Source organism: Tellurirhabdus bombi, assembly GCF_021484805.1.
GTDB classification, from domain to species: Bacteria; Bacteroidota; Bacteroidia; order Cytophagales; family Spirosomataceae; genus Tellurirhabdus; species Tellurirhabdus bombi.
This window is the reverse complement of the sequence record NZ_CP090557.1, coordinates 1,500,001-1,557,671: the sequence shown is the minus strand read 5'-3', so window position 1 is coordinate 1,557,671 and position 57,671 is coordinate 1,500,001. Positions and strand designations below refer to the sequence as shown.

Annotated in this window: 44 protein-coding genes, 1 tRNA gene and 2 rRNA genes (2 of these 47 only partly in view); 15 read left to right on the top strand and 32 right to left on the bottom strand. The window is 47.9% G+C overall.

Features of this window, described 5'->3' with window-relative positions; translation table 11 throughout:
• A protein-coding gene (locus tag L0Y31_RS06575; protein WP_234736324.1) for a DUF72 domain-containing protein crosses the window boundary here: on the bottom strand, positions 1-882 show its 5' portion. It extends 45 nt beyond the left edge of the window; only the first 882 of its 927 coding nucleotides appear in the window; the start codon lies at positions 880-882; the stop codon falls past the left edge of the window.
• A 200-nt stretch (positions 883-1,082) separates the two neighbouring features.
• Between L0Y31_RS06575 and L0Y31_RS06570 the strand changes: the two genes are divergently transcribed.
• The gene (locus L0Y31_RS06570; RefSeq protein ID WP_234736323.1) at positions 1,083-3,713 is read left to right on the top strand and encodes a valine--tRNA ligase; all 2,631 of its coding nucleotides are present in this window, start codon (positions 1,083-1,085) and stop codon (positions 3,711-3,713) included.
• Between the two features lie 23 nt (positions 3,714-3,736).
• Here the strand turns inward: L0Y31_RS06570 and L0Y31_RS06565 are convergent, their stop codons facing one another.
• Positions 3,737-4,699 carry an OmpA family protein gene (locus L0Y31_RS06565; RefSeq protein WP_234736322.1) on the bottom strand — a complete coding sequence of 321 codons (963 nt, stop codon included), beginning with the start codon at positions 4,697-4,699 and terminating at the stop codon, positions 3,737-3,739.
• A gap of 345 nt (positions 4,700-5,044) precedes the next feature.
• Here L0Y31_RS06565 and L0Y31_RS06560 point away from each other — a divergent pair, with 345 nt between their 5' ends.
• Positions 5,045-5,563 (top strand): D-glycero-alpha-D-manno-heptose-1,7-bisphosphate 7-phosphatase, encoded by a 519-nt coding sequence (locus L0Y31_RS06560; RefSeq protein WP_234736321.1) that lies wholly within the window; start codon positions 5,045-5,047, stop codon positions 5,561-5,563.
• 265 nt (positions 5,564-5,828) lie between these two features.
• Here L0Y31_RS06560 and L0Y31_RS06555 read toward each other — a convergent pair whose 3' ends face one another.
• Positions 5,829-7,322 carry a type III PLP-dependent enzyme domain-containing protein gene (locus L0Y31_RS06555; protein ID WP_234736320.1) on the bottom strand — a complete coding sequence of 498 codons (1,494 nt, stop codon included), beginning with the start codon at positions 7,320-7,322 and terminating at the stop codon, positions 5,829-5,831.
• A 477-nt stretch (positions 7,323-7,799) separates the two neighbouring features.
• On the opposite strand from L0Y31_RS06555, the gene L0Y31_RS06550 reads away from it, so the two are divergent.
• The gene (locus tag L0Y31_RS06550) at positions 7,800-9,389 is read left to right on the top strand and encodes a M28 family peptidase (protein WP_234736319.1); all 1,590 of its coding nucleotides are present in this window, start codon (positions 7,800-7,802) and stop codon (positions 9,387-9,389) included.
• 67 nt (positions 9,390-9,456) lie between these two features.
• Here L0Y31_RS06550 and L0Y31_RS06545 read toward each other — a convergent pair whose 3' ends face one another.
• Positions 9,457-11,085, bottom strand: a complete 1,629-nt coding sequence (locus L0Y31_RS06545; RefSeq protein ID WP_234736318.1) for an amidohydrolase family protein — start codon at positions 11,083-11,085, stop codon at positions 9,457-9,459.
• A gap of 143 nt (positions 11,086-11,228) precedes the next feature.
• Here L0Y31_RS06545 and L0Y31_RS06540 point away from each other — a divergent pair, with 143 nt between their 5' ends.
• Together L0Y31_RS06540 and L0Y31_RS06535 are read left to right on the top strand one after the other, a co-directional pair.
• Complete coding sequence (locus L0Y31_RS06540) at positions 11,229-12,005, top strand: hypothetical protein (protein ID WP_234736317.1); 777 nt, start codon at positions 11,229-11,231, stop codon at positions 12,003-12,005.
• 68 nt (positions 12,006-12,073) lie between these two features.
• Positions 12,074-13,471: a high affinity choline transporter 1 gene (locus L0Y31_RS06535; protein WP_234736316.1), complete on the top strand. Its 1,398-nt coding sequence runs from the start codon at positions 12,074-12,076 to the stop codon at positions 13,469-13,471.
• Here the strand turns inward: L0Y31_RS06535 and L0Y31_RS06530 are convergent.
• The 3 genes from L0Y31_RS06530 to pbpC form a co-directional block, all read right to left on the bottom strand.
• Entirely contained in the window at positions 13,425-13,865 is a 441-nt protein-coding gene (locus tag L0Y31_RS06530; protein WP_234736315.1) for an NUDIX domain-containing protein, read from the bottom strand. The genes L0Y31_RS06535 and L0Y31_RS06530 overlap by 47 nt on opposite strands.
• Positions 13,866-13,929: 64 nt before the next feature.
• Positions 13,930-15,066, bottom strand: a complete 1,137-nt coding sequence (locus L0Y31_RS06525) for a Gfo/Idh/MocA family protein (RefSeq protein WP_234736314.1) — start codon at positions 15,064-15,066, stop codon at positions 13,930-13,932.
• A gap of 91 nt (positions 15,067-15,157) precedes the next feature.
• Positions 15,158-17,488 carry a penicillin-binding protein 1C gene (gene pbpC / locus L0Y31_RS06520; protein WP_234737137.1) on the bottom strand — a complete coding sequence of 777 codons (2,331 nt, stop codon included), beginning with the start codon at positions 17,486-17,488 and terminating at the stop codon, positions 15,158-15,160.
• Between the two features lie 114 nt (positions 17,489-17,602).
• Here pbpC and L0Y31_RS06515 point away from each other — a divergent pair, with 114 nt between their 5' ends.
• The gene (locus L0Y31_RS06515; RefSeq protein ID WP_234736313.1) at positions 17,603-19,000 is read left to right on the top strand and encodes an MBL fold metallo-hydrolase RNA specificity domain-containing protein; all 1,398 of its coding nucleotides are present in this window, start codon (positions 17,603-17,605) and stop codon (positions 18,998-19,000) included.
• Between the two features lie 99 nt (positions 19,001-19,099).
• Positions 19,100-19,183 (top strand) — tRNA-Leu (locus tag L0Y31_RS06510).
• A 35-nt stretch (positions 19,184-19,218) separates the two neighbouring features.
• Here the strand turns inward: L0Y31_RS06510 and L0Y31_RS06505 are convergent.
• From L0Y31_RS06505 to rpmG, 13 genes are all read right to left on the bottom strand, one after another.
• Positions 19,219-20,889: a hypothetical protein gene (locus L0Y31_RS06505; protein ID WP_234736312.1), complete on the bottom strand. Its 1,671-nt coding sequence runs from the start codon at positions 20,887-20,889 to the stop codon at positions 19,219-19,221.
• A 10-nt stretch (positions 20,890-20,899) separates the two neighbouring features.
• Entirely contained in the window at positions 20,900-21,682 is a 783-nt protein-coding gene (locus tag L0Y31_RS06500; protein WP_234736311.1) for an ABC transporter ATP-binding protein, read from the bottom strand.
• A gap of 94 nt (positions 21,683-21,776) precedes the next feature.
• The gene (locus L0Y31_RS06495; protein ID WP_234736310.1) at positions 21,777-24,464 is read right to left on the bottom strand and encodes a TonB-dependent receptor; all 2,688 of its coding nucleotides are present in this window, start codon (positions 24,462-24,464) and stop codon (positions 21,777-21,779) included.
• Between the two features lie 145 nt (positions 24,465-24,609).
• On the bottom strand, positions 24,610-25,602 hold the full coding sequence (locus tag L0Y31_RS06490) for an aspartate-semialdehyde dehydrogenase (RefSeq protein WP_234736309.1): 993 nt from the start codon (positions 25,600-25,602) through the stop codon (positions 24,610-24,612).
• Between the two features lie 115 nt (positions 25,603-25,717).
• Positions 25,718-26,323: a hypothetical protein gene (locus tag L0Y31_RS06485; protein ID WP_234736308.1), complete on the bottom strand. Its 606-nt coding sequence runs from the start codon at positions 26,321-26,323 to the stop codon at positions 25,718-25,720.
• 133 nt (positions 26,324-26,456) lie between these two features.
• Positions 26,457-27,035 carry a 5-formyltetrahydrofolate cyclo-ligase gene (locus L0Y31_RS06480; RefSeq protein WP_234736307.1) on the bottom strand — a complete coding sequence of 193 codons (579 nt, stop codon included), beginning with the start codon at positions 27,033-27,035 and terminating at the stop codon, positions 26,457-26,459.
• A gap of 1 nt (position 27,036) precedes the next feature.
• Complete coding sequence (bshC, locus tag L0Y31_RS06475; protein ID WP_234736306.1) at positions 27,037-28,632, bottom strand: bacillithiol biosynthesis cysteine-adding enzyme BshC; 1,596 nt, start codon at positions 28,630-28,632, stop codon at positions 27,037-27,039.
• Positions 28,633-28,700: 68 nt separating this feature from the next.
• The gene (rimO, locus tag L0Y31_RS06470) at positions 28,701-30,014 is read right to left on the bottom strand and encodes a 30S ribosomal protein S12 methylthiotransferase RimO (protein ID WP_234736305.1); all 1,314 of its coding nucleotides are present in this window, start codon (positions 30,012-30,014) and stop codon (positions 28,701-28,703) included.
• Between the two features lie 94 nt (positions 30,015-30,108).
• Positions 30,109-30,750, bottom strand: coding sequence for a hypothetical protein (locus L0Y31_RS06465; protein WP_234736304.1), 642 nt, complete (start codon positions 30,748-30,750; stop codon positions 30,109-30,111).
• Positions 30,751-30,756: 6 nt separating this feature from the next.
• Positions 30,757-31,263, bottom strand: a complete 507-nt coding sequence (locus tag L0Y31_RS06460; RefSeq protein ID WP_234736303.1) for a hypothetical protein — start codon at positions 31,261-31,263, stop codon at positions 30,757-30,759.
• 31 nt (positions 31,264-31,294) lie between these two features.
• Positions 31,295-32,254: a signal recognition particle-docking protein FtsY gene (ftsY, locus tag L0Y31_RS06455; protein ID WP_234736302.1), complete on the bottom strand. Its 960-nt coding sequence runs from the start codon at positions 32,252-32,254 to the stop codon at positions 31,295-31,297.
• A gap of 165 nt (positions 32,255-32,419) precedes the next feature.
• Positions 32,420-32,575, bottom strand: coding sequence for a DUF4295 domain-containing protein (locus tag L0Y31_RS06450; RefSeq protein WP_234736301.1), 156 nt, complete (start codon positions 32,573-32,575; stop codon positions 32,420-32,422).
• 32 nt (positions 32,576-32,607) lie between these two features.
• Positions 32,608-32,790: a 50S ribosomal protein L33 gene (gene rpmG, locus L0Y31_RS06445; protein WP_234736300.1), complete on the bottom strand. Its 183-nt coding sequence runs from the start codon at positions 32,788-32,790 to the stop codon at positions 32,608-32,610.
• A 198-nt stretch (positions 32,791-32,988) separates the two neighbouring features.
• Between rpmG and L0Y31_RS06440 the strand changes: the two genes are divergently transcribed.
• The gene (locus L0Y31_RS06440) at positions 32,989-34,224 is read left to right on the top strand and encodes an NADH-quinone oxidoreductase subunit D (RefSeq protein WP_234736299.1); all 1,236 of its coding nucleotides are present in this window, start codon (positions 32,989-32,991) and stop codon (positions 34,222-34,224) included.
• A gap of 1 nt (position 34,225) precedes the next feature.
• Here L0Y31_RS06440 and L0Y31_RS06435 read toward each other — a convergent pair whose 3' ends face one another.
• Positions 34,226-35,164, bottom strand: coding sequence for a CPBP family intramembrane glutamic endopeptidase (locus tag L0Y31_RS06435; protein ID WP_234736298.1), 939 nt, complete (start codon positions 35,162-35,164; stop codon positions 34,226-34,228).
• 73 nt (positions 35,165-35,237) lie between these two features.
• Here L0Y31_RS06435 and L0Y31_RS06430 point away from each other — a divergent pair, with 73 nt between their 5' ends.
• The 7 genes from L0Y31_RS06430 (at position 35,238) to L0Y31_RS06400 (ending at position 42,860) form a co-directional block, all read left to right on the top strand.
• Complete coding sequence (locus L0Y31_RS06430; RefSeq protein WP_234736297.1) at positions 35,238-36,602, top strand: UDP-N-acetylmuramate--L-alanine ligase; 1,365 nt, start codon at positions 35,238-35,240, stop codon at positions 36,600-36,602.
• 61 nt (positions 36,603-36,663) lie between these two features.
• Complete coding sequence (locus tag L0Y31_RS06425) at positions 36,664-37,215, top strand: RNA polymerase sigma factor (RefSeq protein WP_234736296.1); 552 nt, start codon at positions 36,664-36,666, stop codon at positions 37,213-37,215.
• Positions 37,202-38,830 carry an outer membrane protein gene (locus L0Y31_RS06420; RefSeq protein ID WP_234736295.1) on the top strand — a complete coding sequence of 543 codons (1,629 nt, stop codon included), beginning with the start codon at positions 37,202-37,204 and terminating at the stop codon, positions 38,828-38,830. The genes L0Y31_RS06425 and L0Y31_RS06420 overlap by 14 nt, the downstream gene beginning before the upstream one ends.
• Before the next feature lie 169 nt (positions 38,831-38,999).
• Positions 39,000-40,241 carry a serpin family protein gene (locus L0Y31_RS06415; RefSeq protein WP_234736294.1) on the top strand — a complete coding sequence of 414 codons (1,242 nt, stop codon included), beginning with the start codon at positions 39,000-39,002 and terminating at the stop codon, positions 40,239-40,241.
• A 38-nt stretch (positions 40,242-40,279) separates the two neighbouring features.
• Entirely contained in the window at positions 40,280-40,717 is a 438-nt protein-coding gene (locus L0Y31_RS06410) for an META domain-containing protein (RefSeq protein WP_234736293.1), read from the top strand.
• 236 nt (positions 40,718-40,953) lie between these two features.
• Positions 40,954-42,237, top strand: a complete 1,284-nt coding sequence (locus L0Y31_RS06405; RefSeq protein ID WP_234736292.1) for an LVIVD repeat-containing protein — start codon at positions 40,954-40,956, stop codon at positions 42,235-42,237.
• On the top strand, positions 42,234-42,860 hold the full coding sequence (locus L0Y31_RS06400; protein WP_234736291.1) for a hypothetical protein: 627 nt from the start codon (positions 42,234-42,236) through the stop codon (positions 42,858-42,860). The genes L0Y31_RS06405 and L0Y31_RS06400 overlap by 4 nt, the downstream gene beginning before the upstream one ends.
• A 33-nt stretch (positions 42,861-42,893) precedes the next feature.
• On the opposite strand, the gene typA is transcribed toward L0Y31_RS06400, so the two are convergent.
• The 11 genes from typA to L0Y31_RS06345 all read right to left on the bottom strand — a co-directional run.
• Positions 42,894-44,708: a translational GTPase TypA gene (gene typA, locus L0Y31_RS06395; protein ID WP_234736290.1), complete on the bottom strand. Its 1,815-nt coding sequence runs from the start codon at positions 44,706-44,708 to the stop codon at positions 42,894-42,896.
• A 240-nt stretch (positions 44,709-44,948) separates the two neighbouring features.
• Positions 44,949-45,155, bottom strand: coding sequence for a hypothetical protein (locus L0Y31_RS06390; protein WP_234736289.1), 207 nt, complete (start codon positions 45,153-45,155; stop codon positions 44,949-44,951).
• Between the two features lie 129 nt (positions 45,156-45,284).
• The gene (locus L0Y31_RS06385; protein WP_234736288.1) at positions 45,285-47,690 is read right to left on the bottom strand and encodes an outer membrane beta-barrel protein; all 2,406 of its coding nucleotides are present in this window, start codon (positions 47,688-47,690) and stop codon (positions 45,285-45,287) included.
• A 562-nt stretch (positions 47,691-48,252) separates the two neighbouring features.
• On the bottom strand, positions 48,253-49,128 hold the full coding sequence (locus L0Y31_RS06380) for a dienelactone hydrolase family protein (protein ID WP_234736287.1): 876 nt from the start codon (positions 49,126-49,128) through the stop codon (positions 48,253-48,255).
• 25 nt (positions 49,129-49,153) lie between these two features.
• Complete coding sequence (locus tag L0Y31_RS06375; RefSeq protein WP_234736286.1) at positions 49,154-50,431, bottom strand: metallophosphoesterase; 1,278 nt, start codon at positions 50,429-50,431, stop codon at positions 49,154-49,156.
• Positions 50,432-50,515: 84 nt separating this feature from the next.
• Complete coding sequence (locus tag L0Y31_RS06370; protein ID WP_234736285.1) at positions 50,516-53,956, bottom strand: efflux RND transporter permease subunit; 3,441 nt, start codon at positions 53,954-53,956, stop codon at positions 50,516-50,518.
• A gap of 18 nt (positions 53,957-53,974) precedes the next feature.
• Positions 53,975-55,105 (bottom strand): efflux RND transporter periplasmic adaptor subunit, encoded by a 1,131-nt coding sequence (locus L0Y31_RS06365; protein WP_234736284.1) that lies wholly within the window; start codon positions 55,103-55,105, stop codon positions 53,975-53,977.
• A gap of 39 nt (positions 55,106-55,144) precedes the next feature.
• On the bottom strand, positions 55,145-56,542 hold the full coding sequence (locus L0Y31_RS06360; protein WP_234736283.1) for a TolC family protein: 1,398 nt from the start codon (positions 56,540-56,542) through the stop codon (positions 55,145-55,147).
• Entirely contained in the window at positions 56,517-57,149 is a 633-nt protein-coding gene (locus L0Y31_RS06355) for a TetR/AcrR family transcriptional regulator (RefSeq protein WP_234736282.1), read from the bottom strand. Before L0Y31_RS06355 ends, L0Y31_RS06360 begins: the two co-directional genes overlap by 26 nt.
• A 278-nt stretch (positions 57,150-57,427) precedes the next feature.
• Positions 57,428-57,539, bottom strand: a 5S ribosomal RNA gene (rrf, locus tag L0Y31_RS06350).
• 78 nt (positions 57,540-57,617) lie between these two features.
• Positions 57,618-57,671 (bottom strand): 23S ribosomal RNA (locus tag L0Y31_RS06345); it runs 2,837 nt beyond the window's last position.

Here is a 57,671-nt window from a genome sequence, read left to right as displayed (position 1 = left end):
CTGCAAATGTAAGCCACAAACGGCATTGAGGCGGCGCACCCAATAGCGAATGAGTTCGGGAGCGGTATCATTTTCGCCACCACCGTGCACAAAGAGGTAAGCCGTTTGCAAGCCCTTGCCAAACCATTCAGACAGGCGCTGCACCCAGGCATCCGTCCGTTCATAGTCGCTTGGATGACCTTCATTGGCAATAAATCGCAGAACCAACACTGGACTGCTGAGGCTCATGTGCAACACGTCACGCCGCCCCGCTACATCCGAGATGACAACATCACGCCGCAGAGCATGAAGCCGGTCCAGGGTGCGTTGCCACACCTCGGGCTGGCTAAACCAGTCTTGATGCCGAAACTCTACGGCTACTTTCAGATCATCCGGCAAGCTTTTCAGGTATTTTTCCAGGATAGGCCAACGGTCAGGGCCAAAAGTCGGCGGCAGTTGCAGGAACGTCGTTCCCAGAAATTCCTCCAGGTCCAGCACAGCGTTTACAAAATCTTCGGTCAAGGCTTCGGTAGCAACCAAACCGCGCTCGTGACTAATCGCCTGCGGAAATTTCGGGCAATACACAAAAGGCGGACGCATTGGCGAACCCGTAGCCTCCTGCTTCCAGCGGCTGATCATTGCTGGCGTCGGAATCTGGTAATGCGTTAGATTAAGCTCAATGGTATTGAACTGGCGGGTATAATGGTGCAAAAAATCCTTCTCTTTGGCATTGCTGGGATAGATTTTACCAACATATTGTTTATTGGCCCAAATCGGTCCGCCTATGTAAACTTCTGGATTTTTATTCGGTTCAAGGCTGTCCCAGATGCGCTGGTTGGCCGGATGGTCTGCCGGAAGGGTAAAGTCAACGGCATCAAGATTGGTAGCTTTTCCAAATTCCATAAGGTGTAAAGGTTTGTATTTCTCCTTAAAAACTTTCAAACCCTGCCTTTCGTTTTCGCACGCGTCAGAATTGACTAATTTTGCAGTACTTAATTAGCCTCTGTCTTCTTTGTGGCGCTTTTCAGGGTATGCGGTGATTTCTTGTTGATCGCCAAAATGCTAAAAGTAACGCAAAGCCCACGGAGGAAAACGCACATCGCATGATTTCAAAGACGTATAATCCGAAAGACATTGAAGAAAAGTGGTATCAGTATTGGCTCGAGAACCGCTATTTCCATTCGACACCTGACGATCGTGAGCCCTATACCATTGTCATTCCACCGCCGAATGTGACAGGAGTTTTGCACATGGGTCACATGCTGAATAATACTATTCAGGACATTCTGATCCGTAAGGCTCGTATGGAAGGTAAAAATGCCTGCTGGGTGCCAGGAACCGACCATGCCTCTATTGCCACGGAAACGAAAGTGGTGAACTTGCTGAAAGAGCAAGGCATCGATAAACGCGACATTGGCCGTGAGAAATTTCTGGAACACGCCTGGGAGTGGACCCATAAATACGGTGGTATTATCCTGAAACAGCTCAAAAAACTGGGTGCCTCCTGCGACTGGGAGCGGGAACGGTTTACGATGGAACCAGCGCTGTCTGATGCCGTCATTGATACCTTCGTGGATTTATACAACAAAGGCAAAATCTACCGGGGCGTTCGAATGGTGAACTGGGACCCGCAGGGCCGTACTGCCGTTTCGGACGAAGAGGTAATCATGAAAGAAATCCAGCAGAAGCTGGTATACATTCAGTATCCGATTCAGGGCGAAGAAGGACAGTTTGTTACCATTGCGACGGTTCGGCCCGAGACAATCATGGCCGATTCAGCCATCTGCGTCAATCCGAACGACGAGCGTTATAAGCACCTGCACGGCAAAAAAGCCCTGATTCCGCTGATTAACCGCGCTATTCCCATCATCACGGATGAGTACGTAACCATGGATTTTGGAACGGGCTGTCTGAAAGTAACGCCCGCCCACGATCCGAATGACTACGAGCTAGGCATCAAGCATAATTTGCCGGTTATTGACATTCTGTCGGACGACGGAACGCTGAACGAAAAAGCCCAGATTCTAGTTGGCGTAGACCGCTTTGCCGCCCGGAAGGCGATCATCAAAGAACTGGAAGAGAAAGGCTATCTGGCTAAGACGGAAGAATACAAGTCTAACGTGGGTTACTCCGAGCGGACGAACGCCGTTATCGAGCCAAAACTGTCGTTGCAATGGTTCCTGAAAATGGCGGATATTGCCAAACCCGCCCTGGAAAACGTCATGAACGACACCATCCAGTTGCACCCGGCCAAGTTCAAAAACATGTACCGGTCGTGGATGGAAGCCCCGCACGATTGGTGTATCAGCCGCCAGCTCTGGTGGGGCCACCAGATTCCGGCATTCTACATGCAGGATGGTCGGATCATTGTTGCCCACAACAAACGCGAAGCCCTGCGCATTGCCCGCGATAAATACCAGCTTTTTGCCCTGAGCGAAGCCGATCTGACGCAGGACGAAGACGTATTGGACACCTGGTTTTCGTCGTGGTTGTGGCCGATGTCGGTTTTCATTCCGGGCAAAGATTCCGAGAATCCAAAAGCAGGTCCCGGTGATCTTGACTACTATTACCCAACCAATGACCTGGTTACCGGTTTTGACATCATTTTCTTCTGGGTTGCCCGGATGATTATGGCTGGTTACGAGTTTAAGGGCGAAGCACCGTTCCGCAACGTGTATTTTACTGGAATGGTACGAGATAAGCTGGGCCGTAAAATGTCGAAGCAGTTGGGTAATTCACCCGATCCTATTGACCTGATTGAGCAGTTCGGCGCCGACGGTGTTCGGACGGGAATGCTTTTCAGCTCGCCAGCGGGAAATGATTTGCTTTTCGATGAGAAACTGGTGGAGCAGGGCCGTAATTTCTGTAACAAAATCTGGAACGCCTTCCGATTGGTGAAGGGCTGGCAGATCACGGAGAACACATCGGCTAATAACGAACTAGCCATTCGCTGGTTCGACGCTAAGTTCAACCAGACGGTGGCTGATCTACAAAGCCATTTCAGCAAGTACCGCATGTCGGACGCGCTTCAGACAGTTTATAAACTGATCTGGGATGATTTCTGCTCGCAGTACCTGGAGATGATTAAGCCCGGTTACGAACAGCCCATTGACCGGCAGACCTACGAAGCGACCATCCAGTTTTTTGAGCGGTTGATGTGCCTGGCGCATCCGTTTATGCCGTTTATTACGGAAGAAATCTGGCAGGAAATCCGGGAGCGGCAGAGCGGTGATACGATTTGTCTGGCTACTTACCCGCAGGCAGGTTCAGTTGACAGTTCGCTTTTAGCCGATTTTGAGCTTTTGTTTGACATTGCAACCAGCATCCGAAACATTCGCAATAGCAAGCAAATAAGCCCAAAAACAGAGCTTCCATTGGCTATTAAAACGGAAAATGCCGCACGGTTCCAGCCGTTCGAAAGTCTCATTCGGAAAATGGCAACCGTATCGGAAATCAGCTATGTTTCTGAAAAGGCCAGCGGCGTTTCGTTCGTGATTAAAAGCGACGAGTTTTTTGTTAACATCGTCGGAGAAATCGATGTGGAACAGGAGCGCGCAAACATCCAGAAAGAACTGGAATACATTCAGGGGTTCCTGCTCTCGGTACAGAAAAAGCTCTCTAACGAACGATTTGTGCAAAATGCCAAGCCAGATGTCGTCGAGAAAGAGCGCCAGAAAGTAACCGACGCCGAAGCAAAAATTAAGTCGCTAGAGGCAAGTTTGGCGGCTTTATAACTCGAGTTTATAAAGCCTACCACTTATTGCTTTAGAATAGTTACCTCAACCCGGCGGTTCAATCGCCGGGTTTCTTCTTTCCCGTTATTAGCCAGGGGACGACTTCCACCGTACGCCTGTGTTTTGATGCGGCCTGGCTCAATGCCTTTGTTCACCAGATAACTCTTGGCTGTCTCAACCCGCCGACGTGATAAATCGACGTTCAGTTTCGGATTCCCGATGTTATCGGTATGACCAGCCAGTTCAATTTCCATCGTTGGATGGCGCTTCATCAAGGCCGTCAAGGTGTCCAGCTCCGGGTACGAACTTGCCTGAATCGTCCATTCTGATTGCTGAAAAAGCAAATTAGATAACTGATACGTTTTTCCAGCCTCAACGTTATTTCCGAAATTTTCGGCTTTTTTAGTCACTATTGGCCCTTTAACAGGCGGTGTTTTGGTGAGCATCGAATCGCGCTGGATGGGTTTTGGCTTGGCTGGCGGAACCGCTTTTGGGGTTGTTGCTTTAGAGGGAGCAGCCACTTTTGGCGCAGATGGACGGGCGGCTTTGGGGGCTACTGCCCTGGATCGTGTATCACGCCGCACAAGAGCCGGATCGTCTTTGTCATCATAATACATAACCTTGATGTCGTAGACGTTGTAAGGCCACTGCGAACTTATGCTGGCAGGATCCTTCGGATTGGTGCGGCGGTTTTCGTAGAGCTCGATTCCCTCCTCAATCATATCCACCATTTTGACTTCTTTTGCTGGTCGCTCGAAATGCGCCTCGCAAACAATACGCTTCACGAATGAAAACTCCACGGGACGCGGTTTATCCAAATGTTCTTCGTAAATCTCACCGTCAGCACCAATATTTTTTATAAATAACAAGGCGTATTCCCGCTTGGTCTTCTTATCATACAAGCGCCACGAATTGGCATGACCAGGACCATAAATCGTAGCATGTTGGGCAAAATCGCGATCTTCGGCCACAAAATGAACAATCATTTTATGACGCGTGTATTCAATTTTAGTAATATGCCCCCCGCCACGTGCGTTACGTTGGGGAGGGTTGATTTCCTTTTGAATAATTTTTTGGGCGTAACCGAAACTTAAAAAGCCGGTGAAGAGTCCAATTAATAAGGTTCTAATCAAATAATTCATAGCCTCGCCTATTACTAATAACACAACGAATTAAACGGCAGGGTAGCAAAAACCAGTTACCTTTTCTGTTAATTTTTGTTAACTGGTAACAGAAATCACTGGAATCAAGTTAAAATAACTAATAGTATTTCCTTATAAAATGGTATTTTTCCAGAAATACCAGCTATATCAACCAGATAATAGAGAAGAATGAATAAGTGCGTGTTTTTGGATCGCGATGGTGTTTTGAACGAAGATCGGGTCGATTATGTCTATCGGATCGAAGATTTCATCATTCCAGAGGGAGTTGTGGATGGCTTACGGCTTTTGAAAGAAGCAGGTTATATGCTCATTGTTATAACCAATCAAGCCGGTATTGCCCGGGGGCTTTATTCAAGAGAAGACGTCATGAAATGCCACCAATACTTACAGGATACGTGCCAAAACCTGATTGACGATATTTATTTTTGCCCGCATCATCCCGATTATGATTCCCGCTCGCTGCTGCGCAAACCGGATTCGCTGATGCTGGAGAAAGCCATTGCTAAATATACGATTGACGTTAATCAATCCTGGATGATTGGCGACGCCTTGCGGGATATGGAAGCTGGAAAAAAAGTGGGTGTCCGGACGGTACACATTACGCACGCCCTGCATGAACCACCCGCTGGCGACCAGCAAGCCAAAAACCTACTGGAAGCCTCACGGTATGTAGTTAGTGTCAGTTAAGCAGGCCGAACGCTTGAGCTCGGTGCTTTTTTCAGGGAATTCTGGCCATACGCCGGACACATTTTCCGGGAGCATGATCCTAAAGAAGCAATCGCTACAATGCCTAGCAAAAAGATAGCTTTTTTCATAAGTGGCAATACTATTTGTTTAATGGGGTGCTTTAGCTAATAAACCACGTTCAGCTAATATACGAACAAACAGGCTGATTATTCGGTGTTCTCATAAATTTAATGAGCACTAACGAATAATCAGCCAGCTAGTTAACTTAGTTCTCCTGGTTTTCCAATTCTTCGACAGAACGCTCCTGCCCATTCTGCGCTTCCTCGTAAGCCGCATCCTTTTCGGTCTTCGATTCAGTGGCCGTTTGCTGGTAGCCCAGAATTTTCAGCATCGTCTCGCTTTCCTGCTCATTGGCAAAAAGGCGCGTCGTGATGTTTCCTTCCGAATCACGATCCACAATGACGTGTTGCGGGGCCGGAATCAGACAGTGTTGAATACCACCGTAGCCACCCAGCGACTCCTGATAGGCACCCGTATGGAAGAAGCCAATGTACTGGTTCTCAGACTCCTGCTCGTAAATCGGCAGGTATAAATCGGCGCTGTGTGCTTCCGTGTTGTAGAAATCGTGCGAATCGCAGGTCAAACCACCGAGATTCACTTTCTGGTATGGATTATCCCAGTTGTTAATGGCCAGCATGATGTACTTCTGACCCAGACCCCAGGAATCCGGCAAGTGCGTGATGAACGAACCATCAATCATGTACCACAGCTCTTTGTCGTTCTGTAGTTTCTGGTCAATGATGTTGTAAATAACGGCACCACTTTCACCAACAGTATAGCTGCCAAACTCCGTGAAGATGTGCGGCACCGGTACGTTGTTTTTGTTGCAAATCCACTGGATGCTCTCCACAATCTGGTCGACCATCGCCTGGTAGTCATACGAAAACTGGAACGAGGTCTGAATCGGCATACCACCGCCAATGTCAATAGAATCCAGATCCGGGCAGATTTTCCGCAGCTCGCAGTATTTGTACATAAACCGGCTCAGCTCACTCCAGTAATACGCGCTGTCTTTAATGCCCGTATTGATGAAAAAGTGCAGCATTTTCAGCTTGAACTTCGGACTGTTCTGGATTTTGCTCCGGTAAAGCTCGTTTACGTCGCTGTAGCGAATGCCCAGCCGCGAGGTATAAAAAGCAAAGTTCGGTTCTTCATCCGTGGCAATCCGAACGCCTAGATTTACCGTTTCCGCCGTGGTCGACCCTTCGTAGGCTTCAATTTCTTTCAGGTTATCTAGAACCGGAATTACGTTAAAACCTTCGTTGATTAACTCACTGATATACTGCGTATATAAGGGCCGTTTGTAGCCGTTACAAATCAGGTAAGTGCTTTTCGATATTTTCTCCTCCTTGTACAATTCGCGGATGATGGGAATATCATAAGCCGACGAAGTTTCAAGGTGGATATTGTTCTTTAATGCCTCTTCAAGGACAAACCGAAAATGCGATGATTTAGTACAATAGCAGTACGTATACGAACCTTTGTAATTATACCGTTTGAGGGCATTCTTAAACAGCAACTTGGCGTGTTCGATATGCTCCCCAATTTTGGGCAAATACGTTAGTTTGAGCGGCGTACCATACTGTTTAATAATGTCCATTAGCGGAACATTGTTGAACAATAGGGAGTTATTCTCCACTTTAAATTCGAGCGTTGGGAACTCAAAGGTTTGTTCGATCAGGTCGTTGTAACTTTTCATCCTTTCGGGAGAAGCATAAGGGGGTGTTCGTGGTTGTCAAAAAAGTCTGCGAAAATGATATAAAAAGAGCAGCTTTGCAACAGCAGACCGGTCTGTTCATCAATCCTTCATTCAGTACAGGCCGGGAGTCTGATTGTCAAGCTGCTTATTGATTATCCCCTCGCAATTTAAGAAACGCTTTTTCGAAGATTTTTGATTCAGATAAGCCATAAATTTTATCGGGCTTATTGCCAGAACAGGCGTATCACTACGTGTTTTCTCTTTAAAATCCTGCGAAACGGCCTACCTGGCGCTATTTCAAACATTAAGCGTGCTGATCGTTGTGTTTGGGTATCAGTTTTTTCGCGAGAAAAACGCCCTCCCGAAGCCTTTTGGTGTGGCGGTTCTGGTAGCTGATTGTCGTCTTCCGGTAATCCCGCTTTTTACTGTACCAATCTGTCTGTATTATTCGTTAATTTGTAGCAATTTTTAATTCATATGCGCTACAAACTAAATGCTACGGCCCTGGTATTGGCCTTAGGGTGTCAGGTTGGTTTTGCCCAAACAGCAACCGACTACGCCCGCACCATCCAGGCAGCCGACCTTGAGAAACATCTCCGTATCCTGGCCGCCGACGACATGGAAGGCCGCGAAACAGGTACAGCCGGCCAGCGAAAAGCAGCGGACTATATCGTGAAGCAGTTCACGGCCGAAGGACTGAAACCCATCGTAAAGGCTGGTGATGGCAAAGAATCCTACCTGCAACAGTTCAACCTGTATCGCAAGATGTGGGGTGATTTTTACGTCAAAGCGGGTAAAAAAACGTATACCTATCCCAAGGATTTTATTGTCAACGGCTTGCTGAGCGTCCCAGCCGAAACGGCTTACGAAACCGTCTTCGCGGGTTACGGCATCAGCACCGGCCAATACGACGATTATGCCAAACTTGATGTTAAAGGCAAAGCCATCGTCATTATGGATGGGGCGCCAAAAAACACCAGTGGCGAAGCACTCGCCGGAACGGCAGACTTCAGCGCCCAGGATAGCTGGCGCAAAAAACTGACCCTGGCCAAAGATAAAGGAGCCGCTCAGGTGTTCATCGTCGCAGCCGAGGCGGGCGAGGATTTCAAACGCCTCGTTGCCCAGCGTAGCGCCATGATGAACCGATTCAATCGCCTCACGTTAAAATCAGGTACTGAGCAACTAAGCTCCGTCGGAACGTTTATCGTTACGTCAGAAATTGCCGCTGACCTGCTGAATACTAGCGCAGCCAAATTGAAAACTGCCGCCGATAATATTGCGAAAACGGGTAAAACAACGGCTGGCTCTTTAAAAGGCAAGACAAGCGTATTGGCCCAGCGCAAAGAAGAGGCTGTTCAGAGCAGCAACGTCCTGGGCTATCTGGAAGGAACGGATAAGAAAGACGAAGTCGTGATTATTTCCGCCCACTATGACCACATTGGCGTTAATCCAGACGGACAGGTTAATAACGGTGCGAATGACGATGGCTCCGGTACGGTTTCGGTCATCGAAATCGCGCAGGCGTTTGCGAAAGCGAAAGCGGAGGGCCACGGCCCGCGTCGGAGCATGTTGTTCCTGACGGTTTCAGGTGAAGAAAAAGGCTTGTTGGGTTCTCAGTATTATGCCGATATGGACCCTGTTATTCCACTGGCTAAAACGGTTTGTGATTTGAACATAGACATGGTGGGTCGCGTGGATGATCTGCACCTGGGCAAATCAGATAACTACATCTACGTTATTGGTTCGGATAAGCTCTCGTCTGACTTGCACAAGATCAGCGAAAACGCCAACCAGACCTATACCAAAATGGAGCTGGATTATAAATACAACGAGCCAACCGATCCAGAACGGATTTACTACCGCTCTGACCACTATAACTTCGCCAAGAATAAAATACCCATTATTTTCTACTTCAACGGCCTTCATCCCGATTACCACCGGCCAACGGACGATGTAGATAAAATTGACTTTAAGCTGGCCGAAAAATCAGCGCAACTCGTTTTCTACACCGCCTGGGACGTTGCTAACCGCGACGAGAAACTGGTCGTAGACAGCAATAAGCCTTGATTGTGGTCTAGTTAAAAAATAAAAAGCCTGCCGATTTGCTTCGGCAGGCTTTTTATTTGTAGGTACGCTATTGTTTGCCGCCCGATACTTTGCTGGCTTTCGGGGCCATACCTGGCTGGCTTATTTCAAAGTTTTCTTTCCCCTTCGCGTTGGTAACGAGTTGCCGAACGTCGGCCAATAACTGTTTGGCGTCATACACAATCCCGTCTTTCACCGTGTATTTCACGCCACCCGCCCGAACGACTTCATTTTTGTCGTTTAATCGAATGGCGCCCGTTCCGTACAGGACTTTCAAATTTGCCAGCGGATTTTCCTCCACAATCACGAAATCGGCGAGTTTACCAATTTCAACCGAACCAATCTGATTGGCCATTCCCAAAGCCTCGGCTCCTTTGAGCGTTGCGGCCCGAATCACTTCGAGCGGATGAAAGCCCGACTCCCGGAGGAGTTCCAGCTCCCGGATGTAGGCAAAGCCGTATAACTGATAAATAAATCCCGAGTCCGAACCCGCCGTTACGCGACCACCCCGGTTTTTGTATTCGTTGACAAACTGCATCCAAAGCTGGTAATTGCGCTTCCAGGCGACTTCCTGCTCTGTGCCCCAATCGTGCCAGTAAGATCCGTGCGAGATGCGGCTTGGTCCGTAAAAACGCCATAGCGACGGCAAGGTGTAGTCATCGTGCCATTCTGCTCGCCGGGCCAGCATCAACTCCCGGTTCGCTTCGTAGATATTGAACGTAGGGTCAAGCGTGAAATCCATCGCAATGAGGCTGTCGAGCACTTTATTCCACCGCGCCGTACCCGGTTTGGCCGCCTGCTCCCAGAGCCGACCGGCTTCTTCAAAGCGATGCAGCTCGTTGTTGTAGTTGTAATTGGCTGGATAGTTCTGAATGGTTTTGTCCTCAAACAAAGCTTCGGGCAACCCATACCAGTGCTCCATCGACGTTAATCCGGCTTTTGCGGTTGCCAGCACGTTCATTCGGGCCACTTCCAGCTGCGCGTGGTGGCAGGCAGACCGCAATCCTAGTTTTTTATTTTCCTCTAAAGCTGCCCGAAAGACATCTGGTTCAGCACCGAAAAACTTAATGCCGTCCGCGCCTTTTTTGGCATTTTCCCGCACCCAAATACGTGCCTGCTCCGGCGTTGAGATGGGCGATTTGCTCCCCTGCCCGAAGACGGTATACGCTTTGATCCGTGGTGCGGTGATTTCATTTCGTTCGCTTTTAGTGCGGTGTTCCAAAACCCAGTCGAGGCCGTTGCCGCAGGATGGGTCACGGATGGTAGTAATTCCGTGGGCTAGCCAGAGCTTGAACACATATTCCGAGGGAGTTCCCTGACCTGTGCCGCCAATATGCCCGTGCATGTCCACAAAACCCGGCATCAGGTACATGCCTTCGCAGTTTAATTCTTTGTCACCGTTTTCTGCTTTTGGGCGACTTTTTTCGTTAATTGGCACACCAGGATGGCCGACCTGCCTGATTTGTGCGATGCGATTTTTTTCGACCACAATATCAACCGGACCCATCGGCGGAGCGCCTGTACTGTTGATGAGGGTAACGCCGCGAATGATCAGTCGGGTGTTGCCTCCTTCGCCTTCTTTGCGGGCTGGTGCTTTCTCAATCTGCGCGACTAGTGGTTGACAGAACGCACTAAGCAATAGCCCGATAGCAAACAGTCGGGTGAAAACTTTGTTCATATGGTACGCAATTAGTTGTTGATTGAATAGAGCAAGGAAGATAATGACTTTGTTGATACATTTGGCAAAGAAAATGGTCATCTCCCTGCTTCTGTAGGTATTATCCCTGAATATCATTCCAGAACAATATTTCTGATAAGATTATGAAATCACTCTTGATAAGCTTTGCTTGTCTTGTCGGCTTAATCGCCTGTTCTTCAGACGCCAACAAAGAGGCTAGCCAGAAGCCTGCCGATACCACGCCAATTCATACATTGATTTTTATGGATAAGTCGGTTAGTGTGAATATCAACAAGGGATTTGTGGCGCAGAAATACCAGCAGGCCATTAACGACATCATCGATCAGAATATTAAGAAGAAAGGCGACAAGCTGGAAGTTTACTTTATCCACGAAAACACCTCGAAGGCACGGGCTTTATCGCTAACCACCCGCTCTGAACTGGACGCTATCGAAAACGCCAACGCCACCGACCGCGAAGCCGCCCAAACGTCTTTCGATCTTTCATTAAACCGGGAGAAAGCGCTATTTCGTCAGCGGGTTATTCAACAGTTGGCCCAGCAAAATACCTCTGCATCGAATCAGGAAACCGACATCTGGGCCAGCCTGCCCGTCATTGCTAAGGCCAACGAAAACGGCGCGGCCGTCAAGGTGTATTACCTGAGCGATATGGTAGAAAGCACCAAAGGTACCGACCGCCGCGATTTCCATACGACGCCGCCCAAAGACAACGCCCAGGCCGACGACTGGGCCAAAGCTGATACGAAAAAGCTCAAACAATACACGCTGGGTAGCCCGGATATTGCGATGATCTTACCGTTTGAACCCAATGCATCGGTGAAGGAAAATAACCCGGCCGTTACGCAGTATTGGCAAACGTTATTCCAGGAGTTGGGCGCCGCCAACGTCGAAGAGCAGTAAACCAGCCGTAACAGCCCCTTTCTGTCCTAGTTTCATTATTTTTGGACAACGCTCAAGCTGTTCTCTTCATGCTCCTTCTTTTCATTGCGCTTTATTTACTTTCTAACATTGCTGTTGGCGTTTGGGCCGCCCGGAAAGTCACCAATACGCAGGATTTCGTACTGGCTGGCAGGAGCTTGCCGTTAGTACTAGCGGCGTCAGCGACGTTTGCCACCTGGTTTGGTTCGGAGACGATTATGGGTGCCCCTTCCGTGTTTGTTGAAGGCGGGGTGCTGGCTATTATCGAAGAGCCTTTTGGCTCGGCCTTGTGCCTGTTTCTGGTGGGGGCATTTTACGCGCGTCCTTTGTACCGCCTGAAAATCACCACATTTTCTGACTACTTTTCCTACCGCTTCGGACGGTCAGCGGAGTTGCTGTCGGCTATTTTAATCATTCCCTCCTATTTTAGCTGGATTTCGGCGCAGTTTATCGCCATTGGCATTGTGCTGAACGTGGTTACGGGAGTTCCTGTCTTCTGGAGTATTGCCTCAAGCGCCCTTATTGTGATGATTTACACCATTCTGGGGGGGATGTGGTCAATTTCGATTACGGACTTCTTCCACAACATCATCATTATCCTGGCCCTGATCGTGATTGCGGTTTTGCTCTACAACCGAATCGGGGGTTTCGAAGCGATTTTACGCCAAACGCGACCTGGTTTTTTCCGGTTTCTACCGCAACCCACTTTCAAAGACAGTGTCACATATATTGCCGCCTGGATCACCATTGGTCTTGGTTCTATTCCCCAGCAGGATGTTTTTCAGCGCGTAATGGCGGCTAAGTCGGAGCGGACGACGGTGCAGGCTTCCTACCTCGCTTCGGGTCTGTACATCACCATTGCTATGCTGCCGCTTTTTATCGGGCTGTGCGGTAAATTACTCTACCCCAATCTAAGCACCGACAACCAGATGCTTATTCCCAATATGGTGATGCAGGAAGGTGGCCTTCCCTTGCAGATCCTTTTTTTTGGCGCGTTGCTGTCGGCCATTCTAAGCGTTTCCAGCGGGGCGATTCTGGCACCGGCCACCATCTTTGGCGAAAACATTTACCGGTTTTTCCGCCCTTCCGTGACCGACAAGCAATTGCTGCTCAGCATCCGGCTGGCAGTTGTGTTCATCACGCTGGCCTGTGTCTGGATGACGGCGGCACGCGATGTAAACATTTTTGAGCTCGTTGCCGAATCGTCGGCCTTCAGTCTAGTGTCCCTGTTTGTACCGCTAACGGCTGGCCTCTACTGGAAACGAGCGAGTAAGCTGGGTTGCCTTTTATCCATGAGCGTTGGTTTTGCCGCCTGGCTCGTCTGCCTGTGGCTGGAAACGGAATACCCCGCCATGATTTATGGTTTACTGGTTAGCGCTGCCGCTATGCTGGTTGGGAGTCTTATTGAAAAAAAGGCTGATCAATCTTACCAACATATGCCGCGTTAGGACCCATTTGTAGCCAATGTTGAATCTGACGACCCACATTGGGGTACATATTCAACGCCGCTAGTTCGGCAATTGGCTTCCAGACAACGGCCAAAGCAGTAGTATGCTCTGGATTTAATTTGGGTAATCCGCCAATGATCTGACCCGAAAAAACAACGTGCAACACATCATTTTTAGCTTCGGGCAGAATCACTTCACCCATACACGCCACCGAGCCAACCTCCACGTCAATACCCAGTTCTTCTTCTAATTCGCGTATCAGCGTTGTGTCCATCGTTTCGCCCCGGTCTGGATTGCCGCCGGGCAGGGCGTAAACATCCGATTCGCCGTAGCGGTAATGCATCAAGAGAACGTGGTTATTTTCCAGCAGTAATAAGGCAGGTCGTACTTTCATTCGAAATTCAAAAACAGAAGATTTGGCAGAAAGAAGGGCAATTCTCCTGCCAAATCCCGTTTTCTTAGCTAATTTTTATTTTGTTACCGGTTTCCGCTGCCCGGTAAATCGCCTGCATAATCTTAACATCCTGCTTTCCTTCTTCGCCAGTAATGTGCTTGGGTAATTGTTTACCCGCCGCCAGCACCTCACACACCCCATCCATGTGCATGGCCTGATGATTAACCACCGGTTTTTCGATCGGGCCTTTGCTGGTCATTCCTTTGAGCGGTCCGTAGCCAAAGGCGGGACGCAACTCAAACCAGCCATTTTCGGCTGACGCATACAAACGCTCGACTCCGGCGGCATAGCTGGTTGTGGACGTGGACGTAACACCGCTCGGAAATTCAAACTGCCAGTAGAGCGTTTCTTCAATGTCCTTGAACTTTTGCGGATCTGTTTTAGGACCAAACTGGGCCGTCACCGAAATTGGCTCTTCGCCCGTTACCAGCCGAACTCCCTGAATCGCGTAAATCCCAACATCCATGAGCGGTCCACCGCCCGCCATCGACTTTTTCAGACGCCACTGGTTCGGATCGCCCGCCTTAAAACCGTCGCTGGCTTCCAGAAATTTCAGATTACCAAACACCTTTTCCCGACCCATTCGCATCACTTCCTGCGTGAATGGTTCGTAGTGCAGGCGGTAACCGATAGCCAGTTGACGGTTCGCCTTTTTGGCGGCGTCGTTCATCTCCTGGCATTCTTTTTCGGTAATGGCCATCGGTTTTTCGCAAATGACGTGCTTGCCTGCCTTCAGTGCCCGAATGACATACTCGTGGTGCATGTTGTTGGGCAGTACGACATAAACCACGTCAATATTTTTGTTGTCGGCAATCCGGTCGAAGGTTTTGTAATCGTAGACGTTCTCTTTCGAGATGTTGTACTTCTTCATCCACTCTTCCGCTTTGGCGGGCGTACCGGTTACAATGCCCGTCAACTGGCAATTTTTAGTCTGTTGCAGGGCCGGTGCCAGCTGGTTTTTAGCGTAGCCGCCCAGTCCGACCAGTGCTATGCCCAGTTTGCGATTTTGCTCAGGCTTATTCAGTAACGACATAACGTCAGCGTGGTGCTTTTCATACCCGGCATACGAAGCCAAAGGCAAGGTAGAAGCGCTCAAGCCCAACGATAGTTTTTGCAGAAAATCACGGCGTGATGAATGCATACAGCGGTTGGTTTTAGGATGTGAACAGGTACAAAACTAGCGAAGTATACCGCTTATAAGCGATCAATTTGTTAAAAATTAGGGAATAGAATTATTCATTTTTGATGATTACGTCAATATTGGTATTTCGGCCTTTGTCGTCGGCGCAGGAAATCTTTAATCGGCCTGGCTGTGGTGGAAAAAAAACCGCTTCGGTCGGCGCGGCCCTGCGATAAAGCCGGTCGTTCAGGTACCAGAATACTTCTTTCACCTCGTTATCCGCCTGACAGCTCAGCATTAGCTGCTGCGGGTCGCGGGGGTTGATGTAATATTCGCTTCCATCGTTCGGACTAACAATTTGCGGGCCTCGCTGACCAAATACACGCGTGCAGGCGGGATTATGCGGCGGCACTTTCTCGTACGGAATCCGGCGACTTTCGTAAAAACTAATGAGTTCAGGGGCTAGATTGGGATAAAACCGCCGCACCGCTTCTGCTTCTTTTTCCAGACTAGGCAGGCAATGAGCACAGTACGAAGTTGTTCCGGTAGCATTGGTCCAGACCGCCTTTCGATGCTGGCACCGCCGATACTCCGAGACGCCTTCGATAGCATAATCCAGCACCTGGTGCTCACAGAATTCACCCGGCACGTTACCCGTTTGGGCGCATATTTTACGCAGAATCAATCCTTTAGGTGATTTAAACCAGCCTTTGGCCGAATTGTAATCAAGCGCATTGAAGATGGTAAACAGCAAGGGCGTCGCGGTGTTAGCGCCACTAAGCTCCGGTACGCCCGTTCCCGAAAAATTGCCAATCCAGACGCCTACCGTGTAACGTTTGTTGTAACCAATGCTCCAGGCATCCCGCCGCCCGTACGAGGTGCCAGTTTTCCAGGCAATGCGCGGCAAATGGTAACTGTTGTCGAAATTGTTTGGCAGGTCGGGGCGCGTAATTTGGGTCAGAATATTCGTAACCATAAAAGCCGATTCGGGACTAAGCAGGCGCAGGGTATCCTTTTTTGCCGACTGACTGAATTGAATGGATTGCATTAATCCACCGTTGGCAAACGCCGCAAACAAGCGGGTCAGCTCTTCCAGCGATACGCCACAACCACCCAGAATCGTTGATAGTCCTAAATCCTTGGCCTGCTTGCGCACCGTCAGGAACTCAGCCTGTTTCAAAACACTAACAAATTTCGGCGTCCCAAGCTGTTGCAACACTTTTACCGCCGGAACATTCAGCGAATTGGCCAGCGCACCCTCCACTGAAATTGGCCCATAAAACTGGCGGTCGTAGTTCTCCGGTTCGTATCCCGAAAAATTGGTGGGTACGTCGTTTAGAATACTTTTGGGGGTAATCAGGCCCTTGTCGAAAGCCAGCGCATAGAGCAGCGGTTTCAACGTACTCCCCGGCGACCGCACCGCCCGAACCCCATCGACCTGTCCGCCATCGTAAGCATTCCTGAAATCTGCCGAGCCAACGTACGCTTCTGTCTGCATGGTCTGGTTGTTCACGACCAGCACGGCGGCATTGTGAATGTTCATGGAACGCAGTCTGGCTACGTAATTGCTTACCAACTGCTCAACCTGGGCCTGTCGGTTGGGACGGATTGGCGTATAAATAATGGGCTGATCTGGATGCGTCTGTTTTAAGCGCATGGCCAGATGCGGAGCTTGTTTGGGAGCCTCCCGCCGATGTGCCGTCAGCGGTTCTCGCAGCGCATCCTCTATTTCTTCAGCAGAAAAAAGCGACTGTTCCCGAAAGCGCCGCAGCCAGTGATTTCGCGCCTGAACCACAGCAGCATTGTTGATTCCTAAGCGCAAACTGGATGGCCGGTTCGGGATAATGGTCAGCGTGGTGATTTCGGCCAGACTAAGAAGCTGAGGCGGCTTCCCGAAATACAGCAGCGAGGCCGACTTGATTCCTTCGATGTTACTGCCGTAAGGAATCAGGTTCAAATACAGTTGCAGAATCTCATCTTTCGAATAAAAAATCTCCAGCTGGATAGCCCGAAATAGTTCAACTAACTTGCTGGCATAGGTTCTTTGACGCGGTTCCAGCAAACGCACAACCTGCATGGTAATGGTCGATGCGCCGGACGTTCGGCGGCCCGCCGTCAGGTTCCGAAACGCGGCCCGTGCCATCGCCACCGGATTAAAGCCCGGGTGGAAGTAAAAATAACGATCTTCTTTGAACAGGATGGTTTCCCGCAGCAAGAGCGTCATTTCAGCCAGCTCGGTTTTCATGCGCCATTTATCCTCTTCGTTCAAAAACGCATGCAGCACGGTACTATCGGCAGCCGTAACCAGAGTTGAATAACGCGGTCTAACCTTTAAGGGGAAAATCAGGTTTAAGATCAAAAACAAAACAACCAGACCCAGCAAAATCTGCACCCAGCGAAGCCGTCCCAATTTTTTGGTTATGTGTCGTAATTTTTTCAATATGCAGCGAATAAATAGGATCCGAACAGCACAAAAGGTTCAAGTTTATGTCTGTCCATCCTTAACGACAAAACAGGCTTAATAACGCAGAAAGCATTCTTATTTCATAACTGACCCATGACCATTCAATTCTACGGCGCGGCCCGAAGCGTAACCGGCAGCAAACACCTGGTTACCACAAAACGCGGCACTAAAATCCTGCTTGATTGCGGCTTGTTTCAAGGTATCAATACCGACGAGTTGAATCAGAAATTCGGTTTCAAGCCCCAGGAAATTGATTTTTTGATTCTGTCACATGCTCACATCGACCACTCTGGGCTGATTCCACGGCTGGTGCGGCAGGGTTTTACGGGGCCGATTTTTTGCACGCCCGCTACTGCTGACCTTTGCCGGATTATGCTTTCCGACAGTGCCCATATTCAGGAAAAAGACCTTAAACGGGTAAATGAGCGCCGATTGCGCCGGGGGGATGCAGCCCTTGAGATTCTGTACGAAGCCAAAGATGTGGAACAGGCGCTCAAGCAATTTCATCCGGTACCTTACAATGCGCCCTACGCGATCAATGACGGAGAAGCGACCTTTGAATTTACGGATACGGCCCACATTCTAGGCAGTGCGGCCATTAGTTTGCAGATTGACGAAGAAGGAACAAAGAAGCGCTTGTTTTTTAGTGGTGACATTGGCCGGCCGAACGACAAGATTCTGCGAATGCCGCAGGCTTTCCCCCAAGCTGATTACATCATCTGCGAATCGACGTACGGCGACAAACTTCATGAGCCCGAACCCGACATGAAAGCCCATCTGCTGCGCATCGTACGAGAAACCTGCGTCGAACGCCGGGGAAAACTGATTATTCCTGCTTTTGCCGTTGACCGAACCCAGGAGCTCATTTTTGCGCTGGACCAGCTCGAAAGCGCCAACCAGCTCCCACGTATAGAAGTCTTTATCGATAGCCCGCTGGCGGTCAGCGCCACCGATGTGATGAAGCGGCACGAAGAATGCTTTAATCCTGATCTGCTGACTTATATCAAGAAAGACGGCGATGCCTTTGCCTTCCCCAATTTGCATTACATCTCCAGTCTGGAAGAGTCCAAAGCCATCAACGAGCGCGACGAGCCCTGCATCATTATCTCGGCTTCTGGGATGGCCGAGGCCGGACGTATCAAGCACCACATCAAAAATAACATTGAAGATTCACGGAATACAATTCTGATTGTCGGGTATTGCTCGCCCGAAACGCTGGGCGGAGCCCTGAAACGCGGCGATAAACAGGTCAGGATTTTTGGGGACGAATTTACGGTTCGTGCCGAGGTCGAAGTGATGGACTCGTTCAGTGCGCACGCTGATTACGCCGAAATGATCTCTTTTTTGGCCTGCCAGAATGCGGAAGAGGTGAAAAACGTATTTCTGGTCCACGGCGAATTTGACCGTCAGACTATTTTCAAGGACAAGTTATCGAAGGCGGGTTTTCCGAAAATCACTATTCCATCGCTTTACGAAAAAGTGAATCTGTAAAATTTTTACGTTCGATGCTTGCGAAATAAAAAGACATCTTCCATCTTTGCAGTCCCGATTAGCACATGATGGCAACATCATTGCGAATGTCGACCAAATACCGAAGTGGTGGAATTGGTAGACACGCACGTTTCAGGGGCGTGTGTTCTTACGGACATGAGGGTTCGAGTCCCTCCTTCGGTACAAACCCCAGCCATATTGGCTGGGGTTTTTGCTTTTTAGATGGTTATCTCCGACCAGCTCAGGTTTTTTATTTTTTTCGTGAGGTAATAAGCGCTGACAAATGCGATAGGAATGGCGGCCACTACGCCATACGGCACGTAGCTCAATCCCCAGTGAACGCCCCCCATCAAGGCAATAATGAACATGATCAGTAGATTTTGCCCGGTTTTCACCCCTTTCGTGGCTGCTTCCAGCGGCATCGAAAAAGGCAGGTAATTGGTATTGGTCGAAATGCTGATTTGCAGGGCAACGAGGTTTATACCACCCGCCAGCAAAATATCATCCAGCGCCGACATACCGACTTTCCAGAATACGTACGCCGAAAAAAGCAAGTAGGCCGGCAAGACAAACTGGACGTAAACGGCTTTCAGCGTGCCCGTAGTTAATTCACCAGGGCGGATTAGAGGTGCGGCCAGATAAATCCAGGCTGATTTATATTGGTCCGAATGCCAGACATAAGTTAGCACCGAAAAACCGATGAAATTGGAAAAATAAAGCGGAACTATAAACCCTGTACTTCCCGCATTCATCCAGGTCGTGCCCGAACGCCAGGCCATAAGACCCACAAACACGATCATGTAACCAATCGCAGGATAGACTTTCAGCTTGAATTTTCGATCCCGGAGCATGGTGCGCCAGGCAAAGGCAAAGCCCGCCTGCTCAACACCTGAACGGGTGAACGCACCGGCCAGCCATTCAGCCTGGTCCGAATCATTCGCCTTTGCGGGATCTGTCTCTTTGCGACTTTCTACATCCAGCGTTGCCAGCCGTTGATTAAAAATTGGAGCCAGAAACCGGTTCATGATCCATAATCCCAGAAAAGGTGTTGCAACGGCCAAGATCAGCAACCCCAAATGCAGCGCGTCAAATTGCTGGAATAAAATGGCTTCAACGGCCCCACCCAGCCAAACCGGCGGAATCAGATAATGCCACCACTGAATCGTCGATACGATGCCGTCTTCCGATAAATTGATCATTCGAGGCAGAATCTGATAGCTGGCGTAAAAGAAAATAGCCGCTACAATCTGAAAGTAATTGATGGTTTCCCGCAGTCTTTCCTGGCTCATAAACCGCATCAGAAGCAGGTAAAACAAATTCGTCAGAAAGACAATCAGAAGGGTACTGAGCAGGACAAAAAACACATAAACAAGGCCCGCTACTAGTCCAAATTTGTAGGTTACAGTTATAATGCTGATCAACGAAATTGCCAGCGAAATCAGCAATAAATACAGCACAATATGCACCAGACGCGCTACCAGCAACGTCCGGCTACTGACGGGCCGGGGTAGTATAATGGCGTTATCCGATGAATCCAGCATGACCGACGAAAAATCAGTAATAAGCGTCATGGCAATCAGCGTCATCGGAACACCAAATGAAAAGCTAAGCGCAAAAAGCGGCGCACTTTCCGCAGCAATAAACAGGTAGAGCGCACTTAAGGGTCCCATAAAGATCATGTAGACACCAAGCATCCACCAAAAGGTGTTCGAGTGCTCCTTTTGGGTATGCTGCCGGTTCTGACCAAACGCCGCATAAGGCCGTCGGTTATCCATGGTCAGCTTCAGGTTTATAATCGCCGAAACTTGCTCATAGTCAGCACCCAGACGGGTAATGAGCGGATGCAGGACAACCAGTAAGCGTAAAAACAAACTATGTAAAAGACTCATCGATAAGCAATTACTGGTTTAAGGTATTAATAAAAGCTTCGGCTACCGACGTTTGCTCGTTATTGCCCGTAAGCTGGGTAAAAATTTGTTCGAGAGAACCACTTTCCTTGAGGTGCTTTAGTTCGTTGAAAGTGCCATTGGCAATGATTTCGCCCCGGTTGATGATGACAATCCGGTCGGAAATTCGCTCTACCACGTCCATGATGTGGGAGCTGTAAAAAATCGTTTTTCCGCTATCGGCCAACTGGCGAATGATTTCTTTTACCAAGACAACGGCGTTAGCATCCAGCCCGGAAAGCGGCTCGTCCAGAAAAATGATGTCGGGATTGTGCAACAAACCGGATATCAGCAACACCTTCTGCCGCATTCCCTTCGAAAAGGTGGTCATTCGGTCATTGGCGTTTGACTCAAGGCCGAAAATTCGAAGCAGTTCCATCGCTTTGTGCTCCACTGCCGAAAGCTCCAGGCTGTGTAGTTGACCAATAAACCGCAGGTATTCGCGGGGCGTCAGCGATTCGTAGAGCGCGGCCTGCTCCGGCACGTAGCCAATACGGCGTTTAACCTCAATTGGATTGTCGCGCACGTTGTAACCAAGCACCGAAACGTCACCCACAAAATCGGGAATCAGGCCAATCAAAATCTTGATAGTCGTTGATTTCCCCGCCCCATTGGGGCCAATATAGCCAACGACTTCACCTGCGTTGACGATCAGATTAATATCTTTTAGAACCTGCGTTTGCTCGTAGAATTTTTGCAGATTCTGGATTTGAATGACTGGATGCGTCCCGTTCATAGTTCTTTTGGCTCCGTTACCGTTTCATAAATTGCAAAAAAATCCCGCCAGAACAAGACCCGGCGGGATAAATGGTGCAAAAGAGCGCTTTACTCTAGAATTCGGATTCGCCAGCGGATTCGCTGTTTTCTTTCTTATCCCGATCGTCCCGATCGCGTGAAATCTGCCGACTGAGCCGGTAGCTAAATCCAATAAAGGCGATCCGGCTTTCGCGTTTGTTGACGGTTGAAGAAACAAAGTTGGTCCCAAAGCTCTCATTCTGGAACCGCAGCGTATTGAAAATATCGCTAACCCTCAGATTGATGGTTCCCCGTCCTTTCAACACGTCTTGTTTCACTCCCAAATCGACGTTGAAGAAGCCTTTGATGGTTCCCTGCGCCACGATAAACGGCGAGCGGTAATTTAACAGTACCTGCAAATCGGTTCCTTTCTTCGGGCTCATGTTTGAAGTCAGCCGCGCTGTCCAGCTCCGGTTGGTACGAGTCAATACGCCAGGTAGGTCAGGCGATGATTGAATGGTTCGCTGGAAAAAAGAGAAATTCCCGTTTACTTTCCACCACTTCAAAATATCCTGATTAACAACCAGTTCCAGACCATAATTTTGTGATTTGTTCAGGTTCAAAAAGGTCTGCTCGGTAATGCCGTCCGGGCGGAGCGTCCGGAAGCGGGTTACTTCGTTGATGGTCTGGCGATAAAACAGCGAAGAGGTTACTGAGGTGCTTTTCCCGTACCACAAGTGACTCAATTCAAAGGAATTAATTAATTCTGGCGACAGGTTGGGATTACCAAACTGAATATTCAGCGGATCGGACAGATCAATAAAGGGATTCAGTGACCACACCGAAGGCCGGTTAATCCGCCGCGTATAGTTAACCTGTAGTTTCTGGCTCTGGCTTAGGTTGTAATTGACAAAAGCACTGGGAAACAGGTAAATATAATCCCGCTTGTTCTGCTGGTTGGTGATCCGCTGATCGGCATTAATGCTGGTATATTCCGTTCTTAAACCAAGCTGGTAACTGAATTTTTTCATTTCATTTCCGAAGTTGACATAAGCAGCGCTGGTGCGTTCGTCGTAAATGAAATTATTGGACAAATTCACGTCTGGTGTCCAGAAACCGTTTTCTCCATTTTCGAAAATATAGTTGGTACCTAAATGCCGAAACGTGTGTTTCAGCCCGGTTTCCAGTCTTTTTTTCTCACCCAGTGGTTCTATAAAATCGGCTTGTAATACCGCAACCTGGTTATCCCGTTCGTTGGTAGCCCGCTGTTGACCAATGCGCAGCAAAGGCGGTCTGATGGCTTCCGGTAAGGTAGTTGTCTGATCAAAATTCTGTTGCTCGATGCCCTTGTTGGTAGATAATGTAGCATCAAATGTAAATTCGCGGCCTTTTTTGTCAAACGAACGTCGGTAACCGAATACATAATCCAAACCCGTTGACGGATCGCTCTCCCGATTCGCGCGGATCGATTGACCCAACGGAACCTGCGAGTTGCTCAGCGTATTGACCACCTCTGTTTCCGTATCCAGCCCATACTGATTCCGGTACATAATGGAAGCCGTCAGGTTATCACGATCGGTCAGGTTGTAATCAACGCCAAACCGCAAATTGTGATTCACGTTCCGCCGGATGGCATCGTTGCGCTGATTCAGGTAGCTTATCGAATCTTCAAAAATATTCTGACGCTCTGAGTTCCGGTAGCTGAATCGCCGCTCCTGGCGGAAATTGTAACTGCTAAACAGGTTAAATTTCTTAAACCGGGAATTAAGATTGATGGCGGCGTTGTATTTATCCCGTGTTCCAACGTTTAGCTGCACATTCCCGTTAAAGCCCGATGCCCGCTCCTTCTTCAAAACAATGTTAATAATACCGGCAGCTCCATCTGCATCATAGCGCGACGAAGGGTTAGTAATCACTTCAATACGTTCGATGTTGCTGGCTGGAATCTGTTCCAGAATGGCCTGGCGATCAAGACCGGTCAGACCCGAAGGTTTGCCATCGACCAGCACAATCACGTTAGCACTTCCGCGCAGACTTAAAGACCCGTCTACATCAATGGTTACTGAGGGCACATTTTGTAAAATATCCACGGCAGAGCCGCCCGTAGCCACCGGCAACTGATCGACATTGACAATCTTGCGATCCAGCGAATATTCGTATGCTTCCTTCTGTCCCTGAACGGTTACTTCTTTTAACTGCCGCGCCGTTTCTGCCAGAATAATGTTTCCTAAATTCACGTCGGGTTTATCGGCCGAAATCGCTAATCGGGGAATTCGTTTTGCTTCAAATCCCAACGATTGCACCAATAGGTAAAAAGTCCCTGCGGGCACAGAAGCAATCTGAAAGGCACCTTTTTCGTCCGTCAATGCGCCCGTTACCGACGTTGAATCCGCCAGTCGGAACAAGCCCACGCTCGCAAATTCAACCGGCTCATTCTTTCCGTTCTGATTTACCAGCAAGCGTCCACTGATTCGTCCGATTCGGGCCTGGGCGTTGTCCGCCGCCGTTGGTGCTGCCTGCGAACGCGTTGGAACCGGTGTCACCACCGAATCGCCGGGCGCGATGGATGCGTTTGTAGTTACCGATGTACGAACCGTATCGAGGCGATCTGCCGAGTTGTATTGAGTAGTATCCGGGCGTGTTGGGGCAACGGGTTTGGTCGTGTCAGCTTCAAAGCCAAGCCCCTGAAGCATTGAGTTAGAAACTGCGGGTACTTCCTGAGCATAGGCATGCCCACAAAAGCCTAATGCTGCCAAGGCAATTACGTAATGAAGTATAGCCATTTTCATCATTGTGCGTACTAAATTGTATCTATTTAAGACTAGCTGTAACCTAAAATGGTTTAATCCTATTTGATAACTTCTAGATATAGGAAACAAAAAGCCCGTTAGCAGCGAGCTAACGGGCTTTTAATTCTAAAAATCTATTTTATACCAACTTGTTTTCGGCCAAATACTCAGCAATTTGAACCGCATTGGTTGCAGCTCCTTTGCGCAGGTTATCAGCGACAATCCATAAATTTAACGTGTTTGGCTGGCTCTCATCGCGGCGGATACGACCCACAAATACCTCGTCTTTTCCGTGAGCCGTCAACGGCATCGGATATACGAAGTTCTTCGGATCATCCTGCACAATAACGCCTTCTTCTTTTTCGAGAATGTCAACGACCTCTTTCAGATCGTAGTCGTTTTCGAACTCGATGTTTACCGCTTCCGAGTGTCCACCAATGGTTGGAATACGAACCGTGGTCGCCGTTACGTGAATGGTATCGTCGCCCATAATTTTCTTCGTTTCGTTCACCATTTTCATCTCTTCTTTGGTGTAGCCATTGTCGAGGAAAACGTCAATGTGGGGCAGCACGTTTAAATCGATCTGGTGCGGATATACTTTCTCAGCCGCCTGGTTGCCAGAACGCTCGTTGTATAGCTGATCCACGGCTGCTTTACCCGTTCCGGTTACCGACTGGTAGGTCGAAACAACAACCCGCTTGATTTTATAGCGTTTGTGCAGTGGGTTCAGCACCACAACCATCTGGATGGTCGAGCAATTCGGGTTAGCAATGATTTTATCCTCGGGTGTTAGAGAGGTGGCATTGATCTCTGGTACGACCAGTTTTTTGCTAGGATCCATCCGCCAGGCCGACGAGTTATCAACGACCGTAATGCCCGCTTCCGCAAAAGCAGGAGCTAGTTTCAGGGATGTTCCACCACCGGCAGAAAAAATCGCAATAGCCGGTTTGGCCTTGATAGCATCCTCAAAGCTAACGACCGTGAACTGTTTACCCTTGAACGTCACCTGTTTACCTACTGAGCGCTCCGACGCGACAGGAATCAGTTCCGTTACCGGGAAGTTACGCTCTTCCAATACTTTCAGGATTTCACTACCAACGAGGCCCGTTGCCCCAACTACCGCAATTTTCATCTTTGCACCAAGGTTTAAGTTGTAAAAATCGGGTGCAAAACTACGTAGAAAAGGCGAAAGACGAGGATTAATTGCTTAAAAAGTACAAATTGTTTAGACGCTAACTGACTCTTTATCAAAACCGCGCTACCAAACCGAGGCCCGCATTTGTGTTATCCCAATGAGGTTCTAGCTTGAGCGAAACACGGTTTTCGAGCGCCCGGTTGTAATACTGAACCGACCGACGCAAGTGCAATCCGGGCCGGTGCATAATGCTCCCAACGAGCAAAACCGTTAGTCCGCTGGCCATCGTTACAATTCCACCTCGATTCAGGGATTTCTTTTCAGATTGCTGAGATGAGAAAGGATTTCTGCTGTAGGCCATTCCATTGCTATAATAAAGTCCGTTCTGATAGATTGGTATTCCAGCAATATCTCTCCTGGAGTCGCTATTCGAACTAAACGTAATCACCGCCCCGATCACAGAAGTAACCCCGCCTACCACTATCAAACCCGTACCTACACGCCGGCTACTGGTAAATTTCCGGTATTCCCGAATTGCATCCGGATTGCCCGAAGCTAGAATGTATTTGCCCAATTCGGTAACTCGCCGCACCTCAATCCCATCATAAAAATAAGTTGTTTGCGACTGATGGCGGGGGCCATACTGAGTTCCCCAGGTTACGGTCTGGTTTTCTTTTTGAATCGGCTTAAGCCCTTCCGTCTGCGCCAATACGCCCAAAGGCAGTATAAAGGCTATAAAAGTATATGGCTTTCATCGGCAGTTTTTATAACAATTTATAGCATATACCCATAAACTAAATTAAGGACAAATTAGATTTAACGAATAAATCATTAAACTTTTTAAATGGGCCTCAAAAGGTGTACAGCCTAAACGGGGTTACGCAGTGGGTCAGCGTTATGTCCCCTTCGTAGGTATCGTCAATAAGGGGAACGGGGTCAAACAAGGAAAGGCCCACGATAGGGCAATCGGCTCGGCAGTTGATCAGAAAACGGTCATAAAAGCCGCCGCCGTAGCCAACTCGGTTGCCCTCCTCGTCGAAGGCTAGTAAGGGAGCAAATACTACATCGATTTGTGGCGTCTCGATGGGCAAAGACGTGTTTGGGTCCGGCTCAGGAATTTGAAATTGATTGGTCAGAAGAACCGACGTAGGCAAAAGCTCGTAATGCGCCATCGTCCCTGTAGTGAAATCCGTGCGAGACACGGCAATCCTGATCGCGGGAAATTCACGCCATAACCGGTGGATAATCAGCCACGTGTTGACTTCCGCCTGTTTTTCAATAGGCAAGAAAATATGGATAACGCGTCGATTATCCAGCAACGAACTCACAAAAATCCGCTCTGCAATCGCTTCGCTTCGTTGCTGCCATTCTTCTTTCGACAAGCTCCGGCGCTTCTGGCGATACAAAGAACGAATCTCGGCTTTCGTCATGCTACTTTTCCGTCAATATAGCCATGCGGTAATCCAAAGGATCGAACGTTGCTTTGAGCTTGTTGATGAATTCAGAGTCATTCATCCAGTAGGTGAGAATATTCTCCGAGCGGTCCTGCGCACCACCCTGCGGAAACAATTTTGACTTTAGTGTAACCAACTGATTGACTACTGTTTCGTAGTTGCGGTCTTCGGCTTTACGCAGCCGCTTTTCCAAATCATCGATGGCGTTGATCAAGCGCGAACGTTCGGCTTGCACCGCTCCTTCCAGCGACTTATCAACCTGGAGCGCTTTGGCCAGAATCTGGTCAAAATGGCTTTCTACTCCAGCTTTTTCTTCGGCCAATTGCAGCGAATTTTGGGTGATTCGTGCGACATACGTCCGCCGTAAACGAATTTCATCCAGAAAGAGCTCTTCGTGCGTAACGCCTAGCTTGTCAATCCGTTGGGCATTGGTTGCATTTACATAGAGGGCAAAGTTGCGGGGCATCAACAACGGAAAAGGCAGCTCGAAATGATCAAAAACACCTTTCAGCTGCAACCAGTACGGCACTTCCGAGGGGCCACCAACATAGGCCAGATTCGGCAAAATATATTCCTGGTATACAGGCCGCAACACCACGTTCGGGCTGAATCGCTCCGGATGCTGCTCCAAGAGATCTAAAAGCTCAGCCTGCGTGAATTGCAGATCCGTTTGCAGTACGTAATAATTATCCGTAACCGCCGCTTTCTGTCTTTTCTTTTTGGATGCCTCCTGCTTTTCCTTACCCGTCACAATCCGCTCCCGCAGATTATCATCCAAGTAGAAAAGATTAATATCGCGGGGAGCGATCTGGGTCGTATAGCCCAGCGCTTTGAGCTGGTGGGTCGTCTTTTTGGTCAGGTCGCTCGTCGTCTGGTTCAGGAGTTCTTCGCGCATCACGGGCAAAAATTCCCGCTTCAGTTCCGCGTCGTCGGCATCCAGGCAAATCAGGCCGTCTTTGCCAAACAGCTCATTCACGTAACTACGCACCGCATCAGCCAGGGAATCATTATTCAGATACGCCTTTTTGAAAACCCCGGCTTGTTCGGGAAGCTGTTGCAGGATGGTTTCCAGACTTTTCGGATTAATGCGCCCGACGGCTCCGCTCTGTTTTTCGTCCCAGCGGTAGGTTTTGCCGAACAAATTAAAATGGTTAATCTCCGCGAAATCGTGATCTTCCGTAGCCATCCAGTAAACCGGCACAAACTTGTAATCCGGGTACGTTTCGGAAAGCTTTTTAGCCAGATTAATGGTCGTAATCAGCTTATAAACAACGTACAGCGGCCCGGTAAAAATATTCAGCTGATGACCTGTGGTAACCGTGTAGGTGTTGGGTTCCGCTAAGATGGATAAGTCAGGATGGCTCTCTAACTTCTGATACTGCCGCTCCAGCACCTTGACCAACGTCTGCCGTTTCGCTTCATCAAAGGGCCGGTTCTGAATTTGCTCCCCGAAAGCCTCCAGCGTCGGAAAGCGGTCGTAGAAGGGTTTAATTGTATCTTTTTGGGCGAGATAATCCAGAAACAGATTTGAAAACTGGCCGGTTGCGGCAAGGGGCAGATACTGACAGTCCATGCGGTGGATAAGTTATTGACGGCTGAACAACAAAAAACCCCGCAAGGTTCGCTGCGGGGTGATGAGTATTAGGAAACGACTTCGCCGTACAAGTCAAATTCGTGCGCTTCGGTGATCCGTACCGCCGCGAAATCGCCCTGCCGTACGTACGTACTGTTGGCTGGCACCAGTACTTCGTTGTCTACTTCAGGCGAATCGGCTTCGGTCCGACCAATAAAATAGCCGCCTTCTTTGCGATCGAACAGCACTTTATAGAAATGCCCAACCTTTTCCTGGTTTTTTTCGTACGAGATGCCTTGCTGCAACTCCATGATCTCATCAACGCGCTCCTGTTTCACCTCAGCTGGAATGTCGTCCGGCATAGAAAAGGAATGCGTATTGTCTTCGTGCGAGTACGTGAACGCGCCCAGGCGGTCAAAGCGCATTCGCTCTACAAAGTCGTAGGTTTCTTCAAACATCGCTTCGGTTTCACCCGGATGGCCGACAATCAACGTCGTGCGCAACGCAATATCAGGTACTTTTTCGCGGATCGTTTCAATCAGCGCTTCTGTTTTTTCGCGCGTAATACCCCGGCGCATGATTTTCAGCAGTTCCGTCGAACCAGTCTGCAACGGCATATCGAGGTATTTGCAAATATTGTGTCGTTCGCGCATTACATCCAGCACATCCAGCGGAAAACCAGACGGATAGGCATATTGCAACCGGATCCAGTCGATGCCCTCTACATCGGATAAATTACGCATCAAATCGGCCAGATTGCGCTTTTTGTAAATATCCAGACCGTAGTAAGTCAGATCCTGCGCGATTAGAATCAATTCTTTAGTGCCGCGTTTCGCCAGCGATTTCGCTTCTTTCACCAGCTCTTCCATTGGCCGCGAAACGTGGCTACCGCGCATTAGCGGAATAGCGCAGAAGGAACAGGGGCGGTCGCATCCTTCCGCAATTTTCAGGTAAGCGAAGTGCGCTGGCGTTGTCAACAGGCGCTCGCCAACGAGTTCGTGTTTGTAGTCGGCCTTCAGCGTTTTCAGCAGACGAGGCAGTTCGTTGGTACCGAACCAAGCGTCTACCGTCGGAATTTCGACTTCCAGTTCATCTTTGTAACGATGCGAAAGACAGCCCGTTACGTAGACTTTATCGACCACGCCCGCATCTTTGGCATCGACATAGCGCAGAATGGTATTTACCGATTCTTCTTTGGCATTATCGATGAAACCGCAGGTGTTGATCACCACGATGTTAGCGTCGTCTTTTTTTGATTCGTGCGTTACGTTATAGCCGTTTCCTTTCAGTTGCGTGTACAGCACTTCCGAGTCTACCAGGTTCTTTGAGCAACCGAGCGTAACAATATTGATTTTATTCTTGCGTAATCCTTTTGTCTTCAATGTCTTGTATGGCTAAATACCAGCTCCCTCTATCGATTCTGGTACAACACCTGTATTTTTGTCAAAGTTCGGAAAAGTCCAATTTAGAGCCAAGCTAAATCGGTTTTATCCACGGAATTTTATGCTCGACAACTTGTTGAGGTACATTTTTAAAATACTCGTCCAGAGCAAAATCTAGGTAAATACTATTGCGGTTGAGATATACACTTTGTCCATCGGCCAATCTAAAGATCAGATAGCTATAGACTGCTACCATCTTTGATGAGTTTCGCCCCGGAAAATGATATTCTATAGTGTCAATGTTATCCGGCGTTATCAACCAGCAGTCCTGCTCGTGTTCTATTTTGATGCTTTGATCAGCCGGATTCATGGTTACCACGCGGTTGCGGGTAATTGCCCAATACTGCCATTCCAGTTTGGCTATCTGCCACAAATACCACGCGCCCCAACCTGAAAGAGCTAACAGAGATGCAGCCAATAACCAATGGACAGGATGTTTCGCTACCTTGGGCATTAAGAATGAACCGAGATAAGCCAACATCAAAATAAGGAACACCAGCACGAAGTTGAAGAGAAAATTAAAGCGGGTGAAGTAGTCCCAGGCCGTTTTTTCGTACGTCACCACTACGGCCAAAGGCGATTCGTCACCGACCGATTTTGCCGTAAAACGCAGCATCTTGTAGATGAACCAGCCGAAAGCCCCAAAGATGATAACGAAAATAAGCGCTGTACCCATAACAAACTAAAAAGCAGCCTGATAGGTAATATCAAAGGTGACTGAAGTTTTACGATTTTTCTGAACGGATACCGGAAAAATATTATTACGCTCGTCGGATAAATTGGCGTATAATCCGTTCTTTTCCTGCACAAATAGCGAGTATTGACCAACGGGCAGACTAACGCAGAATTTCCCGTCTTTACCCGACCTAACCGTTTTGACTTTTTGCGTCAGTACCTTGGTATAAAAGCCCTCGTCGTTCGTTTCCGTCTGCGACTGATTGGTTAGTTTGTAGACCAGCAGCTCACGCACAACGGGCTGGCCTTTCGGTTGGGGCCGGTCAGGGCCGGGCATCATATTACCCGACTTAAAAATAACAGTTCCGCAAACTCCCTGAAATGGCGCTTTGGGTTTGGTCTTCTGAACTTTCTTCTGCGCTATAGCTACCGGACAGCCAACTAACAGGCTCATACAGACAAACAGCAGTGAAGCCCACCCAAATTTGCGTATATCAGCCTGTTGGTTATTCATATAGAATGTTGCTAAAATTCCGGAAAATCACTTAAACACGCTTAAAGAACGAATCAACAAACTCCATCTTGTTGAACGTCTGTAAATCATCAATTTTTTCGCCGACGCCGATGTATTTCACCGGAATCTTGAATTCATCGGAAATACCGATCACTACGCCCCCTTTGGCTGTGCCATCCAGTTTGGTGATGGCCAGTGCCGTCACATCCGTTACCCGAGTAAACTCCCGCGCCTGAATTACAGCGTTTTGTCCCGTCGAGCCATCCAGAACGAGCAGAACCTCGTGCGGTGCATCGGGAATCACCTTTTGCATCACGCGCTTAATCTTGGAAAGCTCGTTCATTAAGTTTACTTTGGTATGCAGACGGCCTGCCGTGTCGATAATAACCACATCCGCCTGGAGTTCAACCGCTTTTTTGATCGCATCGAACGCAACTGCCGATGGATCGGTATTCATGCCGTGGTCGATTACGGGTACACCCACGCGCTGGCCCCAGAGCTTAAGTTGGTCAACGGCGGCGGCTCGGAAGGTATCTCCTGCGCCCAAAACGACTTTTCGGCCCCGCTGGTGAAACTGGGCAGCCAGCTTACCGATGGTCGTGGTTTTGCCCACGCCATTGACACCCACAACCATAATCACATACGGTTTTTTATCGGCAGGCAGGGAAAAATCATTGCTAATATCAACGGATTTGTTTTCAGAGAGCAGTGATGCAATTTCTTCCCGAAGAATGCGGTCAAGTTCGTCGGTACCAACGTATTTATCACGGGCAACCCGTTCTTCGATTCGCTTGATGATTTTAACGGTTGTTTCGACGCCGACATCCGAACTAACGAGTACTTCTTCAACTTCGTCCAGAACTTCGTCATCCACTTTCGATTTGCCGACAACTGCCCGGCTCAATTTGGAGAAAAAGCTATCTTTTGACTTTTCCAGTCCTTTATCAAGCGATTCTTTTTTTTCCTTCGAGAAAAAATCAAACAGACCCATGTAATTTTCGTAAAGTTTAAGGTGTGAAATTTAAGGTTTAAAGTTTACAAAGTAGCCAACCTCAAACTGTATACGGTAAACCTAAACTCGTTTCTGTCAACAAATATAAAAACAAAAAAGTCCCTCATCGGGACTTTCTATGCAATGTCTTTCGTCAAGAAGTGATTAGCTTTTCAGGGCAGCCTGTAATTCTTCCAGAGGGACCATTTCCTCTTTGAATGTATAAGCGCCTGTTTTTGGCGACTTCACAGCTTTAATAACTTTTGCGAAGTTCTTGCCGCCACCTTCTTTTTTCAGGGTTGCAACTACTTTCTTTGCCATGACAGTTCAATGGGGCCGTTCCCCCGTTTAAATTACTTAATTTCTTTGTGTACGGTCACTTTCTTTAGGTACGGATTGTACTTTTTCAGTTCGATCCGAGCCGGAGTGTTCTTACGGTTTTTAGTAGTGATGTAACGAGACATGCCCGCTACAGCTGCAGTTTTCTGCTCCGTGCACTCCAGAATGACCTGAATTCTATTGCCTTTCTTCGCCATTACTGTACGTATTTTCTCAAACAGGAACGCAAAGGTAAGGAAAAACGAGATTTATCACAAAACTTTTTTACATAAATTCTGTGATTAGTAGTCGGTTAGGCAACTGTGTTTTACTTTTGGCTTTGACCTCTACTAATAAGGTGCTGGAATTAATCACTTATCTATTATTGTTTATTTAGTTCCAGTCTTTGACTTATAATGGCAACGCAAACAATTCAATACGACTATCAACCCGGGCATTTTCAGGCTTCCGAACCCAATAAATACAAGCCGGAAAGCCTTCAATCCGGCGAGATGATTCTCAACATGGGGCCGCAACACCCGTCTACACACGGGGTTTTGCGGCTGGAAGTCATTACCGACGGGGAGATTATTGTCGATGTGGTACCGCACCTGGGGTATCTGCACCGTTGTTTTGAGAAACATGCTGAATCCATGCCCTACAACCAGACGCTGCCGTTTGTGGATCGGCTGGATTACGTAGCAGCCATGAACAACGAGCATGTGTTTTGTATGGGTGTCGAGCGCATGTTGGGCATTCAGGATGATCTTCTGAACCGGGTGGATGGCCGCCGCGTCGAATACATTCGCGTGCTCGTTGCTGAACTTAACCGGCTGGCGTCCCACTTTGTCGCCATTGGAACCTACGCGCTGGACATTGGGGCTTATACCCCTTTTCTCTGGATGATGCGCGACCGCGAGCACCTGCAACGCCTGCTGGAATGGGTCAGCGGTGCCCGCATGCTGTATAATTACATCTGGATCGGGGGGCTGTATTACGATTTGCCCGTCGGTTTTGAAGAACGCTGCCGGGAATACCTGACCTACTTAAAACCCAAGCTGATTGAAATGCAGCAGCTCGTTATCGAAAATAAAATTTTCGTTAAGCGAACGGCCAATGTAGGCGTGTTGCCTCTGCCAGTAGCGATTGATTACGGTTGCACAGGGCCCGTGTTACGAGGTTCTGGCTTGCGATATGATTTGCGCCGCGTCGATAATTACTCAGTTTACCCGGAGCTGGATTTTGATATTCCTATTGGCGAAGGAAAGATGGGAACCGTCGGCGATTGCTGGGACCGCAATTATGTTCGGGTGCTGGAGTGCTGGGAATCCGTTCGTATTGCCGAACAATGCCTCGACCAGCTCCAGGGCGATCTGAAACGCACCCGCGACTTTGATCCCCAGGTATTGGTTCCGAAAAAGATTCGGCCCAAAGCGCAGGAGTTTTACATCCGGGGCGAAATACCGAAAGGCGAGTTAGGCTTTTTCTTCCGCGCCGACGGACGATCCGACGTGCCGTTCCGGTGTCGCTGCCGTTCGTGCTCTTATCACAATCTGTCGATGATTGGCGAGATTACCAAAGGCTCCATGATTGCGGATTTAGTCGCCGTGATTGGTTCTATTGATATTGTGATGGGTGAGGTTGACCGGTGATTTACCGAAAGGCCAGTTGTAAAAAAGCCGTTAACTCCATGAGCCAGGCCACACCAAGGTGGACAATGATTCCGCCCCAGACGCTGCGCGTTCGTTGCGCAATGACGCCCAGAATATAACCGCCAAAAATCGAACTGATGGTTTCGCCGGGCGGTTTGCCAAAGTGAATAAAGGCGTAGGTTACTACCATTGGCACAACAGCGCCCCGACCCAGAATATGCGTCATGCCAATTACCAGAAAGCCCCGAAACATGAGTTCGGTTGGAATGAAGTCCCAACCGTAAGCTAATTCATAGACTACCGCTGTTACCCACTCTGGCACCCCGAAAAATTCGTTGGCGTTTGTATCCTCGTAGGATGGGTAGCTCGCCAGGAAAGAAGGCTGAAACGAAGCGTAGGTAATAATTGGTACCATCAGGAGCAACAACCAACCGTAAATTTTCAGTCCCTCCCACTTGGGTTTTAAGCCGTAAAACGCACTCGAAGGCTGAGGTACTAGTTTATAGAATAAAAACAAAGGCAGCACAACGGTCAGGAGCGAATGCAGGTTTCTAAACAGATAGAAGGCGTATACATAAATTTGTCCACCAAAGACGGCAGCGCTCCAGGCATCGAATCCATAAAAGCCCGCATAGATGGCAAACACCACCAGGCCAAACCCGCTAAACAGCCAAAAAGCCGGTTTTCGCAGGATATGGCCTTGGCGGTTGAAATAAATCCAGATGGCAGCGCTGCCATAATAAGCGAACGCATACAGCAGAAAATAAAGACTCATTCGTTTCAGCGGCGCCGAAACATATAGGTCGATATGGCTGTCTTCAATATCATAATAGTAGTTTAAACTAATACTGGCGGCCAGAAAAAGGCCAAGCGTAGCGTAAAGATCAGGACGAAAATCGGCTTTCCAGTGTTCACGCAGGTAGCGCAGAAATTGTCGCATTGGACATTAAATATTAATCAAACCAAAAGAACCTATAATTTTGGAAGATAAAGTACTTCCTATTCATTTTTCCATGAAAAGTCTGTCTCTCCATTTCATTTCCATTGGCGGTAGCGTCATGCACAATTTGGCTATTGCTCTTCAACAGCAAGGGCATAAGGTAACGGGTTCCGACGACGAAATCTACGAGCCTTCGCGCACGCGCTTGCAAAAACAGGGACTGCTTCCGGCGGAAATGGGTTGGAATCCGGCCAATATTCATACGGGATTGGATGCTGTTATCCTGGGGATGCACGCCCGTAAGGATAACCCGGAACTACTGAAAGCGCAGGAGTTGGGCTTGGCCGTTTACTCCTATCCCGAATTTATTTACGAACAAAGCAAGCACAAACAGCGGGTAGTTATTGCGGGCAGCCACGGCAAAACCACCATTACGTCTATCCTTCTGCACGTACTGAACTACCACAAACGAAACTTTGACTATCTGGTTGGCGCGCAGATAGAAGGCTTTGATACGATGGTTAAACTAACCGCTGATGCGCCGCTCCTGATTGCCGAAGGGGATGAATACGGCGCCTCGCCCCTGGATACGCGACCAAAGTTTTTGTTTTTCCAGCCGCATATTGCCCTCATTAGCGGAATTGCCTGGGATCACGTGAATATCTACCCGACTTACGATTCGTATGTACATCAGTTTGAATTACTAGCCGATTCGCTCCCCAAAGCCGGCGCTATTGTGTTCGATGATACGGATGATATGCTGGATGTGATTGCCCTCAAAGAACGCGAGGACGTTACGCGTCAACCCTACGACGTGCACTCTTACCGAATTTCGAACGGGCAAACCTGGCTGAAAACAAAATCAGCGGGCGATGTACCCGTGCAGATTTTTGGGGAGCACAACATGAAAAACATTGCGGGTGCGCTGGCCGTCTGCGATCGCCTGGGCATCACCGAAGAGATGTTTTACGAAGCCATTCAAAGCTTTAAAGGCGCTGCCCGCCGCCTTGAACTCGTCACTTCGAACGACCAGAAAACCATTTACCGTGATTTCGCCCATGCCCCTTCAAAAGTCGGTGCAACCACGGCGGCAGTTCGCCAGCAGTTCCCAAACCGAAAACTAATCGCCTGCGTTGAATTGCACACGTTTAGTAGTTTGAACAAAAATTTTCTCGGCCAATACCGTGATAAGCTGGACCAGGCCGATGTAGCCGTTGTTTTCTATAGTCCCCATACGCTCGAGATGAAACGCATGGAACCTATCAGCCCACAGGAAATTATCACTGCTTTTGACCGCCCGGATCTACAGATTTTCACGGACACCGCCAGCCTGCAAACTTTTCTGGAGAGCCAGAGCACAGCCGCTCCATCGGTGTATTTGCTGATGAGTTCCGGTACATTCGGTGGTCTTGACGTAAATCGTCTGGGCGAGCAATAGAAAATTTTTCAACTGCTTTACAACTGTCTTTATACCAGTGGGGTCTTTAGTCTGAACCGGTATGTTGGATGAACGATCGTTAGTAGACGGGTGCAAAAAGAAAGACCGTGCAGCACAGCGAAAACTCTATGAGTTGTTCGCCGGGAAGCTCTTTGCCGTTAGTCAACGCTACACCAAAAACCGCGACGATGCTGAAGATGTCCTGCAAGATTCCTTTGTAAAGGCCTTTCAGCATATTGACTCCTTTCGGTTTGAGTGCCCACTGGAAGCCTGGCTGAAGCGCATCGTAATTAATACTGCTCTAAAACATATCCGTAAAAATAAGCCCTGGCAAAACCAAACCGATGTGGAGGAAGTGGCTTATGCACTACCACAGGCGGAAGACAGCTTGGCCGGTCTGCACTACCAGCAATTGTTGCGGTTGGTGCAGGAATTACCGACCGGTTGTCAGACCGTATTCAATTTGTATGCTATTGAAGGATACACGCATCCCGAAATTGCTGATTTGTTAGATATTTCTGAAGGTACATCGAAGTCGCAGTATTCCCGTGCCCGGGTGCTGCTACAACAAAAAATTCAGAACGAACTCCGATTTAGAAATGAGTCAGTCTGAAGAAAATATGTCTGATAACCAATGGTCTGGTCAGGAATGGCGCAACGCCTTCCAGGATGCAGACGACACCCCGCCCAGTGGGCTGTGGGATGCTATTGAACGCCGTCTTGACGAAGAGGAGAGCAAAACGGTGGTGATTCCTTTCTGGACAAGCTACCGCCCCTTTTTATACGGGGCAGCGGCAGCCGTGGCTTTGCTATTGGTGGGCTGGTGGGCCTTCAACTCGGCCAAGCACCCGGGTATGGAACAGCCCGTTGCCATCCAGCAGCCTGCTCAAAGCAACCAGCCAGAGGCTTTCTCGTCAGCGGTTCCCAACACGTCATCAACTCCAGAAAAAATCAATGATCCAAATGCCGATCACATGGCACGGCCTTTAGACAGAATTGCCGCTACGGAGCCTACACGCAATGCACGTAATTTGAGCCGTACGCGAAATGAGGCCAACCGCGCCCAGGAATTGGCACCAGACGTACTGCAAAAAGTAACCAAGGCTTTACCAGCAACCGACAATGCCCTGGCTTACCAGCAAGCCGCGTCTGAAAAAGCAGCTTCAGCACGGCGGGTTAAGGCGCAACAAGGCTTGACGTCCAGTACAGAAAACGTAGCTGTTCAAGCTCGTACCGATCAAGATTTAAATTCATCAACGACTCCGCCATCCAGTACAGACGCAGAAAAAAAGTTAGTTTCAGAAGCATTAGCAGATAATAAAGCGCTGGCTTCGGCTTCCTACGAGTTACTCGAAAGCAAGCAGTTTTCCCTGAAAACCATGCGGGGCGTTAACCGTATTATCTGGTACCGCGCGCCGGATTTAGTGATTGAGCCGGAATCACCGAAAAAGTCCTCGAAAAAAGACTATTGGACGGCTATTGCTTACATGCCTATGTCGTTTAACCCAGCGACGTCGGTTCGGACCAATGGCTTGGCTCCTTTGTACTCGGCCTCACAAACATTTTCGGCAAATCGGGCTGTTCAGTCACCCGAACTGCAAAATCATGCGCAGTGGTCAACATCGCTTCAACTGAATACGGGGATGAAACTATCGAAGCACTGGTCGGTGGAAACAGGAGTGAATTACTTGCAGGGACGCTCGGTGGCCCAAAGCAACGCGGTTGTTTTTACGGCATTAAGTACTAGTTCTCCTAATAATTTATTGGAGAACGCCCTTCGGAATAGCGCGTCTCCTGCCTATAGTGACAAGAGCAATTTTGCACCCAGCAGCTTAACCAACGATCCAATCTTTGCCGCCGCCACGTCGGATGAAAAAGCATCCGTACAGAATAACTACCGCTTTCTCCAGATTCCGCTTCAAGCCGGGTTTAACATCAACCCCGATGCTAAGCTAAGTTATTCCGTTTTGGGTGGCGCATTGGCTAACGTCTTTCTACAAAATACGGTAGGCTCTTATGAAATAACGTCCGATGATAACATCTATCGCCCGGTAATTCTGTCGGGAACGGCTGGCCTTCGGGTAAATTATCGCCCTACAAATCATTGGTCTGGTTCGTTAACGGGTTCCTTCCAGCGAGCCCTTCAATCAGGCACGCGTCCTGAAGCACAGGTACAAACGCGCCCACAAGCGATGGGCGTTGGCTTCGGGCTTAACTACCATTTTTGAAAGATTAGCCGAAATTTCGGCTAATCTTTCAAAAATTTTGCGGTCGCTTCCAACCTCTTCTTTTCTTCTTGGGTCTCTTTAGTATTGGCACGAACTCATCGGCTAATCCGGACGTGTCGATGGTGGGTGTTCGCCACTTGTTTTCATTTACTCGTAGACATAAATACTCATGAAATCCATAACATCCATAGTCACAACGCTTGCCATACCCGCATTGACGCTGGCGCTAACGGTTTCCAGTTGCCAGCGTGATAACGCGCTAACACCAGAACAAGGCACTTTCCAGCCTACCGCAGGAGCCCGGCAGTTTGCTACCAAAACCAATGATTTCTCATTTAATTTTCTGAAAGAAGTCAACGCAGCGCAACGGGCCAACGAAAATATTTTTGTTTCGCCTTTAAGCATGCACATGGCTTTGGGGATGCTGCTCAATGGTGCTAATGGCACTACGGCGGAAGAAATCAAAAAAGTTTTGAAACTGGACGATGTTTCTCTGACCGAAGCCAACCAGATTTGGCAGCAACTTCTTGAAGGATTGCCCAATGCTGATCCGAAAGTAACAACAACACTAGCGAACGCTATTTTTCACGACAATAATTTTGCGTCTGAAGCTGGATTCTTGACCAGCACCACCGATTATTTCAAAGCCCGCGTTGCTGCGGAAGACTTTACCAATCAGGCTACAGTTGGAAAAATCAATCAGTGGGCCAGTGATAATACCAACGGTAAAATCAAGAAGATAGTCAATCAGATTCAGCCAAACGAAGTCCTGTTTCTGCTCAATGCGCTTTACTTCAAAGGCGACTGGAAATACCAATTTAATGCAGAGCAGACACAGGATAGACCGTTTGAGCTAGTTGACGGTGGGCAGAAAACCGTGCGGATGATGCAGCTTAACCGCGAACTCCGACGAGCTTTCCGTCCAAATTACACAGCGTTTGAGCTTCCTTATGGCGACGGTACTTACAGCATGACCGTTATGTTGCCCAAAGAAACCTCCTCTGCCGACGCGCTTATTAAATCATTAAGTGCCAATGAGTGGAATCAGTTACAGAACGACATGACCGCTGGATCGATGATGATTGGCTTGCCGAAATTCACCCTCGAGTATGAAGGAAATTTAAACGGCGTTCTGTCAAAATTAGGAATGCCAACGGCCTTTACTGATCTGGCTGATTTCTCCAAAATTAGCACCAAAAAAGGCTTGACGGTTACTTCAGTGAAACAAAACACTTTCGTAGCCGTCGATGAAAAAGGCACTGAAGCGGCCGCCGTGACGGGCATTGGTGTTGGCGTAACTTCCGCTCCGGCCAGCTATTTCTGCGACCGTCCATTTGTCATTGCGATTACCGAAAAACAAACGGGTGCTGTCTTATTTATGGGTAAAATCGTCAATCCAGAATCAAAATGATAAGAGCCTATTTCGTTTTATTGATAGCCGGAATCTTAATGTCTTATTCTGGTTGCGAGCGGAATGAAGAAGCAGTAATTCCGTCAGACGCGAGTAAATTAGCCGGAAAGTGGAAGTTGGTTGGCCCCTCGTCTGCCTATACGGTAACCTTACAATTAACCACAGACTCTACGGTGGTTACTATTCCTGAGGTACTGGCTTACCAACTGAATGGCCGTTCGTCCGTTAACTCCTATTTTTCGAAAGGTACGTTCGCTCATCTTTCAGAGACGGGTAATCCAAATCAAGGGCAGGCCAGTGTTGGAGTTATTGGCGCTACTAAAATGGCTGGGCCACCAGAAGCCATGCAGTTTGAAACGGCTTATTTCAATAACCTGAAAGCGGTTAACCGCTTTGAACTAACGAACCAAAACCGCCTGAAACTTTTTTACGGAGGCGAACAACCTGGCGTACTAACTTACGAAAGAACGAAATAATACAACCTGAATATCGATATAGCCGAGGTTTACCACACCATCTCCTCGGCACCTTAATAACCAACAATTATTTGATCACTGATTCATTGTGCAACTGCGAATGATTCGGGGCAGTTGCTCCGAATCATTTTTTTTAGACCTCTCCTTATTCGATTTTAACAATTTAATCTATTTAAATTCCAACCCTTTCACAATCAGCTAGGTCATGAGAGTCAGAACTAATTTCTAACTCTCTTATGAAGCTTAAACTTTTACCTCTTTTGACCCTGCTGGTGTGTCTGGCATTAGCCTGCACCGATAATTGCCGTGAAACCCGAACCTTTCGTCGGTTTACAGCACAAACTTTCACGGCTGCCCAGATTCGTGAAGGCGTGCAACAAGAAGATGCCCGAGCTTTGCAGATGCCCGGAAAAATCTACACTAAAGACGGTTATCTATTTATCAATGAGCTGAAAGAAGGTATTCATGTAATTGATAATCGGAATCCTGAGAACCCACGGACACTGACTTTTTTGCGTATTCCGGGAAATGGGGATATGGCGGTTCGCAATAATATTCTTTATGCAGATAGCTACATGGATTTGCTCGCTTTTGACATCTCCAATCCTGCCTCAATCAAACCGGTCAATCGCGTGCAAAATGTCTTCCCAAATGGTGTTTTTGACGGAGCTAGCTGGAGCTTTGACGCTAACTCAAATCGCATCAACGATCAGCGCGTTGATTATGTAACTGAAACAATAGCTACCAACTGTGATAATGCGCAGCCCGCTAATAACGGCTGGTGGTGGGGCGGTACTCTGCTTTCCGATAGCCGCGCCTTCAATAGTGCTTCACCCGCTCCAAATTCCAGTGGTGTTGGCGGCTCGATGGCGCGCTTCGCCTTATACGACAATTACCTGTATACCGTTAGTCAAAGCAACATGCAGTTGTTTGACATTCGGAACGCCGCGAATCCGGTGATAGGTAACAAAATTACACTGGGCTGGGGTATTGAAACGGTTTTCCCGTATAAAGATAAGCTTTTCATTGGCTCGCAGACGGGTATGCAAATTCTCGATAATTCTAACCCAGAAAAGCCGGTCCATATGTCCACCTTCCAGCACGCGCGGGTTTGCGATCCGGTGGTGGTCAATGATAACATTGCTTACGTCACACTTCGGTCGGGTAATACATGCGCAGGCTTTCAGAATCAGTTGGATGTGGTTGATATTTCCAACCTCTATAGCCCTCGCCTGCTGAAAAGCTATCCCATGAAGAACCCACATGGACTTGGCGTTAATTTCCCGAATCTATTCATTTGCGAAGGACATTATGGGTTAAAATCGCTGGACGTGAGCAATACGATGGACGTCAAGCAACTCATGCATCTGGAAGGTATGGATGCTTTTGACGTGATTCCGCTGGGCAAAACGCTGATGATGATTGGCCGGGATGGACTTTACCAGTTCGACGCTAGCAATCCAAGTAAACTACGGCAGATAAGCAAAATTCCGGTAACTCGTCCCTGGCAGAACATATGAAATCATCGAAACAAGTGCTTGATCTGGTGCTTTGTTATCAACGCATCACCATACCGCTAACTTTTTTGATCTGGCTGCTTTTGCTGTCGTCGGCCTTCGCCCAATCTTCCTTCAAGCCCAGTTACACCAACATGACTGAAGCGGGCGTTTTGTTTGGGCAAGTCCGCTATGGCGGGTCTACTTCGGAATCAGTAGCCAAGCGACATAACATTACTGGTCAAACTTTCAATGGGGTACAACTTCGTCCTAAGCTAGCCGTGGGCGCAACCGTGGGCGCTGACTGGTATAACTCGGCCTTGCTTCTACCGCTGTGTGCTGGCGTGCGTTACGATTTGGCTCGGCCCAACCAAAAGAATCTCCGGGTTTTCACTAGCCTGGACACGGGTTACAGCGTCACCTGGCTTAACGAAGATCCGACGGGCTATGAAACGAAGGGCGGCTGGGTGATTTCGCCGGGAATTGGCTTCCGCATTGGCAGACCACAAAATGCGAATTTTATCCTGTCGCTTAGCTACAAACGGCAGGAAGCCTCTGCCGAAAAGCCTCTTTTTTTTAATGAAATAGCCAAGGAAGAGACTCGCGTTTACAACCGGATTGCGCTTCGGATGGGAATTAGTTTTTAACAAAAAAGCCCCGGTAGTACCGGGGCTTTTTTGTTAGGCCATTACAAATTTGCTCTGGTTGCGTTTCCGCTCGTTTTCATCCAGATAAATCTTACGAATCCGGATCGATTTTGGCGTTACTTCCAGGTATTCATCCTTCTGGATGTATTCCATCGATTCTTCCAGTGAGAAAGTGATCTTTGGCGCAATTTTCACGTTGGTATCTGAACCCGATGCCCGCATGTTTGTCAACTGCTTGGCAGTTTGCAGGTTCACCACGATGTCGTTTTGACGGTTGTGCTCGCCAATAACCTGACCCGTATAAATGTCATCACCTGGCTCAACAAAGAATGAACCACGATCCTGCAATTTATCGATAGCGTAAGCTGTTGCCGCGCCGCTGTTCATCGAGATTAGCGAACCGTTGATCCGCTCAGGAATTGGTCCTTTATACGCCTGGTAATCCTTAACGCGGTGGCTCATTACGGCCTCCCCGAAAGTTGCAGTCAACACGTTTGACCGTAAACCGATCAGACCACGCGAAGGAATTTCAAACTCCAAGTGCTGCAAGTCGCCTTTCGGTTCCATGATCAAAAGCTCGCCTTTGCGCTGCGTAGCCAACTCGATCACTTTTCCAGCCGTTGCTTCCGGTACGTCAACAACCAGGGTTTCAATCGGTTCCAGACGGTTGCCGTTTTCATCCTGCTTGAACAATACCTGCGGCTGACCAACCTGCAATTCATATCCTTCCCGGCGCATGGTTTCAATCAATACCGACAGGTGAAGAATTCCGCGGCCAAATACCAGGAACCGGTCTTCGCTATCTGTATTTTCAACCCGCAGTGCCAGGTTTTTCTCTGTTTCTTTATACAAGCGCTCACGCAAGTGACGTGATGTCACAAACTTTCCTTCCTTACCAAAGAAAGGCGAGTTGTTGATGGTGAACAACATGTTCATGGTTGGCTCATCAACTGCAATACGCGTCAAAGCCTCCGGATTTTCGGCGTCTGTCAGCGTATCACCAATTTCGAAGTTCTCCAAACCAGTTACCGCGCAAATCTCGCCGGATGATACCTCAGTAACCTTTTGTTTACCTAGGCCTTCAAATATCTGAAGTTCTTTAATCCGTACTTTTTTAATAACTCCGTCAGCTTGCACCAACGCCATGTTAGCACCTTCACGCAAGGTTCCGCGATGCACCCGTCCGATGGCAATCCGACCTACGAAGGCAGAATAATCGAGGGAGGTAATCTGCATTTGTGGATTACCTTCATTTACCGGGGCCGCCGGAATATTTTCAATGATGGTATCCAGTAGGAAAGTAATGTTGTCGGTTGGTGTTCTCCAATCCGGCCCCATCCAGCCTTGTTTCGATGAACCATAAACGGTCACAAAATCAAGCTGGTCTTCTGTTGCACCCAGGTTGAACATCAGGTCAAAAACTTGCTCCTGAACTTCTTCTGGACGACAGTTTTCTTTGTCCACTTTGTTAACAATGACAACAGGCTTCAGGCCTAGTTGTAGTGCCTTGCTCAACACAAAACGTGTCTGAGGCATCGGGCCTTCAAAAGCATCAACCAGCAGACAAACACCGTCAGCCATTTTCAATACACGCTCAACTTCACCGCCAAAATCGGAGTGACCTGGTGTATCAATAATGTTGATTTTCACGTCTTTGTAACGTACAGAAACGTTCTTTGAGACGATTGTAATTCCCCGTTCCCGCTCCAGGTCGTTGTTGTCCAGAATCAGGTCGCCAAACTCCTGGTTGTCCCGGAAGATCTTCGAAGCGTGAATAATTTTGTCAACCAGTGTTGTTTTACCGTGGTCAACGTGTGCTATAATAGCTATGTTGCGAATAGATTGCATACAAATTCATTGTGTTGTACTAAGCTTCTCAGATCATTACTCGCTTTTAATAGTACAACTACTGTATTTTTTTAGATAATTTTTGTAATTATGTTGATTGAAATAAGATCAACTCTGAAAAATAAGCGTGCAAATTTACAAAATTTCTGCCTGAATAACAGATTTTTACAATTTATTAACCCATATTTAACCCAAAAGCCGGTCAGTGCCGGCTTCTGTCCTACTTATAAGATTCAGGGATCAATGATTAGGGCAACCACAGCCGCTTTTCTTCCGAAACAATCCCCACATAAATCCTTTCTTTTTGCGGTATCCCTTCCGCTTTTTGCCAATGGAAGAAGCGTCAACAACGCTGAATTCTGTTGATTTCGCGGGGCTAGCCTCAACCGTTATGTCAACTGGCAGCAACAGCACAGCTGTAATGATACCTATTCCTAGTTTCTTCATGACGAACGACCTTAACAACCTTAGTATCCTTCTATAACGAAAGATACGCTACTTTCTTCTCTGATTTAGAATTAAATACGTGTTTTCTCCTAAGTGGCCTTACCTAATTAACGCAAAATTTGCTGTTTGTTACTGAGTCGGCGCTTCGACGTTAAACATATTAACCCGCTCCTCTTTTTTACGAAGACCAAAATTATAACGCAGCGTCATTCCAAACCGGCGCGTGTCATTGCGACGCAGCCCGGTGGCAGCTACGGTGCCCTGCTGAAGCGTGAACCGATAGTAATTTGTAAATAAAATATCGTTCGCCGTTAGGGTGACCATCAGCTTATCGCTTAAAAATTTCCGGTTCAGGCTCATGTTCAGCGAGCCAAAATTGCTTAGCTCATAAAACTGAAGCTGTCCCTTGGTGCGAATAAATCCATTTAGCGTAAAGGTGGATCGGCGGTCTATTTTCAACGAATGGAAGGTAAAAAATGACCAGCTTCCCCGGCTAAAATTCAGCGGACGATTTTCGTAAAAACCGGTGTACTCGTTGTGATTGTACTGCGCACCCACCACAAAAAAGTAACGATTAACGGGGGGAATAGCGCCCAAAATTCGGAAATACGTTTCTCGGTTTGAGCCAAGATTGTCGTAGGTCCGGTAGGCGATGCTGCGGTTACCGGGGTCTTGATAAACAACATTCGTGAAAATGTCGCGGGTATGGTTGCGTCCAACGGCAAAAAGCGGCCGATCTTCCACGCTGATATTTACCTCGTAATTATCGGTAAACTGAGGTCGCAACGCTGGATTACCCGTTTCGTATAAATACTGATCAATGTAACGGGCACCCGGGTTTAGGTAGTCGTAAGCCGGACGTGTAATCGAGCGTCGGTATACTAAATAACTCCGCAGTTCATACCCGGCGATTTTAGCTACCCGGCGGCTTAGGTATACATACGGGAATAAATCCGTGCGATTGATCTTAAACGACGTGTCGGCTGGAACCCGCTGCTGGCCGTACATATTTGTGTTTTCGAGCCGCAGACCACCTTTCAAAATAAATTGCCCAAACGTCTTTGAGAGCTGCGCGTAAGCCGCATTAATATTCTCCCGATAATCAAACGAATTGGTCCGAAACTGGTCGGGCAAACGGTTGTTGTTGACCTGGTTAAAATAATTCGTTCGATTTGTGAAACGCTGAATCGTTGTTTTTGCCCCCGATTCGAAGGTGAGCGTAGTACTTAGCTTGTATTTCAAATCGGCCTGCGCAGCGAAAAGATGACGCTGGTTATCAAACGTACCGTCGCCCGTGATACCCGGACGCTCGGGCAATAAATAACGCGTGGAAAAATCCTGCGTGCTTTGATTACCAATGAAGTTATAGGAAACATCCGTCGTAACCTCGGAACCCAAGGTATCTAATTTGTATTTTGTCGTAACTCCCTGACTAATTGACCAAACCCGATTGTGCGTGTTTACAAAATTTCGGTTGTCAGACAGCAAGCGGCCAGCACTGATCTGACTAATCTGGTTGTCGTTTTCCGACTCTGTTTCAGCACCAGTCCATGACAAACGTCCATCAAAATTCAATTCCCATTTGCGGGACAAATCGAACCCCAGTCCGTAACCCGCATACAATACATGAGCCGGATATGTGGTATAAGCATCCTGACCCAGAACAGAATCCGGCGCAAACTGTCGCTGGCTCTGCACCTGCTCATAAGAATTACGCCGTGTATAATTTACGTTCAGGTAAGAGGTCCGGTTATCCTGGCCATTGTTAATGTTAATCCCCACAAACTGATTGCCCAGTTTTCCCTGATTAAAACCGGCGTTGGCCGAACCAGTCAGACCTATTTTAACGCCTTTCCGCAGGATGATATTGACTATTCCCCCACTTCCGCTAGCGTCATAACGCGCTGAAGGCGTACGCATCACTTCCATTCGGGCAATGCTGTTTGGTGGCAGACTTCTCAGGAGGGAAGCCATATCTGCCGCGCTCATTTTTTGCTCTCGCCCGTTGATATAGATGGTAGCTGGACTGGTGCTGCTGAGATAAACGTTGCCATCAGGATCCAGAAAAAGCCCGGGTGTTTTTTCCAGCAGTTCGTAAGCGCTGGTACTCGTGCTGGCAATCGGTTCCGGATCAACAATGGTTTTGTCGTCTTCCTGCCGCACCAGCGGTCTGGCCGCCGTTACCGATACGGCTTGAAGGGTAATGTTATCCTGCGCCATCATCAGGGTTAATACGCCTTGTCCGATTGAAGCCGGAATTTCCCGGCGCAGTGGTTTATAACCCACCGAGGTAACCTGCAATCGATACGCCTTTCCTGTCTGGATTTGAAACGAAGCCAGGCCAGCCGTATCGCTACTGGCATACAGACGGCGGGTTGTATCGGTCCGGTCGGTTAGCTGGAGATTAGCGCCAATTACGGCGTCCTGATTGGCATCCCGCAACCGAATTTTCAGTTGACGGTTTTGGGCAAAAAGAGAAGAAGAAAAAAGAGTAACAAGTAAAATTACTAAGTAAGTAGAACGGTGAGTACGCATTATCGAAATGTTTATCGACAAATTTACGCAAAAACCGATGAACCATCATGGAACAAAAAATACCGGCACGTTTGTACCGGTATGCTATTTAATCTTGATTTAAAATAAATTAACGTGGTCCTCTTGAGCCTGAATAAGGTCGGCTGTTCCGATAGGTGTAATTCGGCTGGCGGTTATAACGGTAACGCGGCGGTGGCGTTCGGTAATAGCGCTTATTCCGATAAACAACCCTCGGCGGAGGCGTTACAATCACTGGTCGGGCAGGGCGGTAATACCTCGGCCCATAGTAGCCGTAACCAGGTCCATATCTGTAGTCGGGGCCAACACGTACTCCCGTTGGCGCACAACTTGTCAGCATGATTCCAATAATCAGAGCCGACAATAGTGAAACTAAACGACGTGTTTTCATAATCGTAAAAGAGTCTGTTTCTAAGTCAACAAGCTGTTTCTCCTTAGACTCTGTTAGTTTATAATAGTTTAACGTTGAAACGCCAAAAATCGTTTAGAATCAAAAAAGCTCCAGCTAATGCCGGAGCTTCCTATTGTTAGTCTGGGGGAGCGTTTACTTATTGAACCGTTCTTTCAAATAGGTCTGCGTCAATTGATAAGCATCTTCAGTTGCGGCTTTGTCAAACCCCGGATTACTTGGGTTAGCAAACGCATGATCGGCATCATACATTTTGATGGTAGCTACTTTACCAACTTCTTTCATTGTCTTCTCAAACTCTGAAACACTAGCCGGTGGAATGCCTTTGTCACGGATTCCGAAAATACCCAGCACGTCTGTATTTAGTGTTTTTAAACGCTCTGGATTTTTTTCTGGCTGGCCGTAGTACATCACACAGCCGACGGCTTGATTGCCTGCTAACAAAGCTGATTGCAGGGACAAGCCACCGCCAAAACACCAGCCGACACTCGCAATTTTTGCCTTTGGACCCGCGTAAGTAATGGCAGCCTGCATAATGGCGCCTAAACGCTCTTTTTTGACAGATTGTACCAATTGAGCGGCTTCCTCCCGTTTGGTTGCTACCTGACCATCATACATGTCAATGGCCAGCACATTCACGTCTTTTAGGTCGTTGTAGTATTTTTCGGCTTCCTGCTTAACATAATCGTTCAAGCCCCACCACTCCTGATAAACCAGTAGCCATTTATCTGAAGCTGTTTTAGACTTTAGCAGGAATCCGTTCGCTTCTTTTCCATCCGGAGCGGCAAACTTCACCATCTCACCAGCGGCGCTGGTATACATGAAGGCAATCGGCTCCCTGTGTAATTTTTGAAAGGCAGGGTCAGCAGCTAAGGCAGCCATATCGTGCGAAGTAGAAGTATAACAGAGGGGAACACCATCCGAGGTCAGTGGTAATACCTTATCCTCTGGCTTTTTAGGAGCAATCAGCGATAGAAACAGCGATCCAACGAAAATAAAGAGTGCTTTCATAATATGAGTGTAAACAGGTTGATTGTCAGGCTTTTTTTAATTCAATTAGGGTTATCTCCGGGAAAATTCCAAGCCGTCCAGGATAGCCTAGGTATCCATAGCCGCGGTTGACGTACAAGTATTGATTGTTTTCCTGGTATAAACCTGCCCATTGTTTGTAGACGTATTGAGAGGGGCTCCACTTGAAATCACCCACTTCTACCCCAAATTGCATGCCGTGGGTATGGCCGGCAAACATGGCATCAATGTCTGGAAACTGCTGACGAACCTGCGCATCCCAATGGCTGGGATCGTGCGAAAGCAACAACTTGACTGGATATTCCTCTGTACCACGGTACGCTTTTGCCAGATCACCATATTTTGGCCACCGGCCCGAACCCCAATTTTGAATACCGATTAAAGCGATTTTATCTCCATTTTGTTCAAAAATCCGGTTTTCATCCATCATCAGGTTCCAACCCATTTGCTTGTGAGCCACCATGAGCCGTTGCAAATTTCGGCGCTTCGCGTCATTGCTTTCCCAGGCAACGTAGTCGCCATAATCGTGGTTTCCCAGCGTCGAATAAACGCCCAGTGGTGCTTTTACTTTGTCGAAAATAGGGAGGTAATCAGTCACTTCATCCGCCGTGTTGTTTACCAGATCACCTGTAAAAAATACCATATCCGGCTTTTCACGAAGCAACATCTCAATCCCTCCTTTCACCGCCGTTTTGTTGAAAAAACTACCGGAATGAATATCGGACAATTGCGCAATCCGCATCCCATCGAAACCAGACGGCAGGTTTTTCAGCGCAAGTTTTACCCGCCGAATCCGGTAATCGTGCGCTCCCGAAACAATTCCATACGTAAAGCCTACCAAGGGAACAGCACCAGCCACCAGGGCCGCTTTCGACAGAAACTCGGACCGGGTAATCGCATCCGTTACTGGAATGGTTTCCTGCGTCGTTTGGTCCACGGCGGCCCGAACATCCGGGCGATGAACCAGCGAAACCACCCAGCGCCCCAGGCGGCCCAAGTCGTCAATCAGCAAAAACAGAACAGGAAACACTTTACAGAGGTACGGAATGGCAATAACGGAATACATAAAATTGCGCGTTACGCGTCCGAATGCATCTGGTGGGCTAAACTGCATAATAAGATACAGCAGCAAAATAAGGCCGGTAAAGCTCCAATAAACAATCGTGGCCGCCCGTCTGGTGCCTTCCGAAGACGCATTCGTCACCGTTTTTACCGCTTGAAAGACATACCAGTCAATCAGCAGCATAACGGCTGATACAAATACAATTACTACTAGTCGATTCATAATCAAAAATAAAACCCACTGCCTGACGGTAGCTTGTTGCTTAACGTCAAGGAATGGGTTTAGGTTTACGCTTAGTTAAAACTCTTATTCGTTTATAAACTCAGGTTCCGGCCTTTCTTCAACGATGTCTTTTTTTCCGAAATATTTAATTCGGATTCGCTCATTGATCCAATACATACAAGGAACCGCAATCAGCGTTAGAACGGTTGAAAAAGTTAAACCAAAAATAATGGTCCAGGCCAGAATATTCCAGAATACGGCGCTATCGCCACCAATGACAATATGCGGATCAAAATTTTGGAACAGTCCGACAAAGTCAACCGTTAAGCCAATGGCCAAGGGAATCAGACCAAGCACGGCTGCCGAAGCCGTTAGTAAAACGGGCGTTAACCGAATACCTCCTCCTTCAATAATGGCCTCCCGCAACGGCATTCCCCGATCGCGCAATTCGTCGATAAATTCAATCAGCAGGATTCCATTTTTCACCACAATACCGGCCAGGGCAATAATCCCAACCCCGGACATAATGACCGAGAAGGTTTTGCCGAAAGCCATGAAACCCAACAACACGCCAATCAGGGACAGAATAATCGTCACGAAAATAATAATTGGCTTCACGACGGAGTTAAACTGAGTGGCCAGAATCAGATAGATTAGCAACAGAGCCAGCCCGAACGCACCACCAAGGAAACTCATGGACTCCTGCTGGTCTTCCTGCTCACCACCCATGCGGACGGTATAGCCATTCGGAACTTCCATCTGATCAACCAATTGCTGAATCTGAGCCACAATCTGGTTAGCATTGTAACCCGGAATTACGTCTGAACCTAGTGTAATCAGGCGCTCCTGGTTTTTCCGGTTGATCTGGCTAAAGGTAGTTGAGTAGCTAATATTGGCTACGGATGTTAGCGGTACTTGACGCAGCAGCCCGCCTGCGTTCATATCCCGGTAGACCACATTCATACTCAATAGCCGTTCGATTTGGCTCCGGTCGTCTTGTTTCAGGCGAACCATGATCGGGTATTCGTCTTTTTCGTCCCGAAACTTCGATACTTCCAACCCAAACAACGCGGCCCGAATGGCCTGCGCTACCTGGCCCGTCGAAATCCCTTCGCGCTGCGCTTTGTCGCGGTCCACATTGATGATAATTTCTGGCTTGTTGGTAATCAGGTCTGACTTTAGCTGGTCGATTCCTTCAATACCTGCTTTCGTAATCATCTGCCGCACTTCTTTCTCCAGGTTCGATAACATTTTGAAGTCATCACCCGCAATTTCGATGGAGATGGGTTTTCCCGTTGGGGGACCATTTTGCTCCCGCTCGACCGAAATTTCAGTACCTGGGATTCCCTGCATGGCTCCCCGAACTTTGTTCAGGATGTCTTCTGTGGAGATGCCACCTCGCGCTTCGTTTTTGATGAAGGCTACCGTTACTTTCGATTTGTGCGGCGTTGCTGAACGGTCGGGATTAGTTGGATCACCGGCATTTTTACCCACATTGGCAATCACAGAATTAACAATGTGAGCGGCTTTATTCTTTTCCAGCACGTTGAACACCCGCCGCTCAATGACTTTAGTAACCGAGTCCGTCACCCGTGAATCCGTTCCAACAGGCATTACATTGTAGACATAAATGTAATCTGGATCACCGCTGGGGAAGAAAATCACTTTTGGCTGGACGATGCCCATTAGAACAAAGGTAACGATCAGCAAAGCAAACATGGAAATGATAGCTCCAGCTGGCCGCCAGCCTTGCAATAGCCACGAAATCAGTTTACGATACCCGTTTTTTAACTTTGGTAACAACCGCTCCTGAAAGGGTATGATGATGCGTGGTGTCAGGACATAATGATTGAATACGTACAAGATGATAAAGAATACAAACAAGTTGCCGATCCCCCGGTCAATAATGTATCCCACACCAGCCATAGCGGCCATAATAATTATTGGGCGCTGAATGGTCTTGAAGCTGGTATCAACCTCCTCGTGGTGTTCCTCATCATGGCGCTGCATGAACGTTACGGCAAACACTGGATTCATGACATAAGCGACAAATAGCGAAGCAAACAAGGTTAGAATCAGCGTTAGGGGCAGGAATTTCATGAATTCGCCCACAATACCCGGCCAGAACAAGAGCGGAAAGAAGGGAGCGATAGTCGTCAGCGTTCCCGATAATACCGGAATAAATACCTCGCCAGCTGCGGCTTTTACTGCTTTTTTGATGTCCCAGTCTTTGTGCAGGTTGAAGAGCCGGTGCGTGTTTTCAATCACCACAATGGCATCATCCACCACAATTCCCAGACCCAGCAGGAAGGCAAATAACACGATGGTATTCAACGTGAAGGTAGTGCCAACGATAGGCCCCACCACGGGCATACAGACAAAGGCCACCAAAGCCGACAGGGGCACCGATAGACCAATGAAAATAGCATCGCGTACTCCCATAAAGAACATCAGGATCAGTACCACGAAAACAAAACCAAGAATAACGGTATTGATCAGATCGTGAATATCGGCTCGTGTCCGTTCCGACTGGTCGGCTGTGATTTTCACATCCAGTCCTTGCGGAAAGCGGCTTTCTTTGTACTCGGCGATTTTTTCTTCAATCTGATCCGAAGCCGAAATAAGGTTGGCACCCGCCCGCTTGATTACGTTCAGCGTTACGACCGTTTTATTGTCCAGACGGGCAAAATCCTGCTGCTCTTCAAAACTATCCACTACCTCGGCAACATCGCCCAAACGCACCGTAGCGCCGGTACCGGTTCGAATCAGGATGTTTTGCATTTGCTGCACATCCGTAAACTCGCCCTTCACCCGCAAGGTCCGGCGAACACCGTCAACATTTAGATCACCTCCCGAAGCGTTGACGTTTTCACCCTGCACGGCCATCATCACGTCTGTAAACGTCAAACCAGCCGACTGCATACGAGGCAAATCAAGATTAATCTGAATTTCCCGCGTCAACGCCCCAACAATATCCACACGGCTGATTTCCGGCATGGCTTCGATGGCGTCCTGTAAATCTTCGGCGTATTCTTTCAGGCGTTTGAGCGAAAAGTTACCGGCCATGTTGATGTTCATGATCGGAAATTCCGAAAATTCAACGCTTTGGGCGGTTGGCCCCGAAGTCAGATCACTTTCTTTGGGCAAGTCCTGTTTCGCCTTATCGACGGCATCCCGTACTTTCTGAAGCGCCTCCGATGCCTCGACATCTGGATTAAACTCCACCAGAATGACCGATACATCCTGCAAGGCGTTGGATTTAACCCGTTTAATGCCCGAGATCGACTTAAGCTGTTTTTCGATGGGCTTATTAATTGTATTCTCGATATCAGCCGGTGCCGTTCCCGCGTAAACTGTCTGCACATACACCTGCGGTACCTTTATATCCGGAAATTGCTCTTTAGGCAGGTTGTTGTAAACGACCAGACCAAATAAGGTAACGATAAACGTAAAGATGTAGATCGCCGTTCGGTTTTCGACACACCAGTTTGTGAAGCCGAGTGTTTTATATTGTTCGAATTTCATGGGCCTCGATGGGATAATTTAGAAGTTTATCGGTTGTCCATCTACTAATTCCTGATAGCCTTTTGTTATGAGCTGGTCCCCTGCTTTTAGCCCCTCCGTAATTTCGATCTGTCCACCGTAGCTTTGCCCCGTTTTCACCTGGCTGGCTTTGGCTATTTTCTTACCGCCTTCATTGACTGCCACATAAACCAGCTGCCCATTTTCGGTACTTTGAATCATGTTTTGGTCAATTACAATTGCTTTTGGCTTGGCTATATCATTGATTCTTACCTGTGCCAGCATATTCGGCTTCAAGTCTTTACTCGATGGCAATGGCGCTTCAACCATAAACGTACGGTTCAAAGGATCTACCGTTGTCGACACAAAATTGACCGTTGTACGTAATTCCTTATTGATATCGGGAAAATTAATGATGATTTGATCGCCCCGCTTCACGCTACCCGCATACGTATCCGCCACTTTTGCGACCACCTTTAACTGCGAGAGATTTACTACCCGTACTAGACCTGCCCCGGGCATTGCCATGTCGCCCAGCTTAACATTGACCTGGTCAATAACCCCGGAAATAGGCGAAGTCACCGTAAACTGCGAGCGTTGGGTATTCAATGTAGCCAGTTGGCGTTCCAGACCCTCTTTGTTGTTTTTGGCTTGCAGGTACTGAATTTCGGTGCCGATCTGTTGCTTCCAGAGATTAGCCTGCTTTTCAAATATGGTGTTCGCCAGCGTCAATTGGGTTTTCAATTGTTCTACGTTGTCCCGCAAGACGGCGTCATCCAGCTGGGCAATAACTGAACCCGCCCTTACCACATCACCTTCTTTAACTCGCAACGACGTGATAGTCCCCCCTGATTTCGGAGATACCTGTACGTTGTTTTTGGCGTCGATGGTGCCTTGTACTTCCACAAAATGCCGGAAGGTAGTCGCGGTTATTGGTGAAACAGTTACATCTTTTACCCGAACTTGTTCCTTCTTGTTCGGATCAAGTTTTGCCACTTCCAGTTCCAGTGCCTTAATTTTTGTACCAAGTTCAGCTTGCTGATTTTTTAAGTCAGCCAGTTCTGCTTTTTTGGTATCTACTTCTGATTTTTTTTCAGACGAGCAGGCAATCAGCAAGCCTGTCATCAGAGTGAGTGCATAGTATGCTTTCATGGTAATCTTTCTAGTAGCCGTGTTCTATAGGGAAGTCTGTTAGTTTTGTCCGGAATACAAAGTGCCCATTGCCTTATCCAGATCTACTTTTGTAATCAAATAGTCGTACAAAGCCGCGAAATAATTTGTCTGTGATTCCCGAAATGAAGTTTCAGCGTTTAGCACTTCGATGTTTGAGCCAACGCCCTCTGTATATTTTATCCGCGTAACCCGAACAATTTCCTGCGCCAAATCCAGGTTTCTTTTTTGCGTTTTCAGGGTTTGCAGATTATTTGTCAGCGTAATTGAGGCCTGTTTAAATTCTAGATCAATAGAATTCTTCAGCAATTCCCCGCTCTGGCGAGCTTTGTCCACGGATATTTTTCTTTGCTGAGCCGCGTATTTTTTCTGAAATCCATCAAAAACAGGTACGGATAAGTTCAGGCCAACTGCCGACGAGTTAAACCATTTTGTCGTCCAGAGTTCACCAAATGCATTTCGTCCGTTGTTATGCCCATAGTTAGCAAAAGCACTTAGTCGCGGGAAATACTGTTTCCCAATACTTTCGTAGTCCAACTCAGCCAGACGAATCTGGGATTGCAAGGTCGAAAACTCAATCCGCTGGTTGTAATCAACAGCAGGATTAAGTGTCCCAGTACGCTCCAGCTCTTCCAGATTTACATTCTGAATCCGATCCGTTAGTTTGATTTCGTCATTAATCCCCAAGCCCATCTGAAACTTGAGTAAATAGTAACTCAGGGAAACCAAATTCTGTACATTCTGTCGCTCAGCTTTTAAATTATTTAGCTGTACCTCAAGCCGATCGATATCTATTTTTTCGACAAAGCCCTGCTGGTTGAGCGCGCGAGTTTCACGAAGCAAAGTGTCTACGCGACTAATATTCAGGTCGAGCAACTTGATCCGTTCCTCACTTACCAATGTTCCATAATACGCTTTCGTAACCTGTTCAGCAACGCTTATTTTCGAGGCAGCAACTGTTTTTTGAGCTAGTTCGCGGTAGGTCGATGCAGCGCGTAACCCTATTTTATACGAGGGATCAAACAACAATTGGCTAACATTGGCAGCAATACTTCCCTGAAAATTAACACCAAAGGGAATGGCGGTTACCCCTTCCACCTTGCTTGCTGAATCAGCAGGAGCGCCAAAACCACCACCGGGGAGAATAAATCGCTGTATAATGGTATTATAAGTAAACTGACCTGCAAGACCTATTTGCGGAAGAGCAACGGATTTAATTTCCTGAATACGGGCATTGGCACTTAAGGCGTCTAGTTGAGCATTCTTTATATTTATATTTTGCTCAGTAGCGAATTTTACGGCATCGCTAAGACTAAACTCACGAACTGAAGGCGTCGTTTGCGCTACAGCAAGTGAAGTGACCCCTAAGCCAAGTAATAACCCCCTCAGGATTTTACTTAGAGATAGAAGTTGATTCATTAGCATATTGTATTAGAAGTTGGTTATAGATTGAAAAGCCCTTTTCTGTAAGAATCCCGCGAATAAAATGCTGGAGTAATTGCGCCTGTACGTTGAACATTGATGAATAGCTTAACGGGAAAACCTGGTCGTTAAAGGCCAATTGTACCAATTCCATTCGTAGTCGAGCCATGATATCGATGTCTATTTCTGAGCGATACACATTCTGAAACACGCCTTGCTTTAAGTTTTGACGAATTGCCTCTAATACATATTTCTCTTTATATTCCTGGCATAGCTGCCAAGCTCTAGGATAATGGCGCTGTAGATCAATTAGTAGAGCTGGGTTAATTTTAGCCAGCTGGTCACGCAGCGTTTCAGACATGGTTAGCAATTCTTTAATCGGATCTATAGTAGGCTTCTTATTATAGTCCACTATTATTTTATCACGATCTGTATAATTACTAATTACCTGGTAAACAATATCTTCTTTATCAATAAAATGCTGGTAAATGGTCTTCTTTGAGATGTTAACTTGACGAGCAATATCATCCATAGTAATGCTTCTGATTCCGTACTTCCAGAATAAAGCTTCTGCTTCTGTCAATATACGTTCCTTTAAATCCACAGCTTAATAATTGGTTCTTACTGCGGAACTATGGAAACTTTTAATAAGTTCGTAGTTTCCGTAGCAAAGTTTTCTTTAGGAACCCAAAGGTGCAGGAATAGAAATTGTCCATCAAGATAATGATTACGAACTACCTTTTTTTGAGGATGAATAGATCTTCAAAGCTGATGAAGCCCCTTTATGGAGAATGAGCTAAGAAGATGAGCTTACGTTGAGCTATAAGCACAAAAAAAGAGTCTTGCTTTGGGGCAAGACTCTTCTTGTTCACTCAAATATTATGGCGGCAGCTACCTACTCTCCCGGATTCGACTCCAGTACCATCGGCGTGGCGGGGCTTAACGGCTCTGTTCGGAATGGGAAGAGGTGAACCCCCACACCATGACCACCGACCAATTTCTTTTATAAGTCCTTCTTTTAAGATATGGAAACTACAATTCTTTCGTATCAGGTTCGTCAGCGAATAACTTAGTGTCTACACCTCAGGTCATTAGTACGACTCGGCTTTAGACATCTCTGCCCCTG

Excerpts from the sequence above, each read along its gene's own strand:
- L0Y31_RS06430 (WP_234736297.1), top strand. The coding sequence starts at position 35,238 with ATGAAAAGTCTGTCTCTCCATTTCATTTCCATTGGCGGTAGCGTCATG.
- L0Y31_RS06545 (WP_234736318.1), bottom strand. The coding sequence starts at position 11,085 with ATGAACAAAGTTTTCACCCGACTGTTTGCTATCGGGCTATTGCTTAGT.
- ftsY (WP_234736302.1), bottom strand. The coding sequence starts at position 32,254 with ATGGGTCTGTTTGATTTTTTCTCGAAGGAAAAAAAAGAATCGCTTGAT.
- L0Y31_RS06375 (WP_234736286.1), bottom strand. The coding sequence starts at position 50,431 with ATGAATCGACTAGTAGTAATTGTATTTGTATCAGCCGTTATGCTGCTG.
- L0Y31_RS06460 (WP_234736303.1), bottom strand. The coding sequence starts at position 31,263 with ATGAATAACCAACAGGCTGATATACGCAAATTTGGGTGGGCTTCACTG.
- L0Y31_RS06385 (WP_234736288.1), bottom strand. The coding sequence starts at position 47,690 with ATGCGTACTCACCGTTCTACTTACTTAGTAATTTTACTTGTTACTCTT.
- L0Y31_RS06425 (WP_234736296.1), top strand. The coding sequence starts at position 36,664 with ATGTTGGATGAACGATCGTTAGTAGACGGGTGCAAAAAGAAAGACCGT.
- L0Y31_RS06410 (WP_234736293.1), top strand. The coding sequence starts at position 40,280 with ATGTCTTATTCTGGTTGCGAGCGGAATGAAGAAGCAGTAATTCCGTCA.
- L0Y31_RS06550 (WP_234736319.1), top strand. The coding sequence starts at position 7,800 with ATGCGCTACAAACTAAATGCTACGGCCCTGGTATTGGCCTTAGGGTGT.
- L0Y31_RS06450 (WP_234736301.1), bottom strand. The coding sequence starts at position 32,575 with ATGGCAAAGAAAGTAGTTGCAACCCTGAAAAAAGAAGGTGGCGGCAAG.
- L0Y31_RS06440 (WP_234736299.1), top strand. The coding sequence starts at position 32,989 with ATGGCAACGCAAACAATTCAATACGACTATCAACCCGGGCATTTTCAG.
- L0Y31_RS06505 (WP_234736312.1), bottom strand. The coding sequence starts at position 20,889 with ATGAGTCTTTTACATAGTTTGTTTTTACGCTTACTGGTTGTCCTGCAT.
- L0Y31_RS06400 (WP_234736291.1), top strand. The coding sequence starts at position 42,234 with ATGAAATCATCGAAACAAGTGCTTGATCTGGTGCTTTGTTATCAACGC.
- L0Y31_RS06415 (WP_234736294.1), top strand. The coding sequence starts at position 39,000 with ATGAAATCCATAACATCCATAGTCACAACGCTTGCCATACCCGCATTG.
- L0Y31_RS06500 (WP_234736311.1), bottom strand. The coding sequence starts at position 21,682 with ATGAACGGGACGCATCCAGTCATTCAAATCCAGAATCTGCAAAAATTC.
- L0Y31_RS06530 (WP_234736315.1), bottom strand. The coding sequence starts at position 13,865 with ATGAAAGTACGACCTGCCTTATTACTGCTGGAAAATAACCACGTTCTC.
- L0Y31_RS06435 (WP_234736298.1), bottom strand. The coding sequence starts at position 35,164 with ATGCGACAATTTCTGCGCTACCTGCGTGAACACTGGAAAGCCGATTTT.
- L0Y31_RS06490 (WP_234736309.1), bottom strand. The coding sequence starts at position 25,602 with ATGAAAATTGCGGTAGTTGGGGCAACGGGCCTCGTTGGTAGTGAAATC.
- L0Y31_RS06515 (WP_234736313.1), top strand. The coding sequence starts at position 17,603 with ATGACCATTCAATTCTACGGCGCGGCCCGAAGCGTAACCGGCAGCAAA.
- L0Y31_RS06565 (WP_234736322.1), bottom strand. The coding sequence starts at position 4,699 with ATGATTGTTCATTTTGTGGCCGAAGATCGCGATTTTGCCCAACATGCT.
- L0Y31_RS06365 (WP_234736284.1), bottom strand. The coding sequence starts at position 55,105 with ATGAAAGCATACTATGCACTCACTCTGATGACAGGCTTGCTGATTGCC.
- rpmG (WP_234736300.1), bottom strand. The coding sequence starts at position 32,790 with ATGGCGAAGAAAGGCAATAGAATTCAGGTCATTCTGGAGTGCACGGAG.
- L0Y31_RS06390 (WP_234736289.1), bottom strand. The coding sequence starts at position 45,155 with ATGAAGAAACTAGGAATAGGTATCATTACAGCTGTGCTGTTGCTGCCA.
- typA (WP_234736290.1), bottom strand. The coding sequence starts at position 44,708 with ATGCAATCTATTCGCAACATAGCTATTATAGCACACGTTGACCACGGT.
- L0Y31_RS06555 (WP_234736320.1), bottom strand. The coding sequence starts at position 7,322 with ATGAAAAGTTACAACGACCTGATCGAACAAACCTTTGAGTTCCCAACG.
- L0Y31_RS06420 (WP_234736295.1), top strand. The coding sequence starts at position 37,202 with ATGAGTCAGTCTGAAGAAAATATGTCTGATAACCAATGGTCTGGTCAG.
- L0Y31_RS06380 (WP_234736287.1), bottom strand. The coding sequence starts at position 49,128 with ATGAAAGCACTCTTTATTTTCGTTGGATCGCTGTTTCTATCGCTGATT.
- L0Y31_RS06540 (WP_234736317.1), top strand. The coding sequence starts at position 11,229 with ATGAAATCACTCTTGATAAGCTTTGCTTGTCTTGTCGGCTTAATCGCC.
- L0Y31_RS06405 (WP_234736292.1), top strand. The coding sequence starts at position 40,954 with ATGAAGCTTAAACTTTTACCTCTTTTGACCCTGCTGGTGTGTCTGGCA.
- L0Y31_RS06535 (WP_234736316.1), top strand. The coding sequence starts at position 12,074 with ATGCTCCTTCTTTTCATTGCGCTTTATTTACTTTCTAACATTGCTGTT.
- L0Y31_RS06480 (WP_234736307.1), bottom strand. The coding sequence starts at position 27,035 with ATGACGAAAGCCGAGATTCGTTCTTTGTATCGCCAGAAGCGCCGGAGC.
- L0Y31_RS06370 (WP_234736285.1), bottom strand. The coding sequence starts at position 53,956 with ATGAAATTCGAACAATATAAAACACTCGGCTTCACAAACTGGTGTGTC.
- L0Y31_RS06360 (WP_234736283.1), bottom strand. The coding sequence starts at position 56,542 with ATGAATCAACTTCTATCTCTAAGTAAAATCCTGAGGGGGTTATTACTT.
- L0Y31_RS06465 (WP_234736304.1), bottom strand. The coding sequence starts at position 30,750 with ATGGGTACAGCGCTTATTTTCGTTATCATCTTTGGGGCTTTCGGCTGG.
- L0Y31_RS06570 (WP_234736323.1), top strand. The coding sequence starts at position 1,083 with ATGATTTCAAAGACGTATAATCCGAAAGACATTGAAGAAAAGTGGTAT.
- L0Y31_RS06560 (WP_234736321.1), top strand. The coding sequence starts at position 5,045 with ATGAATAAGTGCGTGTTTTTGGATCGCGATGGTGTTTTGAACGAAGAT.
- bshC (WP_234736306.1), bottom strand. The coding sequence starts at position 28,632 with ATGGACTGTCAGTATCTGCCCCTTGCCGCAACCGGCCAGTTTTCAAAT.
- L0Y31_RS06495 (WP_234736310.1), bottom strand. The coding sequence starts at position 24,464 with ATGGCTATACTTCATTACGTAATTGCCTTGGCAGCATTAGGCTTTTGT.
- L0Y31_RS06525 (WP_234736314.1), bottom strand. The coding sequence starts at position 15,066 with ATGCATTCATCACGCCGTGATTTTCTGCAAAAACTATCGTTGGGCTTG.